Annotated in this window: 52 protein-coding genes (1 of these 52 only partly in view); 23 read left to right on the top strand and 29 right to left on the bottom strand. The window is 65.5% G+C overall.

Annotation, left to right across the window (positions count from 1 at the left end; all coding sequences use genetic code 11):
- Nucleotides 1-36: 36 nt before the first annotated feature.
- Nucleotides 37-993: a DMT family transporter gene (locus XI02_RS44235; RefSeq protein ID WP_018269207.1), complete on the bottom strand. Its 957-nt coding sequence runs from the start codon at nt 991-993 to the stop codon at nt 37-39.
- Nucleotides 994-1,225: 232 nt separating this feature from the next.
- A complete protein-coding gene (locus XI02_RS44230) occupies nt 1,226-1,714 on the bottom strand; it encodes a Fur family transcriptional regulator (protein ID WP_026191999.1) in 489 nt (162 codons plus the stop codon).
- Between the two features lie 167 nt (nt 1,715-1,881).
- Between XI02_RS44230 and XI02_RS44225 the strand changes: the two genes are divergently transcribed.
- From XI02_RS44225 to XI02_RS44215, 3 genes are all read left to right on the top strand, one after another.
- Nucleotides 1,882-2,361 carry a MarR family winged helix-turn-helix transcriptional regulator gene (locus XI02_RS44225; protein WP_244980887.1) on the top strand — a complete coding sequence of 160 codons (480 nt, stop codon included), beginning with the start codon at nt 1,882-1,884 and terminating at the stop codon, nt 2,359-2,361.
- Nucleotides 2,354-3,529, top strand: coding sequence for an HlyD family secretion protein (locus XI02_RS44220; RefSeq protein WP_172646351.1), 1,176 nt, complete (start codon nt 2,354-2,356; stop codon nt 3,527-3,529). Before XI02_RS44225 ends, XI02_RS44220 begins: the two co-directional genes overlap by 8 nt.
- Before the next feature lie 189 nt (nt 3,530-3,718).
- A complete protein-coding gene (locus XI02_RS44215; RefSeq protein WP_137482862.1) occupies nt 3,719-5,275 on the top strand; it encodes an MDR family MFS transporter in 1,557 nt (518 codons plus the stop codon).
- A gap of 305 nt (nt 5,276-5,580) precedes the next feature.
- Here XI02_RS44215 and XI02_RS44210 read toward each other — a convergent pair whose 3' ends face one another.
- From XI02_RS44210 to XI02_RS44200, 3 genes are all read right to left on the bottom strand, one after another.
- Nucleotides 5,581-6,615, bottom strand: coding sequence for an IS110 family transposase (locus XI02_RS44210; protein ID WP_172646394.1), 1,035 nt, complete (start codon nt 6,613-6,615; stop codon nt 5,581-5,583).
- 185 nt (nt 6,616-6,800) lie between these two features.
- Complete coding sequence (locus XI02_RS44205) at nt 6,801-8,408, bottom strand: Na+/H+ antiporter (protein ID WP_172646352.1); 1,608 nt, start codon at nt 8,406-8,408, stop codon at nt 6,801-6,803.
- 109 nt (nt 8,409-8,517) lie between these two features.
- Nucleotides 8,518-8,892, bottom strand: coding sequence for a nuclear transport factor 2 family protein (locus XI02_RS44200; protein ID WP_016847513.1), 375 nt, complete (start codon nt 8,890-8,892; stop codon nt 8,518-8,520).
- Nucleotides 8,893-9,094: 202 nt separating this feature from the next.
- Here XI02_RS44200 and XI02_RS44195 point away from each other — a divergent pair, with 202 nt between their 5' ends.
- On the top strand, nt 9,095-9,529 hold the full coding sequence (locus tag XI02_RS44195; RefSeq protein ID WP_244980888.1) for a GFA family protein: 435 nt from the start codon (nt 9,095-9,097) through the stop codon (nt 9,527-9,529).
- 84 nt (nt 9,530-9,613) lie between these two features.
- Here the strand turns inward: XI02_RS44195 and XI02_RS44190 are convergent, their stop codons facing one another.
- Both XI02_RS44190 and XI02_RS44185 read right to left on the bottom strand, forming a co-directional pair.
- The gene (locus XI02_RS44190; protein ID WP_069279796.1) at nt 9,614-10,294 is read right to left on the bottom strand and encodes a DUF1345 domain-containing protein; all 681 of its coding nucleotides are present in this window, start codon (nt 10,292-10,294) and stop codon (nt 9,614-9,616) included.
- An 18-nt stretch (nt 10,295-10,312) separates the two neighbouring features.
- Entirely contained in the window at nt 10,313-11,233 is a 921-nt protein-coding gene (locus XI02_RS44185) for a polyprenyl synthetase family protein (protein WP_018269205.1), read from the bottom strand.
- A 199-nt stretch (nt 11,234-11,432) separates the two neighbouring features.
- Here XI02_RS44185 and mtgA point away from each other — a divergent pair, with 199 nt between their 5' ends.
- The 3 genes from mtgA to XI02_RS44170 all read left to right on the top strand — a co-directional run bounded on the left by mtgA (nt 11,433) and on the right by XI02_RS44170 (nt 13,226).
- A complete protein-coding gene (mtgA, locus tag XI02_RS44180; protein WP_172646354.1) occupies nt 11,433-12,104 on the top strand; it encodes a monofunctional biosynthetic peptidoglycan transglycosylase in 672 nt (223 codons plus the stop codon).
- 160 nt (nt 12,105-12,264) lie between these two features.
- A complete protein-coding gene (rpmF, locus tag XI02_RS44175; protein WP_021077536.1) occupies nt 12,265-12,450 on the top strand; it encodes a 50S ribosomal protein L32 in 186 nt (61 codons plus the stop codon).
- A gap of 143 nt (nt 12,451-12,593) precedes the next feature.
- Nucleotides 12,594-13,226, top strand: a complete 633-nt coding sequence (locus tag XI02_RS44170) for a hypothetical protein (RefSeq protein WP_069279793.1) — start codon at nt 12,594-12,596, stop codon at nt 13,224-13,226.
- A gap of 8 nt (nt 13,227-13,234) precedes the next feature.
- On the opposite strand, the gene XI02_RS44165 is transcribed toward XI02_RS44170, so the two are convergent.
- Nucleotides 13,235-13,519 (bottom strand): hypothetical protein, encoded by a 285-nt coding sequence (locus XI02_RS44165; protein WP_069279792.1) that lies wholly within the window; start codon nt 13,517-13,519, stop codon nt 13,235-13,237.
- 219 nt (nt 13,520-13,738) lie between these two features.
- Between XI02_RS44165 and XI02_RS44160 the strand changes: the two genes are divergently transcribed.
- Nucleotides 13,739-15,430 carry a bifunctional diguanylate cyclase/phosphodiesterase gene (locus XI02_RS44160; protein ID WP_172646355.1) on the top strand — a complete coding sequence of 564 codons (1,692 nt, stop codon included), beginning with the start codon at nt 13,739-13,741 and terminating at the stop codon, nt 15,428-15,430.
- A 241-nt stretch (nt 15,431-15,671) separates the two neighbouring features.
- On the opposite strand, the gene XI02_RS44155 is transcribed toward XI02_RS44160, so the two are convergent.
- Nucleotides 15,672-17,126, bottom strand: a complete 1,455-nt coding sequence (locus XI02_RS44155; RefSeq protein ID WP_172646356.1) for an acetamidase/formamidase family protein — start codon at nt 17,124-17,126, stop codon at nt 15,672-15,674.
- A 385-nt stretch (nt 17,127-17,511) separates the two neighbouring features.
- Here XI02_RS44155 and XI02_RS44150 point away from each other — a divergent pair, with 385 nt between their 5' ends.
- Nucleotides 17,512-19,890 carry an acetamidase/formamidase family protein gene (locus tag XI02_RS44150; protein ID WP_172646357.1) on the top strand — a complete coding sequence of 793 codons (2,379 nt, stop codon included), beginning with the start codon at nt 17,512-17,514 and terminating at the stop codon, nt 19,888-19,890.
- A gap of 76 nt (nt 19,891-19,966) precedes the next feature.
- Here the strand turns inward: XI02_RS44150 and phaR are convergent, their stop codons facing one another.
- Nucleotides 19,967-20,557 carry a polyhydroxyalkanoate synthesis repressor PhaR gene (gene phaR, locus XI02_RS44145; RefSeq protein WP_016841133.1) on the bottom strand — a complete coding sequence of 197 codons (591 nt, stop codon included), beginning with the start codon at nt 20,555-20,557 and terminating at the stop codon, nt 19,967-19,969.
- Between the two features lie 314 nt (nt 20,558-20,871).
- On the opposite strand from phaR, the gene XI02_RS44140 reads away from it, so the two are divergent.
- The 3 genes from XI02_RS44140 (at nt 20,872) to XI02_RS44130 (ending at nt 24,132) form a co-directional block, all read left to right on the top strand.
- Nucleotides 20,872-22,050 (top strand): acetyl-CoA C-acetyltransferase, encoded by a 1,179-nt coding sequence (locus XI02_RS44140; RefSeq protein ID WP_069279789.1) that lies wholly within the window; start codon nt 20,872-20,874, stop codon nt 22,048-22,050.
- A 298-nt stretch (nt 22,051-22,348) separates the two neighbouring features.
- A complete protein-coding gene (phbB, locus tag XI02_RS44135; RefSeq protein WP_016841131.1) occupies nt 22,349-23,074 on the top strand; it encodes an acetoacetyl-CoA reductase in 726 nt (241 codons plus the stop codon).
- A gap of 185 nt (nt 23,075-23,259) precedes the next feature.
- Nucleotides 23,260-24,132 (top strand): DMT family transporter, encoded by an 873-nt coding sequence (locus XI02_RS44130; RefSeq protein WP_172646358.1) that lies wholly within the window; start codon nt 23,260-23,262, stop codon nt 24,130-24,132.
- 88 nt (nt 24,133-24,220) lie between these two features.
- Here the strand turns inward: XI02_RS44130 and XI02_RS44125 are convergent, their stop codons facing one another.
- Together XI02_RS44125 and gloB are read right to left on the bottom strand one after the other, a co-directional pair.
- The gene (locus tag XI02_RS44125) at nt 24,221-24,652 is read right to left on the bottom strand and encodes a cupin domain-containing protein (RefSeq protein WP_172646359.1); all 432 of its coding nucleotides are present in this window, start codon (nt 24,650-24,652) and stop codon (nt 24,221-24,223) included.
- Complete coding sequence (gene gloB, locus XI02_RS44120) at nt 24,652-25,419, bottom strand: hydroxyacylglutathione hydrolase (RefSeq protein WP_069279786.1); 768 nt, start codon at nt 25,417-25,419, stop codon at nt 24,652-24,654. The genes XI02_RS44125 and gloB overlap by 1 nt, the downstream gene beginning before the upstream one ends.
- Before the next feature lie 184 nt (nt 25,420-25,603).
- On the opposite strand from gloB, the gene XI02_RS44115 reads away from it, so the two are divergent.
- Nucleotides 25,604-26,356 (top strand): class I SAM-dependent methyltransferase, encoded by a 753-nt coding sequence (locus tag XI02_RS44115; RefSeq protein ID WP_016841127.1) that lies wholly within the window; start codon nt 25,604-25,606, stop codon nt 26,354-26,356.
- A 219-nt stretch (nt 26,357-26,575) separates the two neighbouring features.
- Here the strand turns inward: XI02_RS44115 and XI02_RS44110 are convergent, their stop codons facing one another.
- The gene (locus XI02_RS44110) at nt 26,576-27,337 is read right to left on the bottom strand and encodes a DUF4167 domain-containing protein (RefSeq protein ID WP_016841126.1); all 762 of its coding nucleotides are present in this window, start codon (nt 27,335-27,337) and stop codon (nt 26,576-26,578) included.
- Nucleotides 27,338-27,834: 497 nt separating this feature from the next.
- Complete coding sequence (prmC, locus tag XI02_RS44105) at nt 27,835-28,722, bottom strand: peptide chain release factor N(5)-glutamine methyltransferase (protein WP_172646360.1); 888 nt, start codon at nt 28,720-28,722, stop codon at nt 27,835-27,837.
- A 105-nt stretch (nt 28,723-28,827) separates the two neighbouring features.
- Here prmC and XI02_RS44100 point away from each other — a divergent pair, with 105 nt between their 5' ends.
- The gene (locus XI02_RS44100; RefSeq protein ID WP_172646361.1) at nt 28,828-29,253 is read left to right on the top strand and encodes an HIT domain-containing protein; all 426 of its coding nucleotides are present in this window, start codon (nt 28,828-28,830) and stop codon (nt 29,251-29,253) included.
- A 259-nt stretch (nt 29,254-29,512) separates the two neighbouring features.
- Here the strand turns inward: XI02_RS44100 and XI02_RS44095 are convergent, their stop codons facing one another.
- From XI02_RS44095 to XI02_RS44080, 4 genes are all read right to left on the bottom strand, one after another.
- Nucleotides 29,513-30,211 carry an ABC transporter ATP-binding protein gene (locus tag XI02_RS44095; RefSeq protein ID WP_038387064.1) on the bottom strand — a complete coding sequence of 233 codons (699 nt, stop codon included), beginning with the start codon at nt 30,209-30,211 and terminating at the stop codon, nt 29,513-29,515.
- On the bottom strand, nt 30,208-32,064 hold the full coding sequence (locus tag XI02_RS44090; protein ID WP_172646362.1) for an ATP-binding cassette domain-containing protein: 1,857 nt from the start codon (nt 32,062-32,064) through the stop codon (nt 30,208-30,210). The genes XI02_RS44095 and XI02_RS44090 overlap by 4 nt, the downstream gene beginning before the upstream one ends.
- 15 nt (nt 32,065-32,079) lie before the next feature.
- Complete coding sequence (locus tag XI02_RS44085; RefSeq protein ID WP_016843310.1) at nt 32,080-32,955, bottom strand: branched-chain amino acid ABC transporter permease; 876 nt, start codon at nt 32,953-32,955, stop codon at nt 32,080-32,082.
- Nucleotides 32,956-33,070: 115 nt separating this feature from the next.
- Complete coding sequence (locus XI02_RS44080; protein WP_016843309.1) at nt 33,071-34,426, bottom strand: substrate-binding protein; 1,356 nt, start codon at nt 34,424-34,426, stop codon at nt 33,071-33,073.
- Nucleotides 34,427-34,719: 293 nt separating this feature from the next.
- Between XI02_RS44080 and XI02_RS44075 the strand changes: the two genes are divergently transcribed.
- Entirely contained in the window at nt 34,720-35,160 is a 441-nt protein-coding gene (locus XI02_RS44075) for a hypothetical protein (protein WP_244980889.1), read from the top strand.
- 142 nt (nt 35,161-35,302) lie between these two features.
- The gene (locus XI02_RS44070; RefSeq protein ID WP_172646363.1) at nt 35,303-35,773 is read left to right on the top strand and encodes a MarR family winged helix-turn-helix transcriptional regulator; all 471 of its coding nucleotides are present in this window, start codon (nt 35,303-35,305) and stop codon (nt 35,771-35,773) included.
- Between the two features lie 34 nt (nt 35,774-35,807).
- Here XI02_RS44070 and prfA read toward each other — a convergent pair whose 3' ends face one another.
- The 3 genes from prfA to XI02_RS44055 form a co-directional block, all read right to left on the bottom strand.
- Nucleotides 35,808-36,887, bottom strand: coding sequence for a peptide chain release factor 1 (gene prfA / locus XI02_RS44065; RefSeq protein WP_018269196.1), 1,080 nt, complete (start codon nt 36,885-36,887; stop codon nt 35,808-35,810).
- A gap of 57 nt (nt 36,888-36,944) precedes the next feature.
- Entirely contained in the window at nt 36,945-39,212 is a 2,268-nt protein-coding gene (gene ptsP, locus XI02_RS44060; protein WP_172646364.1) for a phosphoenolpyruvate--protein phosphotransferase, read from the bottom strand.
- Nucleotides 39,213-39,646: 434 nt separating this feature from the next.
- Nucleotides 39,647-40,903: an aspartate kinase gene (locus tag XI02_RS44055; RefSeq protein ID WP_016843304.1), complete on the bottom strand. Its 1,257-nt coding sequence runs from the start codon at nt 40,901-40,903 to the stop codon at nt 39,647-39,649.
- Between the two features lie 210 nt (nt 40,904-41,113).
- On the opposite strand from XI02_RS44055, the gene XI02_RS44050 reads away from it, so the two are divergent.
- From XI02_RS44050 to XI02_RS44035, 4 genes are all read left to right on the top strand, one after another.
- Nucleotides 41,114-41,581: a PH domain-containing protein gene (locus XI02_RS44050; RefSeq protein WP_016843303.1), complete on the top strand. Its 468-nt coding sequence runs from the start codon at nt 41,114-41,116 to the stop codon at nt 41,579-41,581.
- 14 nt (nt 41,582-41,595) lie between these two features.
- Nucleotides 41,596-42,366 carry a bifunctional 2-polyprenyl-6-hydroxyphenol methylase/3-demethylubiquinol 3-O-methyltransferase UbiG gene (ubiG, locus tag XI02_RS44045; RefSeq protein ID WP_172646365.1) on the top strand — a complete coding sequence of 257 codons (771 nt, stop codon included), beginning with the start codon at nt 41,596-41,598 and terminating at the stop codon, nt 42,364-42,366.
- A 385-nt stretch (nt 42,367-42,751) separates the two neighbouring features.
- Nucleotides 42,752-44,041 carry an IS4 family transposase gene (locus XI02_RS44040; RefSeq protein WP_172646366.1) on the top strand — a complete coding sequence of 430 codons (1,290 nt, stop codon included), beginning with the start codon at nt 42,752-42,754 and terminating at the stop codon, nt 44,039-44,041.
- Nucleotides 44,042-44,171: 130 nt separating this feature from the next.
- Nucleotides 44,172-45,071, top strand: coding sequence for a DMT family transporter (locus tag XI02_RS44035; RefSeq protein ID WP_172646367.1), 900 nt, complete (start codon nt 44,172-44,174; stop codon nt 45,069-45,071).
- On the opposite strand, the gene XI02_RS44030 is transcribed toward XI02_RS44035, so the two are convergent.
- The 5 genes from XI02_RS44030 to XI02_RS44010 all read right to left on the bottom strand — a co-directional run bounded on the left by XI02_RS44030 (nt 45,072) and on the right by XI02_RS44010 (nt 48,081).
- The gene (locus XI02_RS44030; protein WP_172646368.1) at nt 45,072-45,512 is read right to left on the bottom strand and encodes an EamA family transporter; all 441 of its coding nucleotides are present in this window, start codon (nt 45,510-45,512) and stop codon (nt 45,072-45,074) included. It lies immediately after the preceding gene.
- Nucleotides 45,513-45,624: 112 nt separating this feature from the next.
- Nucleotides 45,625-46,095: a DUF1178 family protein gene (locus tag XI02_RS44025; RefSeq protein ID WP_016847390.1), complete on the bottom strand. Its 471-nt coding sequence runs from the start codon at nt 46,093-46,095 to the stop codon at nt 45,625-45,627.
- Complete coding sequence (locus XI02_RS44020; protein WP_018269195.1) at nt 46,092-46,970, bottom strand: carbon-nitrogen hydrolase family protein; 879 nt, start codon at nt 46,968-46,970, stop codon at nt 46,092-46,094. Before XI02_RS44020 ends, XI02_RS44025 begins: the two co-directional genes overlap by 4 nt.
- Nucleotides 46,970-47,242 carry a glutaredoxin 3 gene (grxC, locus tag XI02_RS44015; RefSeq protein WP_016847395.1) on the bottom strand — a complete coding sequence of 91 codons (273 nt, stop codon included), beginning with the start codon at nt 47,240-47,242 and terminating at the stop codon, nt 46,970-46,972. The genes XI02_RS44020 and grxC overlap by 1 nt, the downstream gene beginning before the upstream one ends.
- 29 nt (nt 47,243-47,271) lie before the next feature.
- On the bottom strand, nt 47,272-48,081 hold the full coding sequence (locus XI02_RS44010; RefSeq protein ID WP_172648998.1) for a ComF family protein: 810 nt from the start codon (nt 48,079-48,081) through the stop codon (nt 47,272-47,274).
- A 76-nt stretch (nt 48,082-48,157) separates the two neighbouring features.
- On the opposite strand from XI02_RS44010, the gene XI02_RS44005 reads away from it, so the two are divergent.
- Nucleotides 48,158-49,000, top strand: coding sequence for a methyltransferase domain-containing protein (locus XI02_RS44005; RefSeq protein ID WP_172646369.1), 843 nt, complete (start codon nt 48,158-48,160; stop codon nt 48,998-49,000).
- 506 nt (nt 49,001-49,506) lie between these two features.
- Here the strand turns inward: XI02_RS44005 and XI02_RS44000 are convergent.
- Complete coding sequence (locus tag XI02_RS44000; RefSeq protein ID WP_016847399.1) at nt 49,507-49,917, bottom strand: (deoxy)nucleoside triphosphate pyrophosphohydrolase; 411 nt, start codon at nt 49,915-49,917, stop codon at nt 49,507-49,509.
- Between the two features lie 174 nt (nt 49,918-50,091).
- Between XI02_RS44000 and XI02_RS43995 the strand changes: the two genes are divergently transcribed.
- Nucleotides 50,092-51,420 carry a TadE/TadG family type IV pilus assembly protein gene (locus tag XI02_RS43995; protein WP_172646370.1) on the top strand — a complete coding sequence of 443 codons (1,329 nt, stop codon included), beginning with the start codon at nt 50,092-50,094 and terminating at the stop codon, nt 51,418-51,420.
- Nucleotides 51,421-51,583: 163 nt separating this feature from the next.
- On the opposite strand, the gene argJ is transcribed toward XI02_RS43995, so the two are convergent.
- Both argJ and XI02_RS43985 read right to left on the bottom strand, forming a co-directional pair.
- Nucleotides 51,584-52,825, bottom strand: a complete 1,242-nt coding sequence (gene argJ, locus XI02_RS43990) for a bifunctional glutamate N-acetyltransferase/amino-acid acetyltransferase ArgJ (protein WP_026191993.1) — start codon at nt 52,823-52,825, stop codon at nt 51,584-51,586.
- A 341-nt stretch (nt 52,826-53,166) separates the two neighbouring features.
- Nucleotides 53,167-54,093 carry a peptidylprolyl isomerase gene (locus XI02_RS43985; protein ID WP_172646371.1) on the bottom strand — a complete coding sequence of 309 codons (927 nt, stop codon included), beginning with the start codon at nt 54,091-54,093 and terminating at the stop codon, nt 53,167-53,169.
- Nucleotides 54,094-54,484: 391 nt separating this feature from the next.
- On the opposite strand from XI02_RS43985, the gene secA reads away from it, so the two are divergent.
- Nucleotides 54,485-55,786, top strand: partial view of a preprotein translocase subunit SecA gene (secA, locus tag XI02_RS43980; RefSeq protein ID WP_172646372.1) — the 5' end (the start) only. The gene runs 1,563 nt beyond the window's last position; 1,302 of the gene's 2,865 nt are visible here — the first part of the coding sequence; its start codon is at nt 54,485-54,487; its stop codon lies off the right edge, out of view.

Below are 55,786 nucleotides of genomic sequence, written 5' to 3'. Positions count from 1 at the left end.
CATTCGCCGCCGATGATGTGGTCGTGTGCCGCGCTCTCACGCAGGCACGTTGGGATCCGGCGTCACCTTCGGGTCGGGCTTGTTGACGAGATAGAGCCCGGCGATCACCAGCAGCGCGGCGACGCCGAACACCGCCGTCAGGGTGTCATGCATGATGAAATAGGCCGCGACGACGCCGAACAGTGGCGTGACGAAGGTGAAGGCGGACAGCTTGCTCGCGGAGTAGGTTTTCACCATCGCAAACCAGATGACAAATGTGCAGCCCACCACCCAGACCGCCTGATAGGCGAGCAGCGAGATCGACAGCGCGCTCGGCACATGCTCGATGCGCTCGCCCGCGATCCAGGCGGCGAGGCCGAGGATCGGAATCGAGATCGCGACCTGGTAGCCGAGCGCCTTTTCCGGCGCGGCCTTGCGCAAGCCCGTGCCCTTGGCGACCAGCGTGGTCGCCGCCCACAGCGCGCCGCCGCCGACCACCATGAGGTCGCCGAGCAGCACCTTGGCATCGACGTTCGGCTGCGGCACGCCGATCGCGAGCGCGACGCCGGCAAAGCTCAGCGCAAGCCCGCTCCACTGGACGGTCGAGAGACGCTCGCCGAGGAACTGGTGCGAGCCGAGCGCAACGAAGAACGGCGCGGTGTAGAGGAACACCGAGGCACGCGAGGCCGAGGTGAAGACGAGGCCGGTGAAGATCAGCACGAACTCGCAGCCGAACATCAGCCCGGCGATGATCCCGGGCACGAGCGTGCCGTCGCGCTCGAAGAATTTGACGCCGCGCAGGTGGCCGACGATCAGCATCACCGGCAGCGCGCCGGCGGAACGGATCAACGCCTGCAACATCGGCGGCACGTCGGGCAGCGCGAGTTTCACCGCAAGCTGGTTGAAGCCCCAGCTCACGCACAGCATCAGCATCACGGCGATGGCGCCGGGCGGCAGCCCGTGTCCGACGCTGACGGGCCTCGTGACGCTGGCGGAGATCGCTTGGGTCGACATGTTTCCTCGTGGGCCGGCTTGGTGCCGTTGTTGTTATAGGCTCAAGCGTTCGTTGTTACCTCACCTCTCCCGCTTGCGGGGGAGGTCGCATCGCATCGAAGATGCGATGCGGGTGGGGGCTCTCGCCACAGAACAACTCGCGGAGACACCCCCACCCCGGCCCTCCCCCGCAAGCGGGAGAGGGAGCAGAGCGCGTTTGCGGTAACCGTTCGACTCAATCGCATCAGCGCCATCACGTCTTCTGGCAATGCGCGCAGGTGCCGGCGATCTCGACGACGGAGAGTTTCGGGATGAACCCCGAGGCCCGCGCCGCCGCGGTCAGGCTTTGCGCGACGGGGGCGGCCGGGATCTCGCCGACCGAGCCGCAATGGTCGCAGATCAGGAACGCCACCATCGAGGTCTCGTCATGGTCATGCGCGCAGGCGAGGAAGGCGTTGCGGCTCTCGATGCGGTGGACGAGGCCGTTCTCCATCAGGAAGTCGAGCGCGCGGTAGACGGTAATCGGTGCCGGCCGCGGCATCGTCTTGGCCAACTCGTCGATCACCTCGTAGGCGCCGAGCGGGCGATGGCTCGACAGCAGCGCCTGCAGCACCTGACGGCGGATCGGGGTGAATTTCTGGCCGCGGCGCGCACAGACCTGCTCGGCATGCGCCATCGCGTCCGCGGCGCAGCGGCCGTGATCGTGGTCGGGGGCAGGAAATGTCGGCTTGGCTAGGCTCATTGTCCCGATATGTAGCATTTGCGCGCCCGTTCCCAAAGCTCGGCTCCCAGTCCCAGTCCGTCGCCGCGTTGCAGCCATGCCCGCAATGCGGGGCAGCCTCGCGTTAACCCGGCATGCAGAATTAATAAGCAAGCTTATTATATCCCAAGCTTATGGAGGCAGGATCGATGCGCGGTTCGGTGGACACGGATTTCTTGTTTACGCTGGGCGAGGTGTTCCGGCTGATCCGGGTCTATGCCGACAAGGAGGCCGCACGCTATGGCATCACTCGCGCGCAATGGGCCGTGCTGTCCAAGGTGGAACGCCAGGAAGGGCTGAAGCAGACCGAGCTCGCCGAACTGCTCGAGGTACAGCCGATCACGCTGACGCGGCTGATCGACAAGCTCTGCGACAATGGCTGGATCGAACGCCGCAGCGACGAGAACGATCGACGCGTCAACCGCCTTTACCTGAAGAAGGCCGCGCGCCCGCTGCTCGGCAAGCTCGCCGGCCTCCGGTCCGAACTCACCGCGACCGCGCTCGAGGGCATCAGCCCCGCTGACGCGTATCGCCTGCTCACCCAATTGGAATCGATCAAGGAAAACGTTCGCAATGCCGTCCAGACCCCAGCCGGCGAGCCCTTCCGAAAGGAACAGCGCTATGGCTGAACCCGTCCTCAAGCTGGCCCCCGAGCAGAAGAGCAATCCGGGCGAGCCCAGCCCGTCGGGCAAGGCCAGCCGCGCGCCGCGCCGTCGCCTGATGGCCGGCCTGCGGCGCTATCGCCGGGTGCTGCTGCTGGTCGTGCTGCCGACGCTCGCTGCGATCGGCGGCATCGTGTTCTATCTCAATGGCGGCCGCTATGTCGGCACCGACGACGCCTATGTCGGCGCGCAGAAGGTGCTGATCACGCCGGAAATCTCCGGCAAGATCGACAAGATCGTCGTGAAGGAAGGCCAGCACGTCAAGAAGGGCGACGAGCTGTTCGAGATCGACCCGGTGCCGTTCCGCCTCGCGGTGGCGCAGGCCAAGGCCGCGCTCGACCAGACCAGGACCACCTATGACAACCTGGTCGACAACATCAAGATCAACGGCAGGATGCTGGAATTCGCCCAGCAGAGCATCGAATTGAAGAAGCGCGACGTCGAACGCAAGTCGACGCTGGCCAAGCAGAATTTCGGCTCGCAGCTCGACCTCGACAACGCGGCGAATGCGCAGGTGACGGCCGAGAGTCTCGCGCAATACATCAGGCAGCAGATCTCCAAGGACAAGACGCAGCTGCTCGGCGATATCGACCTGCCGATCGAGCAGTTCCCGCCCTACGCCCAGGCCAAGGCCAAGCTCGACGACGCCCAGCGCAATCTCGACCACACCGTGCTGCGCGCGCCGATGGACGGCGTCGCGACCCAGGTCGACCAGATCCAGCTCGGCCGCTTCGTCGCCGCCGGCGCGCCGGTGTTCTCGATCATCGACGTCGACCATCCCTGGGTCGACGCCAATCCGAAGGAGAGCGACTTCACCTATGTCGCGGTCGGCCAGCCGGTTGAGCTCGATGTCGACGCGTTCCCGAACCATCGGTTCAAGGGCAAGGTCGGCTCGCTGTCGCCCGGCACCGGCGCGCAGTTCGCGATCCTGCCGCCGCAGAACGCGACCGGCAACTTCGTCAAGGTGGTGCAGCGCGTCCCGGTGCGGATCTACTTCGACGAGAACGATCCGTTCGTGAAGAAGCTGAAAGCCGGCATGAGCGTCTACGCGACGATCGACACCAACCACCGCCGCACGCTGGCCGGCCTGCTCGGGCTGGCGCCGGCCTCGGCGCACCCGGACCACCAGGACTGAGATGAATAAGACGCGGTCGATTGTCGACCGCCAAGACAGTGCGCTCCCTCTCCCGCTTGCGGGGGAAGGTCGGGGTGGGGGCTCTCTCCACGAGTCATGTTGTGGAGAGAGCCCCCACCCGGCGCGACGCGCCGACCTCCCCCGCAAGCGCGAGAGGTGGTTTCCAACGCTCGAACAGGACCGACCTGAATGAATGCACCGTCACCATCCGCCGTGCCCGGCATGCGCCGGAACATGGTGACGATCTGCGCGATGACCGCGACGATCATGCAGGCGCTCGACACCACGATCGCCAACGTCGCGCTGCCCTATATGCAGGGCTCGCTGTCGGCTTCGCAGGACCAGATCAACTGGGTGCTGACCTCCTACATCGTCGCGGCCGCGATCATGACCGCGCCGGTCGGCTGGATCGCCAACCGCTACGGCAGGAAGCGCATCTTCATCATCTGCTCGGCCGGCTTCACCGTCGCCTCGGTGTTCTGCGGCCTCGCCCAGGACATCACCCAAATGGTGCTGTTCCGCCTGCTGCAGGGCGTGTTCGGCGCGGCGCTGGTGCCGCTGTCGCAGGCGGTGATGCTCGACTCCTACGCGCTGCATGAGCGGGCGAAAGCGATGTCGATCTGGGGCATGGGCGTGATGATGGGCCCGATCATGGGCCCCTCGCTCGGCGCCTGGCTGACCGAGACCTATTCCTGGCATTGGGTGTTCTTCGTCAACCTTCCGTTCGGCGCAATCACCGTGCTCGGGCTCGCGATCTTCATGGACGAAACCAAGCAGGACCTCAATCTGCGCTTCGACTGGTTCGGCTTCACCGCGCTCGCGGTGTCGATCGGCGCGCTGCAGCTCGCGCTCGACCGCGGCGAGCAGCTCGGCTGGCTGGAATCCAACGAGATCTTCGTCGAGTTCGTCGTCGCGGCGGTCGGCGCCTATTTCTTCTTCGCCCATTCGCTGACCACGAGCCGGCCGTTCATCCAGTTCGCGCTGTTCAAGGACAAGAACTTCCTCGGCGGCTGCGTGTTCATGACGGTCATGGGCCTCGTGCTGTATTCGACCATGGCGCTGTCCTCGCCCTATCTGCAAAACGTGATCGGCTATCCGATCATCACCGCGGGCCTGTTGCTGGCGAGCCGCGGCGTCGGCACCTTCGTCGCGATGATGCTGGTCGGCCGCATGATGCGGTATATCGAAGCGCGCACGCTGATCATCTCGGGACTCGCGCTGACCGCGGCCTCGCTGTTCCAGATGACCGGCTGGACCGACATGACGCAGGCGAGCGAGATCATCGTCGTCAGCGTGATCCAGGGCTTCGGCTTCGGCCTCGTGTTCGTGCCGCTGTCGACGGTCTCGTTCCTGACGCTGCCCAATCACCTGCGCACCGACGGCACCTCGATGCTGACGCTGCTGCGCAACGTCGCAAGCTCGGTCGGCATCTCGATCGTGATCGCGCAGCTCACCGAGGGCTCGCGGCGGATCTACGCAAAGCTGTCGGAGCAGATCAATCCGTTCAACCACGCGCTGCAGATGCCCGACGTATCGGGCATGATCAACCTCAACACCGACGCCGGCCGCGCGATGGCCGACAAGATGGTGGCCGCGCAGTCGCAGATCATCGCGTTCTCGCACGACTACCAGCTGGTGATGCTGTTCATCCTGGTCTCGATTCCGCTCGCGATGATGATCGGCTCGACCAAGGCCGCGCTGCGCACGCAGTCGGCGCCGTCGGATCATGCCGCGGTGATGGAGTAGATTTTCGCAGTCCACCATCGCCGTCGTCCCTGCGAAAGCCGGGACCCATATGTGGACGGCCCCCGTGGCACAAGAGCTTTTTGGTGAGATCGGATCGCTTGCATCCATATGTCCGGCCTGTTGAGTGCGATCGGGTCGATCGCTGGCCAAGATGGGTTGCGCGATGCGAGTTCCAAACAACCAGGCGACCTGTTGACGGCCGATGGGTCCCACGGATTGTCTCGCATCGTTGCTCGATCGATCGCTCCATCTGCTCCTGCAGCTCCGGGTCGACCGGCGAGCGAGCCCGCCGGCCGGCCAATCTGTTAGGTGGCCGGAATGGGATTCATCCGTGCCACATCGTAGCTCTCACCTGTTGCCATCAGCTTCCAGGCGATGCGGGCCACCTTGTTGGCGAGCGCCACGGCCGCAAGCTTCGGCGGCTTGCGCTGGATCAGTGCCAGCAGCCAGCGCGAGTGATGACCGCGCCCGCGCCTGGCCTGCTGGATCACCGCCGTGGCCCCGATCACCAGCAGCCGTCGCAAGTCCTCGTCGCCCGCCCGCGTAATCTTGCCGAGCCTGGTCTTGCCGCCGGTGGAATGGTCTTGAGGTGTGAGGCCGAGCCAAGCCGCAAAGTGCCGGCCGGAACGGAAGGCAAGCGGATCCGGCGTCTTCATCACCAGCATCGTCGCAATGATTGGACCGATCGAGGGGATCTGCGCCAGACGCCGACCCGTGGCATCGGATCGGTGCCAGGCCATCAGCTTGGCTTCGATCTCCCCAAGCTCGCCCTCAAGCCTGGTGTACTCGCGGCCCAGCACGACAAACAACTCGCGCGCCAGGGCGGGAAGCGTCTCGTCCTGCGCAATCCGCGCCAGCAGCGGCTCGACCTTGTCGACCCCTTTGGCTGCGATCAGGCCGAACTCCGCCGCATGGCCACGGATCGTATTGCCAAGCTGGGTGCGCCGGGCGATCAATCCATCGCGGATACCCGTCAGCATCAGCGCGGCCTGTTGCTCGGCCGTCTTGACCGGCACAAAGCGCATGCTCGGCCGGCCCATCGCTTCACACAGCCCTTCCGCATCCCGCCCGTCGTTCTTGTTCCGCATCACGTAGGGCTTCACCAGTTGCGGGGCCATCAGCTTGACCTCATGGCCGAGCTTGCCAAGCTCTCGCGCCCAATGCTGCGAGCCTCCGCAGGCCTCCATCCCGATCACCGTCGGCGGCAACTTGGCGAAGAAGTCCAGCACCTGCTTCCGCGACAGCTTCTTGCGCAACACAACCTGCTCGGCTGCATCAACCCCATGCAGCACAAAAATATGCTTCGACGTATCCATACCGATGCGGATAATCTCTCTCACGGACGGCTCCCTTGTCTGAGATTTGCAACAACCTCATTCTGGCACAACTGATGCCGTAGGGGGCCGTCCACCCCATCAACCACGACTATTCGCTACCATGCCATGCTGTGGTCCCAACCTTCGCCAAACCGGCAACGGTGGTTGGGTCCCGGGTCGCGCTTCGCTTGCCCGGGACGACATCGGGGCTACAGCGGAATCCTGCGATACTCGCGGTTGGCGAGGCTGGCTTCCTCGAGGTCGAGGTCGCGCTCGATGCGCCGCCTGGTCTCGTCGGTGATCTTGCCGTCGCGCAGCAGCATATGGATGAACTTGCGCTCGGAGGCGATCAGCTCCCGCGTCAGCTCGGTGCCGGTGGCGGAGACGTCGTGGGCGTCGGGATTGAGCGAGTCGGGCAGCTGGTTGATGCGGATCTCGTGCCGCGAGCGCAACAGCTTGATCACCTCGTCGGAAAGCTCGCGGTCGTCGGTGATGGCATCGAGCGACTTCAGCGCGGCGTTCAGCGCCTCGCGCCGCGCCGCGATCTCCTGCTCGTGCTCGGCGATGTGCTCGCTGCGTCCGTCCCTGGCGAGGCCGAGCCAGCGCACCACCGGCGGCAGAGTGAGGCCGAGCCCGACCAGCGTCACGAAGATCACGCCGAAAGCGACGAACAGGATCAGGTCGCGATACGGGAAGGCGTCGCCGTTCGGCAATGTCAGGGGCAGCGCCAGCGCCGCGGCGAGCGAGACCGCGCCGCGCACGCCGGTGAAGGCCACCACGAACACCGCCCGCCACGACGGCAGCGGATCGCGCTCGCTCACCCGTCGGCTGATCCAGCGCGGCAGATAGGTGCCGGGAAACACCCAGACGAAGCGCGCGACGATCACGATGACGGCGACCAGCACGGTCGCGGTGAGGATGTCGTGCAGCGGAAACGACTTCGACTTCTCGTACAGCGAGCGCATCTGGAAGCCGGTCAAGAGGAACAGCAGGCCCTCGATCAGATAGATGATCAGGTCCCAGAAGAAGATGCCCTGCAGGCGCGTCGCGGCCGAGATCAGCAGCGGTCCGTTCCAGCTCATGTAGAGGCCGCAGGCGACGGTCGCGATCACGCCGCTGCCGCCGAAATGCTCGGGGATCCAGTAAGCGAGATAGGGCGTGATCAGCGACAGCGTGATCTCGACCTGCGGATCCCTGGCGCGGCGGCGGGCGCGCAGGCTGAGCCAGCCGACCGCGGTGCCGAACGCGATCTCGCCGGCGACGATGACGAGGAAAGTGCCGGTCGCCTTCGGCAGCGAGAACAGCCCGGTGGTAATCGCGGCGAGCGCGAAACGGTAGAGGATCAGCGCGGTCGCGTCATTGGCAAGCCCTTCGCCCTCGAGCACCACCAGGATGCGCCGTGGCATGCCGAGCTTGCGGGCGATCGCCAGCGGCGCGACCACGTCCGGCGGCGCGACGATGGCGCCGAGCAGGAAGCCGATGCTCCAGGGCAGGCCGATCAGATAATGGGTCGCGGCCGCGACCATGAAGGTGGTGAAGATCACGCAGCCGACCGACAGCAGGATGATCGGCCGCAGATTGGCCTTGAACTCGCGCCAGCTCATTGCGACGCTCGCCGAATAGATCAGCGGCGGCAGCACCACCAGCAGCACGAGCTCAGGCGGCAGTTCCAGCGACGGCATGCCCGGCACGAAGGCGAGCACGATGCCGACCAGCAGCAGCAGGATCGCGGGCGCGATATCGGTCCGCCGCGCCACCAGGGCGGTTCCCGCCAGCACGCCGAGCAAAGTGAGAAAAATCTGAAACTTGGCTTCCATAACGGGCTCAATTCGCCCGGAAACCGGTGCCAGTCAATGCGGTCCGGCCGGAGCCGGACCGCGGGGGGCGTGTCACCAAAGCCGTCGCGGGCGCGCCGCGCCCGGTCGATCAATCCCTGAGGTCGTAGCGGTACGACTTCGAGACGATCTGCCAGCCGTCGGCGAGCTTCATCGCCACCAGATAGTCGGTGAAATAGCGCGGCGGCAGCTGGCAGCGCACCTTGATGAAGGCGGTGTTGTCGTCGGAGCGGTCGATGGTGACGATAAAATCCTCGCGCGGCTTGCCTTCGGCCTTCGCCGAGGTGCGCTTGCGCACCAAGGCAAGCCAGTCCGGCACGGTCAGGACCTTCAGCTCGCCTTTCTCAACCCAGCGCAAGTCGGCGCTCGGATGAAAAGCCTCGGCAAGCTTGTCGGCATTGCTCTCGTAGAGACCGTCGAAATAGGTTTGCACGACGCTTTCGACGCTGGATCGATCTTGGCTCATTGGTTGGTCCTCCCGGCAGGATTGGATCGGCTGGAGCGCTTTCGAGCGAAGCGGGTGCCGGTTCGCCCGAAGAAAACGCGTCAAAGCTCGAATCTTGAGCCCCCGTTCCGATTCAATTGGAACGGAAAGGGCTCTAGGATTTAGCCATGAACCGCCGGATTGCGCCATGGCCGGCGACAAAATTCTGCGTGAGGGACGAGTTGTGACCGCATCTGCAAATTCGAACGAACATATCCTGACCGGCGAATGCTTCTGCCGCGACGTGCGCTACGAGGTGGCCGACGCGTTTGCCTATGCGCTCAATTGTCACTGCTCGAACTGCCGGCGCACCACGGGATCGGCGTTCAAGCCGTTCGCGGGAATCGCGCGCGACAGATTCACCGTGGTCAGCGGTGCTGATGGGCTCCTGATCTACGGCGATGAGCTCACCCACGACGCGCATTGCGGCCGCTGCGGCTCGCTGCTCTATTCGCTGGTCCGCGCCGGTGCCTATGTCCATGTCGCGATGGGCACGCTGCGCGACGCGCCGGCGATCCGGCCGACCGCCCACATCTTCGTCGGCTCCAAGGCGCCGTGGTACGCGATATCGGACGATCTGCCGCAATATCAGGAGCACGTGACGCAAGGCGGGGAATAGATCCGCGCGACGTCATCGGCGTGCTGCTTGTCGTCCTTGCCGACCGCCTTGCGCACGGCATCTCATCATGTAATGGCGGCGCAGCTAGATCGCGCTCGCCGCGATATTCACCATCAGGGCGAGCAGCGCGGTGTTGAACACGAACGAGATGATGCCATGCACAGTCGCGGTGCGGCGGATGATCTTGTCGGTGATGCCGACGTCGGAGACCTGCGCCGTCATGCCGATCACGAACGAGAAATAGACGAAGTCCCAGTAATCGGCGTCGACATGTTCCTCGCCGCTCGGAAACTGCAGGCCGCCGGGCGTCTTGCCGCGGTAATACTCATGAGCGTAGTGCAGCGCGAACGCGGTGTGCACCAAGGCCCATGACAGCGTGATGGTGACGATCGCCAGCGCCAGTCCGGCCGGGCTGCCCTTGGATGCGCCGAGCTCGAACACGATGGCCGCGAGGCTCGCCAGCGCGCCGAACGCGGTCAGCAGCAGGATCAGGAAACGGCCATCGTCCTGTAGCATGGCGCTTCGCTTGATATGGGCGACGCCACAGCGCAGCATCATCACATAGGCGAGCACGAGATAGAGCGCGGCGAAGGCATCCCAGCCCGCGAGCAGGCGCGTGACGATGCGCGGTGCTCCCGGCACCAATAGCGCAGCCAGGACGCCGAAAGCGATCGAGCCGAAGGTACGCGGCCGGCCCACGACGACGCGGACCGGCAGCGGCAGCTTGCGGAAGCGAACAAGGCGGTCGTCGATCTCCCTGTTCATTTCGCGCGGTGCTCTCGGCTAATTCTTGCGCTCGGCGACGAAGTGGGCGGCCGCGCGCAGCACGTCGCTGCGGTCGCCGAACACCGACAGCGCGGCGTCGGCGCGCGCCAGAAGGTCGCGGACGCGCTGCTTGGCGCCATCGATGCCGAGCTGGGTGACGAAGGTGGTCTTGCCGAGCGCGGCATCAGCGCCGGCCGGCTTGCCGAGCGCGGCGGCGTCGCCCTCGACGTCAAGCAGATCGTCGGCGATCTGGAAGGCTTCGCCGAGCGCTTTGCCGTAATCGTCGAGCGCCTGGTATTCCTTCTGCGAGGCCTGGCCGAGGATCGCGCCGGCGATGCAGCCGAAGCGGAGCAGCGCGCCGGTCTTCATCTGCTGCACGCGCGCGACGTCGACCGGCTCGCGGTCGCCGAAGCGGCCTTCGCCGGCGAGGTCGAGGATCTGGCCGCCGGCCATGCCGCCGATGCCGGAGGCGCGCGCCAGCGCGCGGGTCAGGAGCAGGCGGACCTGGGCGTCCTTGTGGATCGCATCGCGGGTGATGATGTCGAAGGCGATCGTCAGCAGCGCGTCGCCGGCGAGGATCGCGGTGGCGTCGTCATAGGCCTTGTGCAGGGTCGGGCGGCCGCGGCGCAGATCGGAATTGTCCATCGCCGGCAGGTCGTCGTGGATCAGCGAGTAGCAGTGGATGCATTCGAGCGCGGCGCCGACCAGCAGGGCGGCTTCGCGCGGGATGCCGAACACCGCCGCGCTCTCGACCACGAGGAACGGCCGCAGCCGCTTGCCGCCGCCGAGGCTCGAATAGCGCATCGCCTCGATCAGCCGCTTCGGGCGCACGATCTCGTCGCTTTCGGTCGCGTCGGACAGCAGTTTGGCGAGCAGGGCTTCGGTATCCTCCGCGGTCTGGTCCAGCCGCTTGGAAAACTCTGCAGTACCGGTCGTCATTAAGAATTGCTCCAGATCGATTTGCGGCCGGACAATCGTTGATGGGATCGGCTTCGTCAATTCCTGCCCTGCGACGGAATGCGCCTTAAAAGTGCTGGAAAAACCGTGAATTATCCCGCAGACGTCGACGGCGCCGGCCGTGTTCTGGCGGGCGGGTCCCAAATCCTTCCTGGAATGGTCCTCCCCGGAAACCCCTGTCTTGCGCATCGTCCGAATTTTGTTGCTGCTTTTGCTGGCCCTGCTGTTGCTGCCGTATCTGGTGACGCCGTTCTACCGCACCGGCCATCCGGTTTCGGCGCTGATGGCCTGGCGGAGCCTGCGCGGGGCTCCGGTCACGCGGCATTGGATCGATTTCGGCGCGATATCCCCGTATCTGGTGCGGTCCGTGGTCGGCTCGGAGGACGCCCATTTCTGCAAGCATCGGGGCGTCGATTGGGGCGCGCTGCGCGAGGTGCTCGACGACGCCGAGGATGGCGAGGTGGCCCGTGGCGGTTCGACCATCACCCAGCAGGTGGCCAAGAACCTGTTCCTGTGGTCCGGCCGCAGCGTGATCCGCAAGGGGCTGGAACTGCCGCTGGCGCTCTGGATCGATCTCGTGCTGCCCAAGCAGCGGATCCTGGAAATCTACCTCAATATCGCGGAAATGGGCCCGTCCGGCCAGTTCGGCGCCGAAGCCGGCGCCCAATATGCCTTTGGCCGGTCCGCCGCGGGGCTGTCACCCCGCGAGGCCGCGCTTTTGGCGGCGATCCTGCCAAATCCGGTCAAAAGAAGCGCCCGAAACCCCGGCCCGGGGGTCCGCAGGCTGTCCGCCACCTATATGGTCCGGGCCAACTCCGTGACGCGCTGCTGGCGCGAAAATCGCGGCTCCTGAGGCCGATTTCGGACGCTTTTTGCTGCCTCCGGCCCTAGCTTTACGCAGTGCCTTCCTCTATAAGCGCGGCCTTACCGGCATCGCAGCTGGCGCTTTGAAGCGCTGTGCGCTCGTCCCCATTTCGGACGATGCCTGCGCAACACCCCTAGAGGACACCGTCATGGCCGTTCCCAGAAGAAAAACCTCGCCGTCGCGCCGTGGCATGCGCCGTTCGGCCGATGCGATCAAGACCCCGACCTATGTCGAGGACAAGGACTCCGGCGAACTGCGCCGTCCGCACCACCTCGACCTGAAGACCGGCATGTACAAGGGCCGCCAGGTCCTGAAGGCCAAGAAAGAGTCCTGATCGGACATTCGGCCTGCGCGCCGCAGCCATGCGGCGCGGCGCCCGAATTCGGCCAACGAGTGCGGTCAACACGGGCGCGTCAGCGGCGAAGCCAATGAGCATCGCCGCATTGCTGGTTCTCCCTGAATAAGGCGCAAGCCCCGATGGTCGGTTTTCCGCTGCTGCTCGTTCCGCTCGCGGTCTACAACATCATCGCCTTCCTGATGCCCGGCGTGTCCTTCACGGACCCGCTGATCAGGCTGACATTGCTGTCGGGCGAGCAGTGGCAGATCACGCTCAGCGACATGCTGCTCGCCGCTGCCGTGCTGCTGTTGCTGCTCGAGGTCATCAAGGGCGCGCGCCCCGGCGCGAAATATCTCACCGACCATCTGCTGTCGCTGATCGTGTTCGGCGCCGCCGCCGCCGAATTCGTGCTCTGGCCGAAATTCGGCAACTCGACCTATGGCCTGCTCGCGCTGCTGGCGCTGGTCGATTTCATCTCCGGAATTGCGCTGCGCACCCGCCGCCGTGCGGTGGTCGCGCCTGCGGCACCGAGCGTCAGCAGGCCGCAGCCCGAGGCGCCGCAGCCCGCGCCGGCAGAGGCGCCCGCGCCGCGTTCCGAGCCCGCGCCCGTCGCCGCACCGGCGCCTGCTGCTCCGCCGCCAGCCGCGCCCGTTCCGCCAGCGACGTCGGTTGCGGAATCCGTGCTGCTCGATCAGTCCGCGCCGAAGCCGACCGTCGCGTCACCGGATTTGCAGCCGGGCGGCCATCCACCGTCGGACGCGCCGCAGCGCTGATATTTTTCCTAGATGATCTGCCGGGTCCGCCGCGCCACGCTGCGGCGTTCGTCGACATGCGGGCCGTAAGCGCTCTGCGCGTCGGCCAATGACCCACGCCGCTGCCCGCGCGTCTGCGGTTCGTGTGCGGCGGTCGCGATCAGGTGAGCCACAAACGACGGATCGGCATGCGGCAGCGGGATCTTGGGCGCCCAATGGGTGGTTGCGGCCAGCGGCACCAGCGCCGTGCTGGCCGCCGCAGCATCGCCGGTGCACTCACCGTCGAGGATTTCCGATTGATCGATATCCGGCATCGCCTGCGACCCGTTGGAGCGTCATCATTTGGGACGTTGCGTCCCTCCGCAACACCCCTGTGGCAAGGGTCATGCCCGCCGTCCCCAGTTCGTTCCCGGCCAGTCGAAAACGTGGTTTCCAGATTATTTATCAACTTCACCTAGCGTTGGATTCGCCGGAACCACTATCTTGAGAGCGTGTAGAATCACCGGGCGCCGTCCCGAATCGAGACATGTTTGATGCCCCCTGTCCCGCCAGCTGCCAGCATCCTCGCCTCGCTCGGCCAAGCGACATTCGCCTGGGACGTGGCGAGCGATGCGATTGCCTGGAGCGACAATGTGGCGGCGGTCTTCCCGGATATCCCGGTCGCGGCGCTTGCGAGCGGTGCTGAGCTCGCAAAGCTGATCGAGCCATCGCGCTCGGTGCGATCCGATGCGCTCGGCGCGCCGGCGCCGGTGCGCAGCGGGGAGGGCGTTCCCTACCGGATCGAATATGGCGTGCGGGCCGTCACCTCGGCGCCGGTGATCTGGATCGAGGAGACCGGCTGCTGGTTTGCCGGCGCCGACGGCAGGCCGGCGCGCGTGCAGGGCGTCGTCCGCATCAACAATGAACGGCACGCCCGCGACGAGCAGCTGCTCAAGCTGTCGCGGCACGATCCGCTGACCAACGAGCTCAACCGCACCCATCTGATCGCCTCGCTCGCCGAGACGATGGAGGAGTGCGCGCGCTTCCGCTCCTCCTGCGCCTTCATGCTGATCGGCATCGACCATCTGGCGCGCGTCAACGATGCCTTCGGCTTCGATGTCGCCGACGCCGTCATCGCCGAGGTCGCGAAGCGGATTCGTGCGCGGCTGCGCAGCGGCGACATGCTCGGCCGCTTCTCCGGCAACAAGTTCGGCCTGATCCTGCGCAATTGCACCGTCGACGATACCAATGTCGCGGCCGAGCGCTTCCTGGCCGCGGTGCGCGACGAGGTGGTGCCGACCAAGTCCGGCCCGGTGTCGGTCACGGTCTCGATCGGCGCCGTCACCCTTCCGCGCCATGCGAGGTCGGCGGAGGAGGCGGTCAATCGTGCCCAGGAGACGCTGGACGCCGCCAAGAGCCGCCGCGCCGGATCGTTCGCGCTGTGGAAGCCCAATGTCGAGCGCGACGCCCAGCGCCGCGTCAACATCCGCGTCACCGACGAGATCGTCACCGCGCTGAACGAGCGCCGCATCGTGATCGGCTTCGAGCCCGTGGTCGATGCGCGCCTGCGGCAGCCCGCGTTCTACGAGTGCCTGGTCCGCATGGAGCAGGACGACGGCCGCGCGCTGCTCGCGCCCGATATCGTGCCGGTCGCCGAGCGGCTCGGCCTGATCCGGCTGGTGGATCACCGCGTGCTGGAGCTCGCCATCGCCGAGCTCGCCGCCGCCCCCGGCGTGCAGCTCAGCCTCAACATCTCGCCCGACACCACGATGGATCCGGACTGGTGGGCCACCATCGAATCCTTGATGCGCGCGCATCCCGGCGTCGGCGAGCGGCTGATCGTCGAGATCACCGAGACGGTCGCGATCCAGGATATCGACGACGTGCGTGGCTTTGTCACGCGCCTGAAGAACTTCGGCAGCCGGATCGCGATCGACGATTTCGGCGCCGGCTACACCTCGTTCCGCAACTTGCGCAAGCTCGGCGTCGATATTGTCAAAATCGACGGCGCCTTCGTGCAGAACATCGTGCGCTCGGCCGACGACCGCGCCTTCGTGCAAACGCTGATCGATCTCGCGCGCCGCCTCGAGATCAAGACAGTCGCCGAATGGGTGCAGGACGAGGAAGCCGCCGTGATGCTGCGCGAATGGGGCTGCGACTTCATCCAGGGTCGCCTGATCGGCCTCGCCTCCCCGGACCGCCCGTGGAACGGGCTGGCGGAGAAGCCCGTGCCCGCCACGGGCTGATCCACGATCGCCGGCCAAATTAACGGTGTCGTCCCGGCCTAGTGCGCAATTGCGCACGGGGGCCGGGACCCATACGCCGCGGCTTCTCGATGAAGCGATCTGGTAGACGCTTGCTTCAAACAACCGACATTTGTGGTTATGGGCCCCGGCTTTCGCCGGGGCGACGTTGTATTAGGTGCGCGCAGCAAAGCCCTACTCGCCCTTCTTCGGCTGACCGCCACGCTCGCTCCTGGCCTTTTCATCAGCTCTCGCCGCCGGCGAAGATGTCCTTGCGGATCACCGCATGGACGCCCCAATTGCCGTCCACCACCTGGGTGACGCCGAAGTCGACACCGAGCGAGATCAGCGAGATGGCCTCGTCCTCGGTCAGCTTCTTCGTCGTCATCAGGAATTTGCGCATCTTGCGGAAGGCATCGCGCAGAGCGAGGTCGACCGACGACTTCTTGTAGATCTCGGTCTGCGCGCCGGCTCCCAGCTCGCTGAGATAGTTGGCATAGCTGAAGCCGTGCACCAGCCATTCGTCCTGGGTCTCCAGCATCGGGTAGTCGAGCGCTTCCAGCGCAGTGCCGGCGAGGTCGGCCTTCTTGTGCAGGATGATCTGGAAGGTGCCGTTGAGCGAGCATTCGATCGCCGTGCCGCACAGTTCGGAATCGCCCTGCGAGGCGTGGGAATCGCCGACCGACAGGAGTCCGCCTTCGACCGCCACCGGGTAATACATCGTGGCGCCCTTGCCGATGCGCCAATTGTCGATGTTGCCGCCGGTGTAGCTCGGCGGGATCGAATCGACGAACTCGGCCTCTTTCGGTGCGAGCCCGATCACGCCGAAATGCGGACGCACCGGGATGCGCACGTTCTTCAGGATGCCGTGGTTCTCCTTGACCGTCGAATGATCGACCGGCACGCCGGGATAATCGATGGTCTTGTGCACCACGCCGGATGGATCGGTCTGCGGCGTCCAGGTGAAATTGTAGACGGCGCGCGCCCAGTTGCGCTCACCTGTCGCGTCGACCTCGTAGATGGTGACGACCTCGCGCGGCTTCGGCTCGGTGAGCAGATCCTTGTAGTGGAAACCCCACGATGCCGCGGCGTTGCTGCCGAATGCCTTGCCGGAATATTTCGGGTTGGCGCAGGGCCGCGGCGCGACGTCGATGATGCGCAGCTCGAGCACGTCGCCTTCCTCGGCGCCGCGCACGAACACCGGCCCGGTGCAGATATGCACGCCGAGGCCTTCGCCGGCGCCGCGTCCGAACAGCGAGGCATCCATCGGGCCGGCGCCGCGCCGGTTCACGCCCTTCTTCTCCTTGGTCCAGAGATAGACGCTCTCGACGCCGGGATCGCCCTTGACCATGCGCTCGGCATCGTCATTGGCGTGATGCGTCAGCGCCTCGATGGTGATGAAGTCGCCGGAATTGATCTCGACGCGCGGCTTCAGCGACTTGCTGAAATAGCCCCAATGCACGGTGTCGGCATTGGCCGACAGATGGTGATAGGCGCGCTGCGCCGGCTGATGCTTCTCGGCGGCGGCCGCCATTTTCGGCGTCACCAGCGAGATGCCGCCGGCGGTCATTGCCGCGGCGCCGCCCGCCGCCGCGAAGCTCGAGCGCAGGAACGAACGGCGTTCCCGGTCGAGCGTCTCCTTGAACTGGCGATGATGCAATTCGAAGTCCGGGCAGTTCTTGTCGTCACCTGCGCACATCTTGAGCTCCTCCTTGGATCGAAAGTGCGCATGAGAGTGCATGGCGCCGCGCCGCTTCGATATGACCGGGCGCGCCCAATAATTTGTCGGCGCGCTTGCTGTCGTCGCGGCGCAAAGGCCTGTGCAATAGCGTGCAAGACATCTGCGGCGGCCACCTTCGCATCGCGGGATGGCCGGAGCGATCAAGAATTTGGGCGCATTCGATCAAGTTGCACTGCGTTCGCCGCTGATAGCGCTGCCACGCGAAAGCGGCCGCTTCCGCGCGTTGCACGCAGGCTGGGCAACATGTGCCGTCGCAACATGCTTGCCGCCTGCCTGCAATCGGTGCAGGCTGCGTTCACGGCTCTGTGAGTGGAAGGCCGCGGTGCTGCGGCCTGGAGGGGTGATGGTCGCGACGACCTATCGGGTTTCGGTCGATGCGATCCCGCGGCAAAACCGGCGGGAGGTCTGGCGCGAGGCGCTGGCCGGTTTGCAGCTCGATTGCGAATTGCCGGAGGCCGGCCAATTCCAGTTCGGCGAATTGACCGCGAAGCGCTCGACCAGCGGCGGCCAGCTCGCGCTGCTGCGTTCGACCGAGCAGCATATCGTCTGCAGCGGTCATGCAGCCTCGCCGGGAATGCCGGCGCGGGTCGCCATCATCTTCCACGGCTACGGCCGCGGCAGCATCACGTCCGGCCAACGCAGTTGCGAGTTCGCCGACAACGACGTCTCGGTGTGCGACCTGCAATCGCCGTGGCGGATGGCCTTGCGCGAGGATTTCGAGATCCTGCTGCTCGAACTGCCGCGAGAGCGGTTGCTCGGCCGGCTCGGGCATAATCGCTTGCGTTTGCCGGCGGTGCTCGGCGCGACGATTGCCGCTGCGTCCGTGCGTCCGGTGATGCGGACCCTGGGCGGCAATTTCGCGATCCTGGACAAGGCGGATCTTGCCACCGCCGAGGTCGCGGTCACCGAACTCGTCGCCGGCGCGCTGCTCGGCGAGACGCGGCTCGATGCCGAAGCGATGACGCAGGTCCAGGCCGGCCATCTGCGCCGGGTCGATGCCGCGATCGAGGCCCAGCTCGGCAATGCCGGCCTGACCATCGCCGACATCGCGCGGCAGGAAGGGCTGTCGCAACGCTATCTGCAACGGCTGTTCGAGCGGCAGAACACGACGTTCTCGGCCTATGTGCGCGAGCGGCGGCTGGAACGCTGCTGCAACGACCTGATCGATCCGAACTATGCCGACCAGCGCATCGCCGAAATCAGCTACCGCTGGGGCTTCACCGATCAGGCGCATTTCAGCCGGATGTTCAGCGCGACCTACGGCACCTCGCCGCGCGACTTCCGCAAGGCGGTGCCGCGCGATGTGGAGGGCGAGCGCACGCGCGGCCGGCCGCGGCTGGCGCGTGGCACCGCAACGGTGTTGCGGCTCGCGCCAAATCTCGCGTCAAGCCCGGTGGCACGCGAGACGGTTGCGCCGCTGGAGCCGGTCGTGCCGGTTGAACCGCCGGCGGCTGTGCCGGAAGGGCGGGGCGCCTCGCATCACCATCTCAAGGTGTCCAGGGAGACCGCCCATTGGGGCTATCTCAGCCGCGCCATCCCGCCTGTCATGAGCGTGCAGTCTGGCGCGGTGGTGACGATCGAGACGCTGACCCAGCACGCCTTCGATGATTACGAGCGCATGATCAAGGGTGATCCCGGCGCGGAGAGCGTGTTTCGCTGGACCGCCGAGGGCAAGTCGGTCGAACGGCGCGGCGCCGGTCCGATGGACGGTTCGATCTTCGGCCGCGGCGCCGGCGAAGGGTTCGGCGTGCACATCTGCACCGGGCCGATCTATGTCTGCGGCGCGGAGCCGGGCGATGTGCTCGAGGTGCAGATCCTCGATATCTGGCCGCGGCCATCAGCCAATCCGGCCTACGCCGGCAAGTCGTTCGGCAGCAATGCCGCGGCCTGGTGGGGCTTTCAATACAACGATCTGATCGATCCGCCGGCCAAGCGCGAGACCATCACGATCTTCGAGACTGATGCAGAGGCCGAGTGGGCCCGCGCCGTCTATTCCTACCGCTGGACGCCGCAGACCGATCCGTTCGGCGTGCGCCACGAGACGATGGATTATCCCGGCGTGCCGGTCGATCACGCCACCGTCGAGAAACGGTCCGGCGTGCTCGCCGGCGTGCGGATTCCGGCGCGGCTGCATTTCGGCTTCATGGCGGTGGCGCCGCGCGAATCCGACATCATCGATTCGATTCCCCCAGGCTATTTCGGCGGCAATGTCGACAATTGGCGCGCCACCAAGGGCACCACGCTCTATCTGCCGGTCGCCGTTCCGGGCGCGCTGTTCTCGATCGGCGATCCGCACTTCGCGCAAGGCGATGGCGAGGTCAACGGCACCGCGCTCGAGCTTTCGCTCACCGGCCAGTTTCGCTTCATCCTGCACAAGAGCGGCAAGGCGACCAAGCCGCATGTCGAAGGGCTGGCGCACCCGCTTTTGGAAACGCCGGAGGAGTGGATCCTGCACGGCTTCAGCTACGGCAATTATCTGCGCGAGCTCGGGCGCAACGCGCAGTCGGAAATCTACCAGCGCTCGTCGGTCGATCTCGCGCTGCGCAACGCGTTCCGGGCGACGCGCAAATTCCTGATGGAGTGTTATCGCCTCAGCGAGGATGAGGCGCTGGCGCTGATCTCGCTCGGCGTCGATTTCGGCGTCACGCAGGTTGCCGACGGCAATTGGGGCGTGCACGCGATCGTCCGCAAGAGCATGCTTCTCGGGGCAAGCGGCGCCTGACGCCGGCCAGGGTTGCCGCCGTCAGGATTTCGCGAAACGAAAGCGGCCGGTGCGTCCGGCCGATCGGCGAAGCGACCTACTCGTCCTTCTTCGTCGGCTGCGACATGCGCTCGAGACGTTCCTGCATGTCCTTCATCTGGCGGCGAAGGTCGTCGATGTTGCCGTCATCGGGCGTGGGCTCCGGCGCCTTCTCGGCCTCGCCGCCGCCGCGTTGCGGCACGAACGGCTTGAACATCGAGAAGGTCTGCTGGAACAGCTCCATGTTGCGGCGGACCTGTTCTTCCAGCGGCGCAAACGGTGTCCCGCTCAGCGCGCCCGCGATCTGCTTGCGGAATTTTTCCTGTTCCTTGGTCAGCGTCTCGATCGACTGTTCGAGATATTTCGGCACCACCATCTGCATGCTGTCGCCGTAGAACCGGATCAGCTGGCGCAGGAAGGTGGTCGGCAGCAGGTTCTGCCCGGCCTTGTTTTCCTGCTCGAAGATGATTTGCGCGAGCACGGAGCGGGTAATGTCGTCGCCGGTCTTGGCGTCATAGACGAGGAAATCCTCGCCTTCCTTCACCATCGCCGCGAGATCCTCGAGCGTCACGTAGGTGCTCGTCCCGGTATTATAGAGCCGCCGGTTCGCGTATTTCTTGATCGTGGTCGGTTGTTCAGATTTTGCCATGGGCTCTCACTTCAACACCGAAGAACCTGGAACCCTACGGCATCGCCGCAGGGCAAAATGCAACGCATCGCAGCAAAGGTAAGCATTTTCAAAGCGGTTCGGCTACAGTTTTGTGCTGTGCGGTTAATTCCAAAGCATAGGATTTGCTCAGGAAAGTGCCAAGGGCGTCATTTTGAGTGCGCCGCGGCGCGATTTGCGCGACAGTCCGATTGACATGCCTCAATGAGATTTACAGGATAGTCATTAAGAGACAGGGCCTGCCAAACCGGCCGCCCGCCGTCGAGAAACCCAGCTACAACCCATAGGAGATGTCCATGTCAGACGATGTCGTCATCGTCAGCGCCGCCCGCACCCCCGTCGGTAGCTTCAACGGCGCTTTTGCCACCACGCCGGCCCACGACCTCGGCGCGATCGCCATCAAGGCGGCGCTGGAGCGTGCCGGCGTCGAGGGCGGTCAGGTCTCCGAAGTCATCATGGGCCAGATCCTCACCGCCGCGCAGGGCCAGAACCCGGCCCGCCAGGCCTCGATCGCGGCCGGCATCCCGGTGGAAAGCCCGGCCTGGGGCGTCAACCAGCTCTGCGGCTCCGGCCTGCGCACGGTGGCGCTCGGCTACCAGGCGCTGCTCAACGGCGATTCCTCGATCGTCGTCGCCGGCGGCCAGGAATCCATGAGCATGGCCCCGCACGCCCAATATCTGCGCGGCGGCGTCAAGATGGGCGGCCTCGAGCTGATCGACACCATGATCAAGGACGGGCTGTGGGATGCCTTCAACGGCTACCACATGGGCAACACCGCCGAGAACGTCGCCAAGCAGTACCAGATCACCCGGTCGCAGCAGGACGAGTTCGCGGTCGGTTCGCAGAACAAGGCCGAGGCGGCGCAGAAGGCCGGCAGGTTCAAGGACGAGATCGTCCCGGTCACCATCAAGTCCCGCAAGGGCGATATCGTGGTCGACGCGGACGAGTATCCGCGCCACGGCGCCACGCTCGACGCGATGGCCAAGCTGCGCGCGGCCTTCGAGAAGGACGGCACCGTGACCGCGGGCAACGCCTCGGGCATCAATGACGGCGCCGCCGCCGTCGTGCTGATGACCGCCAAGGAGGCCGCCAGGCAGGGCAAGAAGGTGCTGGCCCGCATCGTCTCGTGGGGCCAGGCCGGCGTCGACCCCAAGATCATGGGCACCGGCCCGATCCCCGCCTCGCGCGCCGCGCTGAAGAAGGCCGGCTGGAACATCGCCGACCTCGATCTGATCGAGGCCAACGAGGCGTTCGCGGCGCAGGCCTGTGCGGTGAACAAGGACCTCGGCTGGGATCCGGCCAAGGTCAACGTCAATGGCGGCGCGATCGCGATCGGCCATCCGGTCGGCGCGTCGGGTGCGCGCGTGCTGGTGACGCTGCTGCACGAGATGCAGAAGCGCGATGCCAAGAAGGGCCTCGCGACGCTGTGCATCGGCGGCGGCATGGGCATCGCTATGTGCGTTGCACGCGACTGAACAAAAGGCAGCGAGGCCGGTTAGGTGATGAAAAGATCATCTGTCAACCGCGAGGCGAGCTGATAAATAAGATGCCCGGCTTTGCGCCGGGCATTCTTGTTTCGAGGGCATGATCCGGAAAAGTGTGAAAGCGGTTTTCCCTCGCGACAAACGCGGAACGCGTTTGCGCGGAGATCATGCTCAAAAGAAGGGAGCCAAAGCGCGATGACGATTCAGCCTGATCTTCGTCGCGCTTTGTTCAGTGAGTGCGTAGGCCGGAGTTATCCGGTCATAAAAGACGGCCAAGGAGGAAACGGACATGGCACGTGTTGCATTGGTGACGGGCGGAACGCGCGGTATTGGAGCTGCGATCAGCAAGGCGCTGAAAGCGGCGGGCTACAAGGTGGCGGCGAGCTACGCCGGCAATGACGCCGCGGCTGAGAAGTTCAAGGCGGAGAGCGGGATTCCGGTCTACAAGTGGGACGTCGCGTCGTTCGACGCCTGCGCGGCCGGCGTCAAGCAGGTTGAGGCCGATCTCGGCCCGGTCGACGTGCTCGTCAACAATGCCGGCATCACCAAGGATACCGCATTTCACAAGATGACGGTCGAGCAGTGGAATGCCGTGATCAACACCAACCTCGGCTCGCTGTTCAACATGACGCGCCAGGTGATCGAGGGCATGCGCGCCCGCAAGTTCGGCCGCGTCATCTCGATCTCCTCCATCAACGGCCAGAAGGGTCAGTTTGGCCAGGTCAACTACTCGGCGGCCAAGGCCGGCGACATCGGCTTCACCAAGGCGCTGGCGCTGGAGAACGCCAAGGGCGGCATCACCGTGAACGTGATCTGCCCCGGCTATATCAACACCGAGATGGTGCAGGCGGTGCCGAAGGACGTGCTCGAGAAGAACGTGATCCCGCAGATTCCGGTCGCCCGGCTCGGCGAACCCGAAGAGATCGCGCGGGCCGTGGTCTTCCTCGCCGCCGACGATGCCGGCTTCATCACCGGCTCGACGCTGACCGTGAACGGCGGCCAGTATCACGCCTGACGCGCGAAGCGTCGTCGCGTCGCAGGCGCGCATAATCGACCAGCGAATGCCCGGCCTTGCGCCGGGCATTTTCGTCTTTACAACGCACCACACGCGAAGGAAGACGCGGCCGGCCGGACATCGGCAAGCGGCTTCAGACGGCCATCCTTCAGACGGTCATGCCGGCCACGACGGATTGAATTGAGATGACGACCCGAACTGCCACCCTCGTCGGACTGACCGCCATCCTGATGTGGTCGCTGCTGTCGGTCATGACGGTCGCGACCGGGGCTATCCCGGCGTTCCAGCTCGCCGCCATGACGTTCGCGATCGGCGCCGCGGTGGCGTTTGCGAGCTTCCTGTTGCGTCCGTCAGCCTTCGGCGCGTTGAAGCAACCGCTTGTCGCCTGGGTGGTCGGCGTCGGCGGGCTGTTCGGCTATCACGCGCTGTATTTCCTGGCGCTGCGCTTCGCCCCGCCGGCCGAGGCCGGCCTGCTCAATTATCTCTGGCCGCTGTTGATCGTGCTGTTCTCCTCGCTGCTGCCGGGCGAGCGGCTTGCGGTGCATCACATCGTCGGCGCGCTGCTTGGCCTCGCCGGCACCGTGCTGCTGTTCGCCGGTAACACCGGCGCCTTCACAACAGAGCAGATTCCAGGCTTCGCGGCCGCCTTCGTCGCGGCATTCGTCTGGGCCTCCTATTCGGTGATGTCGCGCCGGCTCAAGGCGGTGCCGACCGATGCGGTGGCCGGCTTCTGCCTCGCGACCGCGGTGCTCGCCGCGCTGGTGCACATGATGGTGGAGACGACGGTGTGGCCCGCGACGCCGCTGCAATGGCTGGCCGTCATCGCGCTCGGCATCGGTCCGGTGGGGGCTGCGTTCTTCGCCTGGGACATCGGCATGAAGCGCGGCGATATCCGCGTGCTCGGTGCCGCGTCCTACGCCACGCCGCTGCTCTCGACCGCGTTCCTGATCGCAGCGGGCTTCGCCAAGCCCAGCGCCAACATCGCGATCGCCGCGATCCTGATCGCCGGCGGCGGGCTGATCGCGGCAAAGGACATGGTGCTTAGAAAAAGGACCTAGGATGGGTAGAGCGCAGCGAAACCCATCAATTCTATCCACGCGGCGAGATGATGGGTTTCGCTGCGCTCTACCCATCCTACAAGAGCTCTTACGAAGTCGGCTCCCAGCCCTTCGGCGCCAGCTCGAACCTCGCGAACTCGAATCCCGGCGCGACGGTGCAGCCGACCAGCGTCCAGTCGCCGCTGCTCTCCGCGGCCTGCCAGGCGCCCGCCGGCACGATCGCCTGCGGCTGCTCGCCGTGCGCCACATCCGGCCCGAGCGTGATCGCATGTGGGGCGCCGTCCTGCGCGATCCGCAATGTCAGCGGCGCGCCGGCGTAATAGTGCCACATCTCCACGGCGTCGATGCGGTGCCAATGCGAGCGCTCGCCGCGCGCGAGCAGGAAATAGATCGCGGTCGAATGCGCGCGGCCACTGGCGTCGCAGCGCGCGTCGCGAAACGTCTCGCGATAATGTCCACCTTCGGGATGCGGCTGCAGCGCAAGCTGCGCGATGATATCGGCCGCCGAGAGGTCGGCCATCACGACTTGTTCTTGCGCTCGCGGAGCTCGCCGAACACCAGCGCCGGGTCGGCGCCCTTCATGTGCAGCTTTGCCGCCACCGCCGGCTCGTCGGCGCGCAGGAACACGTTGGCCTTCTTCTCGTCGCCGAGCAGCACGGGGATCGTCGGCTTGTTCTCGGCACGCAGTTTCGTCACTTCCTCGGCGCGCGCCTGCAGGGCCGGATTGTCGGGCTCGATGGTGAGCGCGAACTTCACGTTCGCGGCGGTGTATTCATGGCCGCAATACAGGCGGAAATCGTCCGGCAGCGAGCGCAGCTTCAAGAGCGAATCCCACATCATGGGGTAGGTGCCTTCGAACACCCGGCCGCAGCCGATCGAGAACAGCGTGTCGGCGGCGAACACCGCCTTCTCGCCATCGAACACATAGGAGATGTGATCGAGCGTATGGCCGGGAGTTTCGACCACACGGGCCAAGAGGCTGCCGACCTTGATGACATCGGCATTGGCGGCGCGCAGATCGACATTGGCGATCCTGGCCGACTGGTCGTGCGGGCCGACGACGCGGCAGCCATATTTCTGCTTCAGCTCGGCGACGCCGCCGACATGGTCGCCATGGTGATGGGTGATCAGGATATCGGTCAGCGTCCAGCCTTCGCGCTCCAGCGCCTTGATGATCGGGCCCGCCTCCGGCGCGTCGATCGACGCCGTCGCCTTGGTCGCGGGATCGTGGATCAAATAACCGAAATTGTCGGTGAGGCAGCTGAAGGTGCGAATTTCGGCGGTCATGATATCTCCACGAACAAACGGGACGGACATTTCAGAGCATGATGTCTTCGAAAGACCGGTATCGACTTTCCCGGATCATGCTTTTAACGCGCCCAATATAGGGGTGAAATATGGCGTTAACGCTCCGGCGGCAATGCAATTTTCGGCGCACCCGGGCCGCAGGCGGCGTGTTAGGCTAAGCACCATGGACGTCATCGACCTGCGCGACTTCTATTCGCAGCGCCTCGGCATCGTGGCGCGGCAGCTGATCAACCGGGGTATCCGCGCGCGGTGGCCGAACGCGGAAGGCCAGCGCGTGCTCGGCCTCGGCTATCCGACCCCCTATCTCGGCCTGTTCCGTGAGTCCTGCGAGCGCTGCATTGCCTTCATGCCGGCGGCCCAGGGCGTGCTGAAATGGCCGACCGGCCGGCCGGCGCTGGCCACCCTGATCGACGAATTCTCGATGCCGCTGCCGGATGCCGCGGTCGACCGCGTGCTGCTGGTACACGCGCTGGAGATGTCCGATGATCCGGAGCGGCTGCTGCGCGAGGTATGGCGGGTCCTCTCGCCCTCGGGGCGGCTGATCGCGATCATCCCGAACCGCCGCGGCGTCTGGACGCGCACCGATGCCACGCCATTCGGCCATGGCCGGCCCTATTCGCGGGCACAGATCACGCAGCTGTTACGGCAGACCTGGTTCACGCCGTCGTCGTGGGGCGAGGCGTTGTTCATGCCGCCGGTGCAGGGCAGCTGGTTCCTGCGCTCGGCGATGGCGTGGGAGCGGGTCGGCGCGGCGCTGTCGATGCCGTTCGCCGGCGTGCACATCGTGGAGGCGACCAAGCAGGTCTATCGCGCGATCCCCGCGCGCCGCGAGCGCACGCAGCTGATCCCGTCATTGCGTCCGGTGCTGGTGCCGTCCTCGACGGCGACGCGCAAATCGACTCACACCGAGGCGTGAAATTTCACCCTCCCCGGAGCAGGGCTATCGCATATGAGAGGAAATGGATTTGTCCGCGCCGTCATGGCCGGGCTTGTCCCGGCCATCCACGTCTTTCTTCGCCTGGAAACAAAGACGTGGATGCCCGGGACAAGCCCGGGCATGACGAGTTTGTGGAGCGACCGAGCTCATATGCGATAGCCCTGCTCCTCGAAAGGGGAGGGTGGCTGCATACGTGCGTTACTCGTTGCCCGGATTGAAGTCGTCGCTCGGCGCGGGCTGCGCCGCCATGTCGGGGCGCGGGCCGTGCGGACGGCGGCGGCGGCGCGGAAACCGCTCGCTCCGTTCGCCGCGTTCTGCGCCGCCATTATTGCCTTCATAAGCGCCGTTGACCTGCGGCTGCGCGCCGCCGGTGATGAACGAGGGCAGGCGATCGACGCCGGCATCGGCCATCGCGGGCTGCGGCTGGTTCTGCGGTTGCGGCTGATATTGCGGCTGCGGACGATGCTCGCGCTCGCGGTGCTCACGCGGCTGCTGGTCACGCTCACGATGCTCGCGCGGCTGCTGCTGATCGCGCTGGTACGGCTGCTGGCCGTTGTCGCGCATGAAAGGTTGCTGCTGCTGCGGCACGAAGCCCGGCTCCTGGCCGAAGCTCGAATAGCCGTCGCTGTCGTCGTCTTCGGTCGGGGTGACCTCGGCGTCGGGACGCGGCGGCTGCTGATTCTGCCGGAACTGCTCCTGCGCGGCCGCGATGATCCGGTAGTAGTGCTCAGCATGCTGGTAGTAGTTCTCAGCTGCCACCGGATCGCCGGAGGAGCGCGCATCGCGCGCAAGCTGAACGTATTTCTCGGCCACGTGCGAGGCCGTGCCGCGGATCTTGATGTCGGGTCCGTTCGATTCGTACACCCGTGTCAGGGGATTCTGGCCGCGCCGGTTATTGTTGTTGTTATTGTTGTTGTTATTCCGGTTGCGCATCCGCTTGTTGTTCTGACCGTTTCTCATCTGTCGCCTTTTATTCCAGCCCTGAAGCTATTGCAGTCCACAGTCCGATTTCTCAGCAGTCCGATTTCTCAGAAGTCCGATTCCCAGAGTTCGATTCGGCGCGCGCCTAGGCACACGGAATCGCAATACCGTTCGAAGTGGTTTCGATGTCGCCGACCATTTCGTTCAGCAAAGTCGCGTGCAGCAAAGACGCGTTCCCCAACCGCCGGCAATCGCGCCAGCGACCAAATCATTCCGCCCGTTGAGACAGGCTCAGTTCTCGTGCGTAAGTCTTCAAGCGCAATAACAGGCTTTCGTTCGCTTGGCGGTCGAGAGCAGCACAGCTTCGGCTATTGCGCTCTATGAGACCTGCGTTCCTGGAACCTTTCGATCGGCGGGCTCTGCTGAACCCTGGTCATCACCCGTAACGGATTACGGGGCCAGCACCGATGTTGTGCCCGGAACGTAGTCGTTCCCGGGGGATAATCCAAGAGGTTTTTTTTCGTTCCAATAGGACTTTATCGGGGCAGCCGGCGGGCGGAAACGGCCCTCGGAATGCCCCCCAGATCCGCCTTGGGCGGCCCCGTTGGGGATAATCCGGATGCCGTCATCAGCGCTTCAACGTCGCTGCTCTGACCCTGTCCGACTTCCACAACCAGAAATCCTCCTGAGGCCAGAAGACCCGCGGATTGCGAAATCAGCGCGCGGTAGGCGTCGAGCCCGTCGGCACCGCCGTCGAGCGCCGCGCGCGGATCATGCGCGCGCACCTCGATGTCGAGACCGGCGATGTCGGCCGAGGGGATGTAGGGCGGGTTGGACACGATCAGCTCGAACGCGCCGGCCAGGGCGCTGCCGTAGTCGCACTCGATCCATGTCGTGCGCTGGCCAAGTCCGAGTTCGGCGGCGTTGCGGCTCGCGGTCTGCAGCGCCTCCGCCGAGATGTCGGTGCCGAAGCCATGCGCGTTCGGCAGTTCCGAGAGCAGCGCCAGCAAGATCGCGCCAGAACCGGTGCCGAGATCGGCGATCCGCAAGGCGCGCTCGGCCACGCCGTCGGCGCGCAGCAGTTCGAGTGCGCGCTCGACCACCGTCTCGGTGTCCGGGCGCGGCACCAGCGTCGCGGCGGACAGGTGCAGCGGCAGTCCCCAGAACTCCTTGATGCCGAGAATGCGCGCGACCGGTTCGCCGGCGAGGCGGCGCTGCGCGAGGCGCTCGAGGTGATCCGCCTCGTGCCTCGTCAGCGCGCGCTTCGCGCCGGCGACCATGCCGGTCAGATCGAGACCCAGCGCGGCGCCGACCAGCAGGCGCGCATCGAGCTCGGCACCGTCGCGGCCGGCCGCCTTGAGGCGGGCGGCGAGGCTGCGCCTGATACGCTCGACGGTCTGGCCATGTCCTGCGGGTTCGCTCATCGCGCGTTGTTAGCCGATGGTCGATGCGGCGTCGATATCACTTGCGCGCCGTGCGGCCGGCGCGCACGGTCGAAATCTCAACCCATCGATCCGGAACGCGCGACCATGACGGGCTATGACGACCAGAACATCTTCGCCAGGATCCTGCGCGGCGAGGTCCCGAGCTTCAAGGTCTACGAGACCGACCGGACCTTTGCCTTTCTCGACATCATGCCGCGATCCCCGGGACATACCCTGGTGATTCCGAAGGCTCCTGCGCGCGGCATCCTCGACATCGCCGAAGACGACCTTGCTGCGGTGGCGCGGTCGGCCAAGCGCATCGCCATCGCCGCGATGAAGGCGTTCGCCGCCAACGGCATCATCATCCAGCAGTTCAGCGAGCCGGCCAGCGGCCAGGTGGTGTTTCACCTGCACATGCATGTGATGCCGGTGAAGGCCGGAATCGCGCTGCTGCCCGCGCAGACCGTCAAGGCGGAGATGGATGTGCTAGCCGATCACGCCAGGCGGATGATCGCGGCGCTTGCGGACTGAGCTGGAGCCTGAAGGGTTAGCGCTAAAAGCAGTCGCAACGGCAGTGCGCTCCCTCTCCCGCTTGCGGGCAGGGCAATCGCATATGGAATGTACCGATTCTTCCGCGCCGTCATGGCCGGGACAAGCCCGGGCATGACGAGTTTATGGGAACTCCGATTACCTCAAACGGCCATATGCGATTGCCCTGCCCGCAAGCGGGAGAGGTGCAGCAAGTTTGCGGCGAGATCTATTCTGTCTGGCTTCATCACGAATTAGCGCCCTACACCCCGAGATAGCGCTGCAGGACGTCGGGCTGCGCCTTGATCTCCTGCGCGGGACCTTCGTGGACGATATGCCCGTTGTTGATGATGTAGATGCGCTGCGCCAGCGCGAGCGTCGCGGCGAGGTTCTGCTCCACCAGCACGATGGTCTGCCCGGCCTCGGCCAGATCGCGGCACGCCTTCATCAGGTCGCGCACGATCACCGGCGCCAGTCCCTCGAACGGCTCGTCGAGCAGGATGATCTTGGGATCGCGCACCAGGGCGCGCGCGATCGCCAGCATCTGCTGCTCGCCGCCCGACAGGTCGGTGCCGCGGTTGCTCCGCCGCTCGCGCAGCCGCGGAAACATCTCGTAGATGCGGTCGAGCGGCCAGCGCTGCGAGGCGGTCAGGCCGGCGATCACGAGGTTCTCCTCGACGCTCAGGCTGCCGAAGATGCGGCGCTCCTCATGGACCAGCTGCATGCCGGCCTGCGCGATCTTGTGGCTCTTCCGGCCGGAGATCTCGACGCCGTCGAACATCACCGAGCCGCGGCGCGGGGTGACGACGCCCATCAGGCTCTTCAGCGTCGTGCTCTTGCCGGCGCCGTTGCGTCCGAGCAGCGCCACCACCTCGTTGCGCTCGACGCGCATCGAGACGTCGAACAGGATGTGGGAATCGCCGTAATAGCTGTTCAGTCCGTTGACCTCGAGCAGGCTCATGCGGCGAGCACTCCATGCACGCCGCCAAGATAGGCCTCCTGGACGGTCGAATTGGTCTTGATCTCTTCCGGCGTTCCCTCGACCAGCACCCGGCCTTCCTGCAGCACGGTGACGCGCTCGGCGAGTTCGAACAGCGCATCCATGTCGTGATCGATGATGATCATGGTGCGGCCCTGGCTGATCGACTTCAATAGCTTGACGGTCTCGACGCGTTCGCGCGGGCTCATGCCGGCGAGCGGCTCGTCGAGCAGCAACAGGCTCGGCGACGTCGCCAGCGCCAGCCCGATCTCGAGCCGCCGCTTCTCGCCATAGGCGAGCTCGGACACGGGCGTATCGGGCCTCGATGTGAGATTGACCAGCTCGAGCGTCTGCTGCACGCGCTCGGACAGACCGGGGATGCTGTCGATGCTGCGGAACAGGTCGAGCTTGAACTTGCCGCGCAGCGCCGACAGCGCCGCGATCACCAAATTCTGGCGCACGGTCAGCCCGGCGAACAGCTGGTTGACCTGATAGCTCTTGGTCAGGCCGAGCTGACAGACGTCGGTGACATTCATGCCGGTGATGTCGCGGCCCTCGAACAGGATGGTGCCCGACGTGGGGTGCACCTCGCAGGTCAGCATCTTGAAGAAAGTCGATTTGCCGGCGCCGTTCGGGCCGATGATGCCGCGCAGCTCGCCGTGATTGACGGTGAAGTCGATGTCGCTGTTGGCGAGCAGGCCGCCATAGCGCTTGGTCAGGCCCCTGGCCTGCAGGATCGGGCCGGACGGATTGCCGCCGGCGCGAGCCGCCACCCGCTTCGGCGCGACGGGCGCTGCGGCGTGCCGCTCGCTGGCCACGGCGACGACCTCGGGTGCACTCTCCTCCGGCTCCTTGGCGCCGCGCTGTCCGGTCAGGAGGCGGTACAGATCGGCGAGGCCGCCGATGATGCCGCGGCGCAGGAAGCACACCAGCAGTACGAACACGATGCCGAGCACGAGCTTCCAGGCCGCGCCGAGCCCGAGCGCCGCCTGCAGGAAGTCCTGCAGCGACAGCCACACCGCGGCGCCGACCAACGGCCCGAACAGCGTGCCGCGGCCGCCGATCGCGGTCTGCATCACGAGCTGCCCCGACGTGTCGAAGGTGAACGCGTCGGGTGGCATGAAGGCCTGCAGCACGCCGAGCAGCCCGCCGGCAAAGCCGGCATAGGCGGCGGCGATCACGAAGGCGGTCAGCTTGTAGCCGTGGATGTTGTGGCCCACCGCGGTTGCGCGCAGCGGGTTGTCGCGGATCGCGCTGAACACGGCGCCGACCGGCGAGCGCACGATGCGCAGCGCGATCACGACGCCGATGAAGTAACACAGCGCCAGGAACTGGTAGAGCGACCAGCCGGTGGTGAAGTGCAAGGTGGTGAAGCCGAGATTGAAGCTCGGGGTCGGCACACCCGGCAGCCCGTTCTCGCCGCCGGTGAAGTCCGACAGCGGATTGAACTCGACGAAGAAGAACACCTCGGCGATCGCCACCGTAATCATCGCGAAATAGATGCCGGTGCGGCGCAACGCGATCAGGCCGATCAGATAGCCGGTGGCGGCGGCCGCGATCATGCCGATGACGAGCGCGAGCACGACGTAGGGAAAGCCGGCTCGCGTCAGCAGCCAGGCGGCGACGAAGCCGCCGGTGCCGTAAAAGGCCGACTGGCCGAACGACAGCAGGCCGGTGAAGCCGAACAGGATGTCGAAGCCGAGGCCGAACAGGCCCCAGACCAGGATCCGGTTCACCGTGTTGGGCGCGAAGCCGAGCCACGGCAGCACGAAGGGCGCGACGATCAGGCCGGCGGCCGTCAGGAATTCGATCAGGTATGGGCGCTGTTTAAGCATCTAAAACATCCGTCGTCATTCGCGGCCCTGCGTGCCGAGCAGGCCATGCGGTCTGAGCACCAGCACGAGCGTCATCGCCGCGAACAGCATGACGTAGGCGTAACCGGGGTTGAACATCGAGGTGATGCTGATGATCTCGCCGGCGATCAGTCCGCCGAGGATGGCGCCGGGAAACGAGCCGACGCCGCCGATCACCACCACCACGAAGGTCTCGACCAGGATGTCGTCGCCGACACCCGGCGTCAGCGACACCACCGGCGCATTGATGATGCCGGCGAAGCCCGCGGCCATCGCGCCGATGCCGAACACGATCATGAAGACGCGGTAGACGTTGATGCCGAGCGAATCGACCATCACCGAATCCTCGATGCCGGCGCGCACGATCATGCCGAGCCGGGTCCGGTACAGGATCAGGAACAGCGCGCCAAGCGCGACCGCGACGATGCCGACGACCGCGAGCCGGTAGGTCGGATAGAACAGGAAGCCGAGCGAGGTGATGCCCTGCAGCAGCGCCGGCGGCGGCACCACCTGCGACTGGCTGGTGAAGATCAGCCGCACGATCTCGACGAAGCAGATGCCGAGGCCGAACGTGACCAGCAGCTGGTCCTCATGCGGGCGATGGTAGAAATGGCGGATGATGATCCGCTCCATCGCGACGCCGAGCGCCATCACGAACAGCGAGCCCGCGATCACGGCGAGGATGAACGAGCCGGTGTAGGAATAGGTCACATATCCGGCGTAGCCGCCGATCATGAACATGGCGCCGTGGGCGAGGTTGAGCACCCCGAGCGTGCCGTAGATGATCGTCAGTCCGGAGCTGATCAGCGCCAGCAGCGCGCCGAGCGCCAGCCCGTTGAAAAGTTGCGAGACGAAATTTGGCCAGTTGATCATGGCGCGCGTTCACTCAGCCGTTTTATCTGGCCCGGTCGATGGAGGATGCGTTCCGATAAAAGCGGCGCCGCGGGCCGGGTCGCCCCGCCCACGGCGCCGAGTCTTCCCACGTTAATCAGGTGTAGTCGCCGAGATGACAGCCGAACGCATCCGGCTTCTGCATCAAGCCGTCGCCGGGGACGATCTCGATCACCTCGTAATAGTCCTCCTTGTTCTTCATCTCCTTTTCCATCTTGCCGCGGACGATGACGACGGGGCGGACGCACTGGTGATCCTCGGGGCGATAGTGGACGTCGCCGACCAGCGAAGGCAGCGTCTCGCCCTTCTCATAGGCCTTGATGACGTCGGGCGGATAGAAGCTGCCGGCTTCCTCGACCATGCGGGCCCAGTGCGCGAAGCTGACATAAGCATTCTCGGCGCCCCATTCCGGCTTGTAGCCGTACTTCTTCTCGAAGGCCTCGTTGAACATCTTGGCCAGCGGATACTTGTCCTCGATGGTCCACCAATAATCGGTCGCGGCGTAGACGCCCTGCATCAGGCCGCCGGTCTCGCGGGCGATGAACGGCACCTGGTAGGGCACCACGAGCTTCATCTTGTCGAGCACGCCGAACTGCTTGGCCTGCTGCGTCGACAGCACGGCGTCGTGACCCCAGTTGACGTTGATCAGCACGTCGGCGCCGGAATTCGCGACGTTGAGCAGATAGGACGAATAGTCCGGCGCGCCGAGCGGCGAGACCTGGTTGGTGACGGTGGTCCAGCCCGCCTGGGCGAGGTAGTCCTGCATCGACTTGGTGACGGTGTGGCCGTAGGTGTAGTCGGGCGTGAGGTAGGCGGCCTTCTTGTTCTTGCCGAACTGCTTGATCAGCACCGGCGCGATCGCCGCCGCGGCGGTCTGGCCGAAGAAGTTCTGGCGGAAGCCGTAGCGCACGCAATCCTTGCCGGTGGTGTCGTTGGAGCCGGAAATGCCGCAGACGAAGATCACCTTCTCGCGCTGCGCCAGCTTGTTCAGCGCCACCGCGACCGCGCTCGAGGTGCCGCCGGTGATCATCACCGCCTTGTTCTCGGAGATGAAGCGCTGCTGCGCCTGCACGGCCTCGTTCGGCTTCGCCGCGGAATCCGCGACGCCGAACTTCAGCTCCTTGCCCAGCACGCCCTTGCTGGTCTTCGGCGAGATCTTCTTGATCAGCTCGTGGCCGCTGTTGATGTGCTCGATCGCGAGCTGATAGCCCTTGAGCTCATCCTCGCCCTGCACGGCATAGGTGCCGGTGCGCGGCACCGAGATGCCGATGAAGGCCGAAGAGCCCGACGTGCCCGCGGGAAAGGTTCCGATCGCCGGATGGTCCTCGGCGAATGCCCGCGATGCGATCGAGGCCGGCAGCACGGTGCCGCCGATCAGGCCCGCGCCGGCTTGCAGCAAAGTGCGGCGCGAAACGTTGAGGGCGCTGCCCGGCCGAAAATCCCTGGTGCTCATCGCTCAGTATCCTCCAATTATATTGATTGTTGGCGCGCATGTTCACTCGTCGCCGGATCGGATCGATCGGCGGCACGACGCGCCGGCTGCAATCGAGCAGCCTGTCACAGCTACAATTCCCCACCGGCATATTTAGTCAATGTCACCTTTCGTCGAATCATATCGGCCTACGATAGAATTAATATCGTCAGGCGATGTATCGAAGGGTTTACCGACCGGGTGCGGGTCCTGTAAGTGAGGGAGCGATGATCCAGGAGCCTTCAAGTCGCACCGGAAATGCCGGAGAGCACGCAGTGACCGAGCACGGTGGCGCCGAGCAATCGGGCAGTCTGAGCATCCGCGCGGTCAACGTTCTGAAGGAACTGGCGGTCGAGCTGCTCGACGAAGTGCCGCCGAAGGTGGGCTGGACGCCGCCGGACGAACTGCTGCGCCTGCTCACCGCGCGCCATCTCGCGACCGCGCGAAACTGCGGACGGCAAACCATGCGCGAGATCATCGCCTGGGCCGAGACGCGCGGAATAACGATCCCGTCTCCACATCACACCGGCAAGTCGTTGTCGGAGGTCTGGGGCGATCTGGTCGCGCGCGCCTCGGCCGGGCATCTGACCAAGAGCGAGATCACCGAAGCGCTGGAGAAATCCATTCGCCGCAGGAGCCCGCGGATTCCGGTCGCCTTCCAGATCGTGCTGCTGAAGATATTGAGCTCGACCTACGATCACTGGCCGCAGCCCTGAGCTTGCGCGCCTCCGCTCGACCGTCAAATCGTTGAAAACATGGGTGGAAGGGCGGCCGGTAGTATGGTGCGTCCGGCGTTGGCTTGATAGCGTTGCACAGCGTCTGCCGTCCGGCGGAGCGAGCCAGCAGCAGGACGATCGAATGCCGCAACCAAAGCAACGACGAGCGCCGGCCGGCGCAACGAAACGCAAGGCGGCCGCCGCGACGGTGGACTACCGGGCGCTCGCGCAGTTTCGCTACGAGTTGCGGAGGTTTCTCGCATTCAGCGAGGAGGGCGCCCGGAAGGTCGGAATGACGCCGCGGCAGCATCAGGCGCTGCTCGGCATCAAGGGTTTCGTCGATCCCGGTCCGCCGACCGTCGGCGACATCGCCCGGTTTCTGCTGATACGGCATCACTCCGCCGTCGAGCTGATGAACCGCATGGCAAAGCTCGGGCTGGTCAGTCGCCTTGCCGATCCCGACGACGCGCGTCGGGTTCAGCTCAGGCTGACGGCAAAGGGCGAGCAGAAGCTCCAGGCGGTCTCGAAGAAGAACATCGAGGAGCTGCGCCGCGTCGCGAGCCCGGCGTTGCGCCGCTTGCTGAAGTCCTCGCCGACTTCCGGAGAGGACTGAGCGTAGCATCCGCCGGCGCAAGCGGCGGCGCGTGTCAGGCCGCGGCGCCCTGCGCGGCGAGCTGTGCCGCCTGGTGCTCGGTGGTCAGCGCGTCGATCAATTCGCCGAGCGCTTCGCCCGCGATCACCTGCGGCAGCTTGTAGAGCGTCAGGTTGATGCGGTGGTCGGTGACTCGCCCTTGCGGGAAATTATAGGTGCGGATGCGCTCGGAGCGGTCGCCGGAGCCGACCTTCTCCTTGCGGTCGGCGGAGCGCGCCGCCTCGACGCGCTGGCGCTCGGCATCGTAGATGCGCGAGCGCAGGATGTTCATCGCCGACGCCCGGTTCTTGTGCTGCGAGCGGCTGTCCTGCATCATCACCACGATGCCGGTCGGCAGATGGGTGATGCGGATCGCCGATTCGGTCTTGTTGACGTGCTGGCCGCCGGCGCCGCCGGCGCGCATGGTTTCGATCCTCAAGTCGGTGTCCTTGATATCGACGTCGACGTCCTCGACCTCGGGCAGCACGGCGACCGTGGCGGCCGAGGTGTGGATGCGGCCCTGCGTCTCGGTGTCGGGCACGCGCTGCACGCGGTGCACGCCGGATTCGAATTTCAGCTTGGCGAACGCGCCGCGTCCCTGCACCTCGGCGATGATTTCCTTGTAGCCGCCGACGGTGCCTTCGCTCGCCGAGATCACCTCGACCTTCCAGCCCTGCAAGGATGCGAAGCGCTCATACATCCGGAACAGGTCGCCGGCGAACAGCGAGGCCTCGTCGCCGCCGGTGCCGGCGCGGATTTCCAGCATCACGTTGCGGTCGTCCATCGCGTCCTTCGGCAACAGCGCGATCCGGATCTGCTGCTCCAGCTCGCCGAGCCGCGCCTGCAGCGTTTCCAGCTCGGCTTCCGCCATGCTGCGCATTTCGGCGTCGGTCCCGGCATCCGCCAGCATCGCCTCGGTGTCGGCGAGCTCGCTACGCGCAGAACGATAGAGCTTCACCGCGTCGATCAGCGGGTTGAGCTCGGCGAGCTCGCGCGTGATCTGCACATAGCGCTCGGACTTGACCTCGCCGAGCAGCTCGGCCTCGAGCGAGGCGTGATGAGCGAGCAGGACGTCGAGTTTGGCTTCGGGTAGCATGGCGGTATCTCGAATTGCGGAAGGTACGGAAGGGCGGCAGCGGCGACGGCAGCGTCGCTACAAGGCCAGCCCCTCGGTTTCCGCAAACTTCGTCAGCGCCTCGCGGATCGAGACGCTGCCGACCGGCGCGTCCAGCAGCGGATTGATCATCGCCTCGGCCTTCTTGGCGTCGAGGTCGAGGATCAACGCCTTGACCGGCCCGTGCGCGGTTGCCGACAATGAAAGCGAACGGTAGCCGATTGCGATCAGCGCCAGCGCGCCGATCGGCTTCGACGCCATCTCGCCGCACAGCGAGGCGGCCTTCTTCGCCGCCTTGGCCTTGCGCACGATGTCGCGCAGCGCGCGCAGGATCGGCGCCGACAAAATGTCGAAGCGTTCGGAGACCTTGGCATTGCCGCGGTCGACCGCGAACAGGAACTGGAACAGGTCGTTGGAGCCGACCGAGACGAAGTCGACCTTCTTCAAGAGCTCGTCGAGCTGGTAGAGCAGCGCCGGCACCTCGACCATGGTGCCGATATCGATCCGCTCGGGCAGCGAATGGCCGTGCTGGCGCAGATAGGTCAGCTCGCGCTCGACGATCGCCTTGGCCTGGTCGAACTCGGCGATGTCGGAGATCATCGGGAACATGATCTTCAACGCGCGGCCGCCGCCGGCGCGCAGCAGCGCGCGGATCTGGCCGCGCAACAGGCCGGGGCGGTCGAGACCGAGCCGGATCGCGCGCCAGCCGAGCGCGGGATTTTCCTCGATCACGGTCTCCATATAGGGCAGCGCCTTGTCGCCGCCGATGTCGAGCGTGCGGAAGGTGACGGGCTTGGAGCCCGCGGCGTCGAGCACGGTGCGGTACAGCGCGAGCTGGTCGCTCGAGCGCGGCAGGTTCGGGCTCACCATGAACTGCAATTCGGTGCGGAACAGGCCGATGCCGGCGCTGCCGGTGTCGTCGATATGGGGCAGGTCGATGGTCAGGCCGGCATTGATCAATAGCTCGATCGGCTGGCCGTCCTTGGTCACGCAGGCCTTGTCGCGCAGCGCCGAATATTGCGCCTGCCGGCGCGCCCGGAACCGGACGCGCTCGGCATAGGCGGATTCGATCTCGGCGGAGGGGCGGACATAGATCTCGCCGGAAATGCCGTCGACGATGATGGCATCGCCCGGATCGGCGATGCCGGGCGCGTTCGGCACCTCGCCGACCGCGGGAATGCCGAGCGCGCGCGCCACGATCGAGACGTGGGAATTCGCGGTGCCTTCCTCCAGCACCAGCCCGCGCAGCCGCTTGCGGTCATAGTCGAGCAGCGCCGCGGGGCCCATCGCGCGGGCGATCAGGATGGCATTGTCGGGCAATTGCTCGCGCGACGGCGCATGGTCCTGGCCGACCAGCTGCCGCATCAGGCGATGGCCGAGATCCTCGAGGTCGTGCAGGCGGTCGCGCAGATAGGGATCGGTCGAGCGCAGCATGCGCGCGCGGGTGTCGGACTGCACGCGCTCGACGGCCGCTTCCGCGGTGAGGCCGGTGGCGACCGCCTCATGCAGCTTGTGCGACCAGCCCTGGTCGTTGGCGAACATGCGGTAGGCTTCCAGCACCTCGCGGTGCTCGCCGCCGTCGGCGACATCGCCGCGCTCCAGCATGCGATCGAGATCGGCGCGCAGATTGGCGAGCGCGGTGTCGAGCCGCTTGATCTCCTTCGGCAGATCCTCGGCGATATAGTTGGTGATGACGACGCGCGGCTCGTGCAGCACGACATGGCCGAGCGCGATGCCGTCGGAGAGCACCGCGCCGGTCTTGTGCAGCGAGTGCCGCGCGGCGGGCTCGGCGCCGGGCTGCGCCAGCGCGGCAAGCTCGCCGGAGGCGATCATCTCCGCCAGCACCATGGCGGTGGTCTGCAGCGCCTCGACCTCTTCCTCGACATAGGTGCGTTTGGCGCGGTTCTGCACCACGAGCACGCCGAGCGTGTTGCCGGCGCGCAGGATCGGCACGCCGAGGAACGAGTGGTAGGCCTCTTCGCCGGTCTCCGGGCGATAGGCGAAGGCCGGATGGCTTTGCGCGTCGGACAGATTGAGCGGCGTCGCCTCGCTGGCGACGAGGCCGACCAAGCCCTCATGCGCGCTCATCACGGTGCGGTGAACGGCGTCTCGGTTCAGACCTTCGGTGGCGTAGAGCTCGAGGGTGTTGTCGATGCGCAGCACGTAGCAGGAGCAGACCTCGGCCACCATGTTGGCCGCGATCAGCACCACGATCTTGTCGAGCCGCTCCTGGGCGGAGACTTGCTCCGCCATGGTCTCGCGAAGCCGTCTCAACAGGATGCGGGGGCCTCCCGACGCGCTCCGCATGTGTTTCAGTCCCTCCCCACGAAGCCAGCACACCGGTGCGGCCGGCCGCTGGCGCAAAACTCGTCAAAAACAACAATTTTAGTCATTCGGTGTCGCCGCTCGCCAGTTCCCGCCGATTCGCAATCACCGAAACTGTGCCACAGTTTGCGACAGCCTACCTGACTGGCCGTATAGCCAATCGAGGCTTGCTTTGCCAAGCAAAACGCCTGCCAGTAGCAAATAACGTCTGCGTCAGCCCAATGCTGCGCCCGCTAAGAGAAATTCTAACTCCGGGGCGGGAGCGAGCAGGGCGGCTTCTTACCTCTCCCGGAGGGAGAGGTCGGCGCGAAGCGCCGGGTGAGGGGATCAGGTCTCGATGGACCGGAAGCCCCTCACCCGGATTTCTCGCTGCTCGAAATCCGACCTCTCCCTCCGGGAGAGGTGAAAGGCAGGACCTACGCCTGGTCCAGGCCGTACAGCGTGTGCAGCGTGCGGACCGCGAGCTCGGTGTAGGCGGCGTCGATCAGGACCGAGAACTTGATCTCGGAGGTGGTGATGGCGCGGATGTTGATGTTGCGGTCGGCCAGCGCCTTGAACGCCTTGGCCGCGACGCCGGCATGGCTGCGCATGCCGCTGCCGATCACCGAGACCTTGGCGACGTCGGTCGCGGTGTCGAGGCGGGCGTAGCCGATCTTGGCCTTGGCGGCGGTAATCGTGTCCTTGGCGCGGTTATAGTCGCCGGCCGGAACGGTGAAGGTGAGGTCGGTGGTCTTGCCGTCCTCGGACACGTTCTGCACGATCATGTCGACATTGATATTGGCATCCGCGAGCGGCCCGAAGATCGCGGCGGCGACGCCGGGCTTGTCCTCGATCTGGCGCACGGAAATCTGGGCTTCGTCCTTGGAGAAGGCGATGCCGGTGACGACGTGCATTTCCATGATTTCCTCCTCGCTGCAGATCAGCGTGCCCGGCGGCTGGTTGGCGTGCGGGTCGATATCCTCTGGCTTGTCGAAGCTGGAGCGCACGAAGATCGGCATGTTGTGCACCATGCCGAGTTCCACCGAGCGAACCTGCAGCACCTTGGCGCCCTGCGAGGCCAGTTCCAGCATGTCCTCGAACGCGATCTTGTCGAGCCGGCGCGCCTTCGGCACCACGCGGGGGTCGGTGGTGTAGACGCCGTCGACGTCGGTGTAGATGTCGCAGCGGTCGGCGCGCAGCGCGGCCGCGATCGCCACCGCCGAGGTGTCCGAGCCGCCGCGGCCGAGCGTGGTGATGCGGCCGCTGTCGGGATTGATGCCCTGGAAGCCGGCGATCACGGCGACTTCCTTGCGCTCCTTGAAGCGGGTGATGATCTCGGTGCCGTCGATATCGAGGATGCGCGCCGAAGCGTGCGCGTCCGAGGTCTTGATCGGGATCTGCCAGCCCTGCCAGGAGCGCGCCTGGATGCCGATGCCCTGCAGCACGATCGCGAGCAGGCCCGAGGTGACCTGTTCGCCGGAGGCGACCACCGCGTCATATTCGCGCGCGTCGTGCATCGGCGAGGCGTCGGTGCACCAGGCCACCAGCTCATTGGTCTTGCCGGACATCGCGGAGACGACGACGGCGACCTCGTGGCCCGCGTCGACCTCGCGCTTCACATGCTGCGCGACGTTGCGGATACGATCGATATTGGCGACGGATGTACCGCCGAATTTCATCACGAGGCGGCCCATGACGACGCGTCTATTCCTTTAAGAGGATAAGTAGGTTAACCCACGCCGAAAACCGCAAGCGCGGGGACCGAAACGCGCGTATACATAGCGCCGCGCCCGGGGGCAAGCCGGTAGGTAGGGGGCCCTCGCGTGTCTTTTTGGGGTGTTTTGACCGGCTGCGGGCGGGTTGTGGCGCACGGGTAACACGAGGGCAACTCGAAGGCGGATTGGATGGGACGTTATATCGACGAGATCCTGCAGCCTGGCGAGAAGGTGCTGTATTCCACCAATGCGCACTGGATGTTCTATTTGCCGGCGATCGGGGCCTGGATCGTGGTGCTGGCGCTCTTGATCCTGTCGCGGATGACGACGGTTGACGGCCTCGTGATGGCTTGCCTGGCGGCCGCTGCCGTGGTCGCGGTCGCGGCGCTGTACTGGACCGCCGCGGCCTGGTTCCACCGCTGGACCACCGAAACCGACGTCACCAATTTCCGCGTGGTGCACAAGAGCGGCTTCATCAAGCGGCGCACCTTCGAGATGAGCCTCGACAAGGTCGAGAGCGTCGACGTCAACCAGAGCATCATGGGACGCCTGCTCAACTATGGCGACGTCACCATCCGCGGCGTCGGCGAGGGCATCGAGACCATCAGGACCATCGCCGCGCCGCTGTCGTTCCGCAATTCGATCACCGCGCGATAGGGGCGCGCGCAATCATGGCTACGCAAACAACTGTTTCCAGTTCCTCCGCCAACGCCTCCGCCAGCTCGGTCGATCCGGCCGAGGTCGCGAAATTCTCGAAACTGTCCGATGAATGGTGGGATCCGCGCGGCAAGATGGCGCCGCTGCACAAGATCAACCCGCTGCGCCTGACCTATATCCGCGACGCCGCCTGCCGCAAGTTCGAGCGTAACGCCAAGAGCCTGAGCTGCCTGTCCGGTCTGCGCCTGCTCGACATCGGCTGCGGCGCGGGCCTGTTGTGCGAGCCGTTCACGCGGTTAGGGGCCCAGGTGATCGGGATCGATCCCTCCGCCACCAACATCGCTGCCGCGAAGCTGCACGCCGACAAGGGCCACCTGTCGATCGACTACCGCTGCACCACCGTGGAGGAGATGGACGCCCGCGAGCGCTTCGACATCGTGCTGGCGATGGAGGTGGTCGAGCACGTCAACGACGTCGGCGCCTTCATCAAGCGCTGCGCGGTCATGCTCAAGCCCGGCGGGCTGATGGTGGTCTCGACGTTGAACCGCAACTGGAAGAGTTTTGCGCTGGCGATCGTCGGCGCCGAATACGTGCTGCGCTGGCTGCCGCGCGGGACCCATGAATGGAGCAAGTTCGTCACCCCCGCCGAGCTCGAGCGCTACCTCGGCGACGTCAACCTCACCGTCACCGAACAGGCCGGCGTGGTCTACAACCCGCTCGCCGACAAATGGACCGTGTCGACCGACATGGACGTGAACTACATGGTGGTGGCGGAGGAGGCGTGAGGCGATCTGCAGCGGCATAACCGGTGTCGTCCCTGCGAAAGCAGGGACCCATAGCCACCGGCCAATGTTGTTGACTGCGATCTTGGTTCAGGACCTGCTTCGGAATCTGATCAACACCATTCGACTCATCTTCCGTTCAACCACCGTGCCCCAGACCGCTCCGTGTGGTTATGGGTCCCTGCTTCCGCACTAGGGCATGCACGTATTTGGTGCGGCGGATTGACTCGGGATGGAGACAGGGGATTCCAGAATCGGCGATCCGTGTGATTTCTATTGCGACGCTCCAGGTTGGACGGGGGTGTCGGGTGTTGTTACGAATTGACTGGACGTTAGGACGGTTCGGGGATCGTCGTCTCGATAAAGGGGGGCGGCGCTCGTCGAACGCATGGTTGCGGGCAAGACGGTCTGCCTGCGGCGGCTTTCCAGGGGTGATCGTGCGCTGGAGGTGCGGTTCAACCGCTTTCTCGGCCACGACAAGGTGACGGCGGAGCGGATCATCGAAAGCTGGGGCGACAGCACGGTTGCCGCGGTAGAGGGCCGCCATGTGCTGGCGATCCAGGACACCAGCGAGATCCACTTCAACACCACGCCGCAACGCCGGCGCGGGCTCGGCGAAATCGGCAAGGGCAATAACCACGGCGTGCTGCTGCATCCGCTGCTGGCCGTGGATGCCGACGATGGCAGCTGTCTTGGACTTTTGAGTGGGCAGGTATGGACGCGCCAGGGGCGTCGCACCACGACGCATGACGCACGTGACTTGTCTGACAAGGAATCGCAACGCTGGATATCCACCGCCATTGCGGCCAAGCCGCTGCTCACCGCTGCCGGAACGGTGACGGTCCTCGGTGATCGCGAGAGCGATATCTTTGCCCTTTATGCCAGCTCGGCCGAGCAGCACTTCCATGTCATCGCGCGCAGCATGCATGATCGCAAGCTTGCCGACCGCACCGGCCTGTATGAGGCCACCGACGCCATGCCTGTGGTGGATCGGAGGGCGATCCAACTGCCTGCGCGCGCGGCGCGACCGGCACGTCAGGCCCATCTCGAACTCCGCTTTGGCGCAATCGAGCTTGCCCGCCCGCAGAGCAAGTTCCTGCGCCATTTGCCGAAAAGCTTGCCGCTGGCGGTGGTCGACGTGTGCGAGATCAATGCCGGGCCCGGCGCAGAGCCGCTGCACTGGCGTCTGATCACCTCTCACGAGATCGCCACCGTCGACGACGCCTGGCGTATCGTCGAATGGTACAAGCAGCGCTGGATCATCGAGCAGTTCTTCCGCGTCCTGAAGACGCAAGGCCTCAAGCTCGAAGACAGCCAGATCGGAACCGCCGATCGTCTCCTCAAACTGGTCACTATCGCCGCCAAGGCAGCCGTCATCACCATCCAGCTTCTGCAAGCGCGCGATGGCGGTCAGCAGCCCATTCGCGTTGCCTTCAACGACAACGAGATCAACGCGCTTGCCGCCCTCAACCGGCAACTCGAGGCCAGGAGCAAGCGACTGAAAAACCCACATCCGCCCGACAGCCTCACCTGGGCAGCCTGGATCATCGGCCGCCTTGGCGGTTGGGACGGCTACCCGTCGTCTAAACCTCCAGGCCCCATCATCTTCAAAAATGGCCTCGAATACTTCCTGGCCGTCGCAGCAGGATGGAGCCTCAGAGATATGTGCATGCCCTAGTGCTTCCGCAGGGACGACAGCGAGATTGTGGACGCGGTGCAGGCCTGTCATGCACCGCTTAGGTTGACCACATGCGTTACGCCGGGCACGCTGGGCGTGTACTCCCGCCGGCATGCTTTCCTCATCCCCCATGTTCACGATCGCCTCGCTCTGGATTCCATTCACCATTGTCGCCGCGTTCGGGCAGGTGGCGCGCAATGCGATGCAGCGGCATCTGACCGGGCCGCTCGGGACCTGGGGCGCGACCAATATCCGCTTCCTGTTCGGCCTGCCGTTCTCGGTGCTGTTCTTCGCGCTGGCGGTGCTGCTGACCGGCGATCGCGTGCCGTGGCCGGCGGCCGCGTTCTGGCCGTGGCTGGTGACCGGCGCGCTCAGCCAGATCGTCGGCACCGGCTTCATGCTGCTGGCGATGAACGACCGCTCCTTCGTGGTGACCACGGCCTATATGAAGACCGAGGCGATCCAGACTGCGATCTTCGGCTTCATCTTCCTCGGCGACCATCTCACGACGACCAAGGTGATCGCGATCGTGATCGCCACCATCGGCGTCGTCGTCACCGCGCTGCGGCCCGGCGGGCAAAAGAGCTTTGCCGACCTGCGCCCGACCGTGCTCGGCCTCGGCGCCGCCGCGGTGTTCGCGATCTCGGCGGTGAGCTTTCGCGGCGCGATCATCGCGGTGCCCTCGGTCTCGTTTGTCACGGCGGCCTCCTACACGCTGATGTGGGGCCTCCTCGTGCAGACGCTGATTCTGTCGGTCTATCTGTTGCTGCGCGCGCCCGACGTGCTGAGGTCGATCCTCAAGCTGTGGCGGCCCTCGATGTTCGCGGGCTTCATGGGCGCGTTCTCATCGCAATTCTGGTTCCTGGCGTTCGCGCTCACCGCTGCCGCCAATGTGCGCACGCTGGCGCTGATCGAGGTGCTGTTCGCGCAGGGCGTGGCGTATTTCTCGCTCAAGCAGCCGTTCTCGCTGCGCGAGGTGTTCGGCATCGTCCTGATCGTGATCGGCGTCGCGCTCTTGATCGCCGCGTAATTAACCTTTCACCGCGATCAACACCGCGCCCGCCGAGATCAGCGCGATCCCGAGCCAGCCATAGGCCGAGGGGCGCTCGCCGAGGAAGACCGCGCCGAACAGCGCTACCAGCACCACGCTGAGCTTGTCGATCGGCGCGACCAGCGTCGCGGGTCCAAGCTTGAGCGCGCGGAAATAGCAGATCCATGACGCGCCGGTGCCGAGCCCGGACAGCAGCAGGAACAGCCAGCTCCTGCCCGAGATCGGCCCGGACTGGGTGAACTGCCCGGTCGCGAACAGGATGGCCGACAGCGTGATCAGCACGACCACGGTGCGGATCAGGGTGGCGAGATCGGAGTTGATGCCCTCGACGCCGACTTTGGCGAAGATCGCGGTCAGCGCGGCGAACACGGCGGAAAGAAACGCCCAGACCTGCCAGGAGGAGAATGAGTCGGGGGTCATGCTTCCTCGTGGCCGTCATTCCGGGGCGGTGCGCAGCACCGAACCCGGAATCTCGAGGTTGTTGCGCGAGATTCCGGGTTCACGCTTCGCGTGCCCCGGAATGACGCTGCGCTCAATTCCGGTCTTCCGGCAGCGTCGGCAGCGGCGAGACCTCGACGCCTTCGTCGATCAGCGCCCGGGCCTCTTCGGGCGAGGCTTCGCCATAGATCGGCCGATGCTCGATATCGCCGTAATGCATCTTGCGCGCTTCGTTCGGGAAGCGGTCGCCGACATTGTCGGCGTTCTTCACGATATGGTCGCGCAGCTCCTTGAGCTTGCTGCGCAGCTCGCGCTCCTGCGCCATCATCAGCGACGTCGATTCATTGCCAGCCGCTTCGACGGGCGCGGCCGGCGCCGGCCGGGCCGGCTCGCGGCCCTTCTTGCTGACGACCTGCGGCGCCATGATCGCGCGCTCGATCTTGCTCGAGCCGCAGGACGGGCAATCGATCAGGTGGCGCCGCTCCTGCGATTCATAGGCCGAGGAGCTCTGGAACCAGCTCTCGAACTGGTGGCCGCGCTCGCAGCGCAGCGTGTAGCGGATCATGCCGAACCCCGGACGAGGTGCAGATGCTCCGGGCCGGCCTTGGGGTCGGCAATGCCGAAACGCCTGCCATGCTGCAGCGAAGGAATGGTCTTGCGCGCGGTCTCGACCTTGGCGGGATCGATCTCGGCCAGATACACGCCTGGCTCGGTGCCGCTGCCTTCGGCGAGGATTTCGCCCCAGGGGTCGATGATCAGCGAATGGCCGAAGGTCTCGCGCTTGTTCTCATGCAGGCCGGCCTGCGCTGCTGCGAACACGAAACAGCCGGTCTCGATGGCGCGGGCGCGCAGCAGCGTGTGCCAATGCGCCTCGCCGGTCTTGCGGGTGAAGGCGGACGGCACGGTGAGGAACGACGCACCGGCTTCGGCCAGCGCGCGGTACAGCGCCGGGAAGCGCACGTCGTAGCAGATCGTCAGTCCGATCCGGCCCCAGGGCAGGTCGGAGATCACGGCGGTCTCGCCGGGCTGATAATTGGCCGATTCGCGATAGCTTTCGCCGCCCGGCAGATCGATATCGAACATATGGATCTTGTCGTAGCTCGCGAGCAGATTGCCCTCGGGCCCGATCAGGAACGAACGGTTGACCGCCTTCTCCGGCGAGTAGCGCAGCGCCAGCGAGCCGATATGCAGGTGGATCTTCAGCTCGGCGGCCAGCGCGCGGTACGCCTTCAGCGACGTATCGTCCTCTTCGCTCGCCAGATGCTCGAACAGCGCCTTGCGGTTCAGCTGCATCATGTTGCTGACCTCGGGGGTCAGCACGTACTTGGCGCCCTGCGCCGCCGCCTCGCGGATCAGCCGCGTGCCCTGCTCGAGGCTCGGCTCCGGCAGCAATCCGGTGCGCATCTGCACCATGGCGGCGGTGAAAATGTTCTCCGTCATCAGGCACCGCCTCCGTTGCTGAGCAGGCCGTCGAGCTTGCCCTCGCGGTCGAGCGCGTAGAGTTCGTCGCAGCCGCCGACATGGGTCTTGCCGATGAAGATCTGCGGGAAGGTCGAGCCGGTACCGGCGCGACCGTACATCTCGTCGCGATAGGCCGGGTTGCTGGCGACGCTGAATTCGGTGAACGCGGCGTTCTTGCGCGTCAAAAGCGATTTGGCCGCGGTGCAATAACCGCAGCCCGGGCGGGTGTAGATTTCAATGGCAGCGGTCATGGTGCGCTCGGTTGAACCAGAATGTCAGATTATATGGGAGCGCGGTGGGTATCGACAACCCGGGCAAACACCAGCACGTCGACCTGCGCGGCTTTGGCGCGGAGCAGCGCCCGCGCGCAGGCATCCACTGTCGCGCCCGAGGTCAGGACGTCGTCGATCAGGATCACGCGGCGGCCCTGGACGTCAGCCTTGCGCTCATCGGCGACCCCGAATGCGCCCTGGACATTGCTGGCGCGGTCCTTGCGTGACAGCCCGATCTGCTGCTCGGTGGCGCGGATGCGCCGCAGCGCTTCGGCAGCCATTTTGACGCCGCTCTGCCGCGCGATCACCTTGGCGAGCGCCCCGGACTGGTTGTAGCGCCGGCTCCAGCCGCGCCGCCAGTGCAGAGGAACCGGAACCAGCAGATCGGCCTCGCGGAGCAATTCCTTCCCCGCCCGCGCCATCCAGCGACCCATTGTCGGCGCCAGATCGGTGCGATCCTGGTATTTCAATGCGTGCACCAGCGTGCGCGCGACATCGTCATAGCGCACCGCGGCGCGGGCGCGCTGGTAGGCCGGCGGATTGGCGATCGCCTCCATCGACAGCAACTCGGGCCCGGGATCGTAGACGAAGGGAATGCCGAGCCGCGGGCAGAACGGCGGCGCGATGAACGACAATCTGGCCCAGCAGGCCGCGCACACCCCCTCGCCATCGACCGGTTCGCGGCACGAAACGCATAGCGTCGGCAGCGCGATATCGAGCGCCAGCCGCGCCGTGCTCAGCCACGCGCCCCCGACCGCGCCAAGCGCGCGCTGAAAGTGTCCGGTAATGGAGCGTGTCGGTGATGCCTCGGCGTCCATGGCGGCGAGGCTAGCGTTTGAACAACGCGGGCTCAAGGCGCATTGCCTGCGGCGGCGGTCCGGCGTAACCAGCGGCATGGCAACGCCCCCGCCCTCAGCCCCCGTCCTGTTCGATCGCGCCTTGCTCGGCGCGCGGCTGGCGCGCGCGCGGCGCGAGGGGGCGGCGACGTTCCTGCTCGAGCGTGCCAGCGAAGACATGGCGGACCGCTTGCTGGCGGTGTCGCGCAGCTTTTCGGCGGCGGCCGATGTCTGGACGCCGGGTGACGGGCTCGCGGACGCCCTGCGCGGGCGTGTCGCCGCGGTCGATGCGATCGGTTTCAGCGAGGCGGAAGCGCTCGGTCTGCCGCCGGAGTCGCTCGATCTTGTCGTCTCCGCGCTCGCCTTCCAGTTCGCCAACGACCTGCCGGGCGTGCTGGCGCAGATCCGCCGGGGGCTGAAGCCGGACGGGCTATTGCTCGCGGCGATGCTCGGCGGCGATACGCTGACCGAGCTGCGGCAGAGCTTTGCCGCGGCGGAGGCCGAGTGCGAGGGCGGGGCCTCGCCGCGCGTCGTGCCGTTCGCCGATCTGCGCGACATCGGCGCGCTGTTGCAGCGCGCGGGATTCGCGCTGCCGGTGACTGACGTCGACCGCGTCGTGGTGCGCTACGCCAGCGCGTTCGCGCTGATGGCCGATCTCAGGCGGATGGGCGCGACCAATGTGCTGCGTGAGCGACGTCACACCTTAACCCGTCGCGCCACCATGCTGCGGATGGCGCAAATCTACGGCGAACGCTTCGCCGATCCAGATGGCCGCATCCGCGCCACCTTCGACATCGTCTGGCTCTCCGGCTGGGCGCCGCATGAAAGCCAGCCGAAGCCGCTCAAGCCCGGCTCGGCGAAGGCGAGTTTGGAGGCGGCGGTGAAGCAGGTGAAGCGCTGAGCTGTTAGGGGCGCACGATGCGACGGCTCCCTCTCCCCTTGCGGGAGAGGGTTGGGGAGAGGGGTAGCCCCGGGCGAGATACCATTGTGATCATCGCTTTCTCAATTCTGCGCCCGTCTTCGAGATGCATGCTGAGAGCGTCCGCCGTGTGGCACCCCTCTCCCCGACCCTCCCCCGCAAGGGGGGAGGGAGCCCATCTAGCGTGCGTCCCTTACGGTCGGCCCGCTTATAGGCGCCACGAAATCACAGCAAACGCGGTAGCAGCGGGGGCTGCTGCCGTTGCTCACCTTTCTCCGGATCGCAGTTGTCCATGCGAGCCAACTTCTCTCACGAGGCCGCCGAGCGGGCGTCTAAGCGATTTCGGAATAATGGAATTATTCCGGTGAGTTGCCCGACGTGTCAAGTGGCCCGGTCGAACGCCGGCCACCGCCCCCTGCTTTGCATGGGGTTGTTTTCGATATTTTGGATAGCCGCGCCTCCCTCGCAAGCGGGAGAGGCTCCGAGGATCACAGCAGCAGGTCGATCAGATGCGGCAGCAGCGGGATGTCCGCGGGCGGCATCGGGTAGTCGCGCAGCTTGCTCGCGCGGACCCAGGCGAGGTTCTGGCCCTCGCGCGCCACCGCGACGCCTTCCCAGCGCCGGCAGATGTAGAGCGGCATCAGCAGATGGAAGGTCTCGTAGGCATGGCTGGCGAAGGTCAGCGGCGCGAGGCACGGCTCGCTCACGGTGATGCCGATCTCCTCATGCAGCTCGCGGATCAGGGTCTGCTCCGGCCGCTCGCCGGGCTCGATCTTGCCGCCGGGGAATTCCCACAGGCCGGCCAGCGCCTTGCCCTCGGGGCGCTGTGCCAGCAGCACGCGCTTGTCGGCATCGACCAGCGCGCAGGCGACGACGAGGGTCAGTTTGATGTCAGCCATGCGGCGGGGGATTCCTTCCAGTCTGCAAGCTTTCATTAACCAGCAACGCGGCGCCAGCCAAACGATTTATGCCCGCGCGGCTTTCCGCGATCGCGATAAGCCGGCCTTAATTCGTATCCGGCAGGGTGAAGGTTCTCATTTATCTGCCCATCATATTCTTTGCCGACATAATCCATGAGCACCTTGATCCGGACCATCAGCCGTTTCCGCCGCGATCGCTCCGGCAACATCGCGGTGACCTTCGGCCTCGCTGTGCTGCCGCTCGTCGTCGCAGTCGGATGCGCGATCGACTATTCCCGCGCCAACCAGATCCGCAGCAAGCTGATATCGGCCGCCGACGCCGCGAGCGTCGGGTCGATCGCCAAGGCATCGCCCGGCTTCATTGGCGCCGGCGCCATGACCTCGGACGGCGAGATATCGGCAGGCGAAGCCGATGCGACCAAGATCTTCAACGGCAACATCTTCAACCAGAACGGCTTCACGCTGACCAGCGTGACGCCGACCATGACCAAGACCGGCGGCGTCATCACCTCGACGGTCAAGTTCACCGCCGATGTCCCGACCATGTTTCTCGGCGTGATCGGGCAAAGCAAGATGACGGTGACCGGCGCGTCGACCTCGACCGCGAACATGCCGCTCTATATCGACTTCTATCTCCTGCTCGACAACTCGCCGTCGATGGGCGTCGCGGCGACGCCCACCGACGTGACCAAGATGGTCAACAACACGTCCGACCAGTGCGCCTTCGCCTGTCACGACTACAATAATGCCAACAACTATTACAATCTCGCCAAGACGCTCGGCGTCACGACGCGGATCGACGTGCTGCGCAGCGCGACCCAGCAGTTGATGGACACGGCCGCGAACACCGCGACCTATGCCAGCCAGTACCGGATGGCGATCTACGATTTCGGCGCGTCGTCGAAGACGATCGGCCTGCGCGCGCTGTTCTCGCTGTCGACCAGCCTGTCCAGCGCCAAGTCCGCGGCCGGCAACATCGACCTGATGGGCGTCTACGGCAACAACGATGCCTACACCGCCGACAAGGACAGCCAGTTCTCGACGGTGCTTCCGGCCATCAGCAACGCGATCAGCGCACCGGGCCCGGGCACGGCGGCGGCGCCGATGAAATATCTGTTCTTCGTTTCCGACGGCGTGGCCGACGAACCGAATTCAAGCTGCCTGAAGCCGATCAGCGGCGGCAATCGCTGCCAGTCGCCGATCAATCCGGCGCTGTGCACCGCCATCAAGAACCGCGGCATCAAGATCGCGGTGCTCTACACGACTTACCTGCAGCTGCCGACCAACAGCTGGTACATGACCTGGATCGATCCGTTCAACCAGGGCCCGTTCGGCCCGTCGCCGAACAGCCAGATCGCGCAGAACATGCAGGCCTGCGCCTCGCCGGGCTTCTATTTCGAGGTCAGCCCGACGCAGGGCATTGCCGATGCGATGAACGCGCTGTTCAAGAAGGCCGTCGCCGACGCGCGGATCTCGAGCTGACGTCGCACGTCTTATCTCTCCCGTCACCCTGAGGAGGTCGCGAAGCGGCCGTCTCGAAGGGCGACGGCCCGACTTTTACCTCGCGCCGCCATCGGGGCCGTGCATCCTTCGAGACGCGCGCAAAGAGCGCGCTCCTCAGGATGACGGGTAGAGAGGTGTGCGATTACGACCGGTAATCGCCGTTGATCGCGACGTATTCCTTGGTGAGGTCGCAGGTCAGCACGCGGTCTTTGGCCTTGCCGAGGCCGAGCGCGACCTTGATCTGGATCTTCGGCGCCTTCATCGCCTCCGACACCTCCTTCTCATTGTAGGACGGGTCGCGCGCGCCGCTCTTGGCGACGCGGATGCCGTTGAAGGAGATCGAGAGCTTGTCGCGGTTGGCGGGCTCGCCGGCCTTGCCGACCGCCATCACCACCCGGCCCCAATTGGCGTCCTCGCCGGCGATCGCGGTCTTCACCAGCGGCGAATTGGCGATCGACATCGCGATTCTGCGCGCCGACGGTTTGGTGGTGGCGCCCTCGACCACGACCTCGACCAGCTTGCGGGCGCCTTCGCCGTCGCGCGCCACCTGCTCGGACAGATCAGCGAGAATCTGCTGGAACGCCTTGGTGAAGGCCTTCAGCCGCGGGTCGCTGGCGCGCGAGATCTTCGGCGCGCCATGGGCGGCAGCGGCGCCGGTCGCGAATGCCAGCAGCGTGTCCGAGGTCGAGGTGTCGCCGTCGATGGTCAGCGCATTGAAGGTGTCCTCGACGCCGGCCTTGAGCAGGGATTGCAGCACCGATGCCGACAGCGGCGCGTCGGTGAAGATGAACGACAGCATGGTCGCCATGTCGGGCATGATCATGCCCGCGCCCTTGGCCATGCCGTTGATCGTCACCCTGGCCTTGCCGAGCTTCACGGTCGCGGTCGCGACCTTGGGGAAAGTGTCGGTAGTCATGATCGCCCTGGCCGCGTCCATCCAGCGATCGGGGGTCGCGGTCTCCGCGAGCTGCGCCAGCACGCCGTCGAACTTGGTGGCGTCGAGCGGCTCGCCGATCACGCCGGTCGAGGCGAGGAACACGTCCGACGTCGAGCAGCCGACCGCCTTCGCCGCGATTTGCGCGGTCAGTGCGGTCGACGCCTTGCCGGTCTTGCCGGTGAAGGCGTTGGCATTGCCGGAATTGACCACCAGCGCGCGCGCAGCCCCGCCCTTCAGCTTGGCGCGGCACCATTCGACCGGCGCCGACGGGCACTTCGACTTGGTGAAGACGCCGGCCACCGTGGTGCCCTTGTCGAGCAGCGCGAGCAGCACGTCGGTGCGTCCCTTGTAGCGGATGCCGGCGGCAGCGGTCGCAAGCCGCACACCCGCGATCGCGGGCATCTCGGGAACGTCTGATGGGGCGAGGGGAGAGACGGCGGTGGACATCGGCAAGCTTCCGGCTAGGGGAGGGAAGCGCTCCATAACATCTCGCCGTGCGAAGCGGGAGAGGGCTGCGATGCGAACGCGCTGTCATGAATTGTTCAAGGAAGCAGCAGTCCCGATAGAGCCCAACGGGTCGTGTCCCATCTGCTCCTTCCCCCTGAAAGGGGGAAGGTCGGGATGGGGGTCAGCCGCGGATGCCGCTGCATGCTGAGAGAGCAGATCCCCACCCGCTTTGCTCTGGCGAGCAAAGCGACCTCCCCTTTTCAAGGGGAGGTTAAGGCGGAGCAAAAACGCAAATGGCCGGGACATGCCCGGCCATCGCAACTGCATCTGTTTCGCGAAGCTTACTTCTTCGCCGGCGCCATCTTGTTGTCGGCCGGCTTCGGCGCGTCCTTGGCGGCATCCGCCGGCGCGGTGGCGTCGGCCGGCTTGTCCATGCGCTCGACCTTGGCGGCCTCGCGCAGCTTGGCGACGTAGTCGGCCTGCGCCTTGCGGGTCACATAGGTCTCGATCTGGGCCTTCACCTGCTCGAAGTCGGGCGCCTTGCGGTTGCGCTTTTCCTCGACCTTGATGATGTGCCAGCCGAACTGCGACTTCACCGGATCGGAGATCTTGCCCGGCTCGAGCGAGAAGGCGACCGCGGAGAATTCCGGCACCATCTGCTCCTTGGTGAAGAAGCCGAGGTCGCCGCCGTCGGAGGCGCCGGGGTCCTTGGACTTCTTCTTGGCGAGCTCGCCGAAGTCGGCGCCCTTCTCGAGCTCGGCCTTGATCGCCTTGGCCTCGTCCTCGGTCTCGACCAGGATGTGGCGGGCGCGCACCTCCTGCTCGCCGGTGATCTGCTTGGCGGCCTCCTCATAGACCTTCTTCATGGCGTCGTCGGTGGTCGCGGCCTTGCCCTCGCTGGCAAGCAGGCTGTCCATCAACAGGCGGTTGCGGGTGAAGGCGAGCCGCTTCTTGAAGTCGTCATTGTTCTCGATCTTCTTGTCCTCGGCGGCCTTGGACACGATCTTCATGTCGATCAGGAAGGACAGCACGTTGTCCTTGCGGGTCGAGGGGTCCATCTGCTGCAGGCTCGGGCCGAGTTCCTCCTCGGCGAGCGCCACGTCGCTGGCGTGGATCTCCGAGCCGTTGACCTTCGCCAGCACCGGGTCGGATTCCGCGGCCCGGACCGGGAGGCCGGCAGCCAGCACTGCGACAAGACAGCCCGTCGCGGCCAGGGTGGCGAGGCCGAGGCGCAGGCCGGTTTTGGTTTCCGGGGGCGAGGTGGTCATGCAAAATCCTTGTCTCAAAGGGGGGAAGCTCGAGCGGGGCGGACACTCGCCCAATCGTGTTACATTGGCAACGCGAAAGTCTTGTCAAAATGATGAATTCCTTGACATCTTGCCAGCGTTGACAACCCCCCGACCGGGCCATATCTCTGGCCAACCGCGTCAGCGGTGAGAGCGCTTATTTTGCTGCGTTTTTCGCCGTTGAACCCAGGATGGCCTGTTTCCCACTCAATTGGCGGAGGAGCTCCGGGCCGGGGCTCGAACCGTAGCGCGTCACGGTGAGTTGATAGGCGATCCGGCGGACCATCTCAGGCTGTAATCCAGACTGAATTCCAAGACCGAACTTCAAGACTGAACGAAGACCGAACCCGAGACCGAAGAACAGGAATTTCGCATGATCGGCGCGCTCGCCCGCAAGTTTTTCGGCTCCGCCAACGACCGTCGGGTCAAGGGGTATCAGTCCCGCGTCAACGCCATCAACGCGCTGGAGCCCGAGCTCGTCAAACTGACGGACGATCAGCTCAAGGCCCGCACCGCCGAATTCAAGCAGCAGCTCGCCAGCGGCAAGACGCTCGACGACATCCTGGTTCCGGCCTTCGCCACGGTCCGCGAGGCCGCCAAGCGGACGCTCGGCCAGCGCCATTTCGACGTTCAGCTGATCGGCGGCATGGTGCTGCATGAGGGCGACATCGCCGAGATGAAGACCGGCGAAGGCAAGACGCTGGTTGCGACGCTTGCGGTCTACCTCAACGCGCTCGCCGGCAAGGGCGTTCACGTCGTCACCGTCAACGACTACCTCGCCCGCCGCGACTCCGGCTGGATGGGCCAGATCTATTCGTTCCTGGGGCTGACCACCGGCGTGATCGTGCACGGCCTCGACGACGCCGAGCGCAAGGCCGCCTATGGCTGCGACATCACCTACGGCACCAACAACGAATACGGCTTCGACTATCTGCGCGACAACATGAAGTACCGCCTGGAGGACATGGTCCAGCGCGAGCACTACTACGCGATCGTCGACGAAGTGGACTCGATCCTGATCGACGAGGCGCGCACGCCGCTGATCATCTCCGGCCCGCTCGACGACCGGTCGGATTTCTACAACACCATCGACACCTTCATGCCGCAGCTGAGCAAGGTCGCCGACTTCGAGGTCGACGAGAAGCAGCGCACGGTGACGCTGACCGAAGGCGGCATGGAGAAGCTGGAGAACCTGCTGCGCGACGCCGGCCAGCTCAAGGGCGACTCGCTGTACGACGTCGAGAACGTCTCCGTCGTGCATCACGTCAACCAGGCGCTGCGCGCGCACACGCTGTTCACGCGTGACAAGGACTACATCGTCCGCGACGACGAGGTCGTCATCATCGACGAGTTCACCGGCCGCATGATGCAGGGCCGGCGCTATTCGGAAGGCCTGCACCAGGCGCTGGAAGCCAAGGAGCACGTCACGGTCCAGCCCGAGAACCAGACGCTGGCCTCGATCACCTTCCAGAACTATTTCCGGATGTACCAGAAGCTGTCCGGCATGACCGGCACGGCGCTGACCGAAGCCGACGAACTGTTCGACATCTACAAGCTCGAGGTCGTGGAGATCCCGACCAACCTGCCGGTGGCGCGCCTCGACGAGGACGACGAGGTCTACCGCACCCAGAACGAGAAATATGCCGCGATCCTTGCCGAGATCGAGCGCGCCAAC

The sequence above is a fragment of the Bradyrhizobium sp. CCBAU 21365 genome, assembly GCF_015291305.1.
In the GTDB taxonomy this organism is placed as follows: domain Bacteria; phylum Pseudomonadota; class Alphaproteobacteria; order Rhizobiales; family Xanthobacteraceae; genus Bradyrhizobium; species Bradyrhizobium elkanii.
The sequence above is the reverse complement of the archived record's forward strand: the minus strand, read 5'-3'. Positions and strand labels throughout refer to the sequence as shown.

Bases quoted from the DNA above. Each gene is read 5' to 3' on its own strand.
- XI02_RS44235 (WP_018269207.1), bottom strand. From the start codon at position 993: ATGTCGACCCAAGCGATCTCCGCCAGCGTCACGAGGCCCGTCAGCGTC.
- XI02_RS44230 (WP_026191999.1), bottom strand. From the start codon at position 1,714: ATGAGCCTAGCCAAGCCGACATTTCCTGCCCCCGACCACGATCACGGC.
- XI02_RS44225 (WP_244980887.1), top strand. From the start codon at position 1,882: ATGCGCGGTTCGGTGGACACGGATTTCTTGTTTACGCTGGGCGAGGTG.
- XI02_RS44220 (WP_172646351.1), top strand. From the start codon at position 2,354: ATGGCTGAACCCGTCCTCAAGCTGGCCCCCGAGCAGAAGAGCAATCCG.
- XI02_RS44215 (WP_137482862.1), top strand. From the start codon at position 3,719: ATGAATGCACCGTCACCATCCGCCGTGCCCGGCATGCGCCGGAACATG.
- XI02_RS44205 (WP_172646352.1), bottom strand. From the start codon at position 8,408: ATGGAAGCCAAGTTTCAGATTTTTCTCACTTTGCTCGGCGTGCTGGCG.
- XI02_RS44200 (WP_016847513.1), bottom strand. From the start codon at position 8,892: ATGAGCCAAGATCGATCCAGCGTCGAAAGCGTCGTGCAAACCTATTTC.
- XI02_RS44190 (WP_069279796.1), bottom strand. From the start codon at position 10,294: ATGAACAGGGAGATCGACGACCGCCTTGTTCGCTTCCGCAAGCTGCCG.
- XI02_RS44185 (WP_018269205.1), bottom strand. From the start codon at position 11,233: ATGACGACCGGTACTGCAGAGTTTTCCAAGCGGCTGGACCAGACCGCG.
- rpmF (WP_021077536.1), top strand. From the start codon at position 12,265: ATGGCCGTTCCCAGAAGAAAAACCTCGCCGTCGCGCCGTGGCATGCGC.
- XI02_RS44170 (WP_069279793.1), top strand. From the start codon at position 12,594: ATGGTCGGTTTTCCGCTGCTGCTCGTTCCGCTCGCGGTCTACAACATC.
- XI02_RS44165 (WP_069279792.1), bottom strand. From the start codon at position 13,519: ATGCCGGATATCGATCAATCGGAAATCCTCGACGGTGAGTGCACCGGC.
- XI02_RS44160 (WP_172646355.1), top strand. From the start codon at position 13,739: ATGCCCCCTGTCCCGCCAGCTGCCAGCATCCTCGCCTCGCTCGGCCAA.
- XI02_RS44155 (WP_172646356.1), bottom strand. From the start codon at position 17,126: ATGTGCGCAGGTGACGACAAGAACTGCCCGGACTTCGAATTGCATCAT.
- XI02_RS44150 (WP_172646357.1), top strand. From the start codon at position 17,512: ATGGTCGCGACGACCTATCGGGTTTCGGTCGATGCGATCCCGCGGCAA.
- phaR (WP_016841133.1), bottom strand. From the start codon at position 20,557: ATGGCAAAATCTGAACAACCGACCACGATCAAGAAATACGCGAACCGG.
- XI02_RS44140 (WP_069279789.1), top strand. From the start codon at position 20,872: ATGTCAGACGATGTCGTCATCGTCAGCGCCGCCCGCACCCCCGTCGGT.
- phbB (WP_016841131.1), top strand. From the start codon at position 22,349: ATGGCACGTGTTGCATTGGTGACGGGCGGAACGCGCGGTATTGGAGCT.
- XI02_RS44130 (WP_172646358.1), top strand. From the start codon at position 23,260: ATGACGACCCGAACTGCCACCCTCGTCGGACTGACCGCCATCCTGATG.
- XI02_RS44125 (WP_172646359.1), bottom strand. From the start codon at position 24,652: ATGGCCGACCTCTCGGCGGCCGATATCATCGCGCAGCTTGCGCTGCAG.
- gloB (WP_069279786.1), bottom strand. From the start codon at position 25,419: ATGACCGCCGAAATTCGCACCTTCAGCTGCCTCACCGACAATTTCGGT.
- XI02_RS44115 (WP_016841127.1), top strand. From the start codon at position 25,604: ATGGACGTCATCGACCTGCGCGACTTCTATTCGCAGCGCCTCGGCATC.
- XI02_RS44110 (WP_016841126.1), bottom strand. From the start codon at position 27,337: ATGAGAAACGGTCAGAACAACAAGCGGATGCGCAACCGGAATAACAAC.
- prmC (WP_172646360.1), bottom strand. From the start codon at position 28,722: ATGAGCGAACCCGCAGGACATGGCCAGACCGTCGAGCGTATCAGGCGC.
- XI02_RS44100 (WP_172646361.1), top strand. From the start codon at position 28,828: ATGACGGGCTATGACGACCAGAACATCTTCGCCAGGATCCTGCGCGGC.
- XI02_RS44095 (WP_038387064.1), bottom strand. From the start codon at position 30,211: ATGAGCCTGCTCGAGGTCAACGGACTGAACAGCTATTACGGCGATTCC.
- XI02_RS44090 (WP_172646362.1), bottom strand. From the start codon at position 32,064: ATGCTTAAACAGCGCCCATACCTGATCGAATTCCTGACGGCCGCCGGC.
- XI02_RS44085 (WP_016843310.1), bottom strand. From the start codon at position 32,955: ATGATCAACTGGCCAAATTTCGTCTCGCAACTTTTCAACGGGCTGGCG.
- XI02_RS44080 (WP_016843309.1), bottom strand. From the start codon at position 34,426: ATGAGCACCAGGGATTTTCGGCCGGGCAGCGCCCTCAACGTTTCGCGC.
- XI02_RS44070 (WP_172646363.1), top strand. From the start codon at position 35,303: ATGCCGCAACCAAAGCAACGACGAGCGCCGGCCGGCGCAACGAAACGC.
- prfA (WP_018269196.1), bottom strand. From the start codon at position 36,887: ATGCTACCCGAAGCCAAACTCGACGTCCTGCTCGCTCATCACGCCTCG.
- ptsP (WP_172646364.1), bottom strand. From the start codon at position 39,212: ATGCGGAGCGCGTCGGGAGGCCCCCGCATCCTGTTGAGACGGCTTCGC.
- XI02_RS44055 (WP_016843304.1), bottom strand. From the start codon at position 40,903: ATGGGCCGCCTCGTGATGAAATTCGGCGGTACATCCGTCGCCAATATC.
- XI02_RS44050 (WP_016843303.1), top strand. From the start codon at position 41,114: ATGGGACGTTATATCGACGAGATCCTGCAGCCTGGCGAGAAGGTGCTG.
- ubiG (WP_172646365.1), top strand. From the start codon at position 41,596: ATGGCTACGCAAACAACTGTTTCCAGTTCCTCCGCCAACGCCTCCGCC.
- XI02_RS44040 (WP_172646366.1), top strand. From the start codon at position 42,752: ATGGTTGCGGGCAAGACGGTCTGCCTGCGGCGGCTTTCCAGGGGTGAT.
- XI02_RS44035 (WP_172646367.1), top strand. From the start codon at position 44,172: ATGTTCACGATCGCCTCGCTCTGGATTCCATTCACCATTGTCGCCGCG.
- XI02_RS44030 (WP_172646368.1), bottom strand. From the start codon at position 45,512: ATGACCCCCGACTCATTCTCCTCCTGGCAGGTCTGGGCGTTTCTTTCC.
- XI02_RS44025 (WP_016847390.1), bottom strand. From the start codon at position 46,095: ATGATCCGCTACACGCTGCGCTGCGAGCGCGGCCACCAGTTCGAGAGC.
- XI02_RS44020 (WP_018269195.1), bottom strand. From the start codon at position 46,970: ATGACGGAGAACATTTTCACCGCCGCCATGGTGCAGATGCGCACCGGA.
- grxC (WP_016847395.1), bottom strand. From the start codon at position 47,242: ATGACCGCTGCCATTGAAATCTACACCCGCCCGGGCTGCGGTTATTGC.
- XI02_RS44010 (WP_172648998.1), bottom strand. From the start codon at position 48,081: ATGGACGCCGAGGCATCACCGACACGCTCCATTACCGGACACTTTCAG.
- XI02_RS44005 (WP_172646369.1), top strand. From the start codon at position 48,158: ATGGCAACGCCCCCGCCCTCAGCCCCCGTCCTGTTCGATCGCGCCTTG.
- XI02_RS44000 (WP_016847399.1), bottom strand. From the start codon at position 49,917: ATGGCTGACATCAAACTGACCCTCGTCGTCGCCTGCGCGCTGGTCGAT.
- XI02_RS43995 (WP_172646370.1), top strand. From the start codon at position 50,092: ATGAGCACCTTGATCCGGACCATCAGCCGTTTCCGCCGCGATCGCTCC.
- argJ (WP_026191993.1), bottom strand. From the start codon at position 52,825: ATGTCCACCGCCGTCTCTCCCCTCGCCCCATCAGACGTTCCCGAGATG.
- XI02_RS43985 (WP_172646371.1), bottom strand. From the start codon at position 54,093: ATGACCACCTCGCCCCCGGAAACCAAAACCGGCCTGCGCCTCGGCCTC.